At 63.5% G+C, this 42,128-nt stretch carries 36 protein-coding genes, 2 tRNA genes, 1 other RNA gene and 1 riboswitch (1 of these 40 cut by a window edge); of the genes, 23 read left to right on the top strand and 16 right to left on the bottom strand.

Going from position 1 to position 42,128, the window contains the following annotated elements:
* Positions 1-149 precede the first annotated feature (149 nt).
* The 12 genes from ACIPK7_RS27165 to ACIPK7_RS27110 form a co-directional block, all read right to left on the bottom strand.
* Entirely contained in the window at positions 150-977 is an 828-nt protein-coding gene (locus ACIPK7_RS27165; protein ID WP_401091332.1) for a hypothetical protein, read from the bottom strand.
* A gap of 49 nt (positions 978-1,026) precedes the next feature.
* Complete coding sequence (locus ACIPK7_RS27160) at positions 1,027-2,253, bottom strand: tyrosine-type recombinase/integrase (protein WP_401091330.1); 1,227 nt, start codon at positions 2,251-2,253, stop codon at positions 1,027-1,029.
* Positions 2,254-2,417: 164 nt separating this feature from the next.
* Positions 2,418-2,775: a transfer-messenger RNA gene (ssrA, locus tag ACIPK7_RS27155) on the bottom strand.
* Between the two features lie 74 nt (positions 2,776-2,849).
* On the bottom strand, positions 2,850-3,527 hold the full coding sequence (locus ACIPK7_RS27150) for a type 1 glutamine amidotransferase domain-containing protein (protein ID WP_192435571.1): 678 nt from the start codon (positions 3,525-3,527) through the stop codon (positions 2,850-2,852).
* 86 nt (positions 3,528-3,613) lie between these two features.
* Entirely contained in the window at positions 3,614-4,627 is a 1,014-nt protein-coding gene (locus ACIPK7_RS27145) for a sodium:calcium antiporter (RefSeq protein WP_192435572.1), read from the bottom strand.
* 52 nt (positions 4,628-4,679) lie between these two features.
* Positions 4,680-4,852: riboswitch (yybP-ykoY riboswitch) on the bottom strand.
* A 37-nt stretch (positions 4,853-4,889) separates the two neighbouring features.
* Positions 4,890-8,174 carry a carboxyl transferase domain-containing protein gene (locus ACIPK7_RS27140; protein ID WP_401091327.1) on the bottom strand — a complete coding sequence of 1,095 codons (3,285 nt, stop codon included), beginning with the start codon at positions 8,172-8,174 and terminating at the stop codon, positions 4,890-4,892.
* A 149-nt stretch (positions 8,175-8,323) separates the two neighbouring features.
* Positions 8,324-8,590 (bottom strand): hypothetical protein, encoded by a 267-nt coding sequence (locus ACIPK7_RS27135; RefSeq protein ID WP_081520678.1) that lies wholly within the window; start codon positions 8,588-8,590, stop codon positions 8,324-8,326.
* Positions 8,591-8,673: 83 nt separating this feature from the next.
* Positions 8,674-10,077, bottom strand: a complete 1,404-nt coding sequence (locus tag ACIPK7_RS27130; protein WP_401091326.1) for a sensor histidine kinase — start codon at positions 10,075-10,077, stop codon at positions 8,674-8,676.
* Positions 10,074-10,751, bottom strand: a complete 678-nt coding sequence (locus ACIPK7_RS27125; RefSeq protein ID WP_192435575.1) for a response regulator — start codon at positions 10,749-10,751, stop codon at positions 10,074-10,076. Before ACIPK7_RS27125 ends, ACIPK7_RS27130 begins: the two co-directional genes overlap by 4 nt.
* A 192-nt stretch (positions 10,752-10,943) precedes the next feature.
* The gene (locus ACIPK7_RS27120; protein ID WP_401091324.1) at positions 10,944-13,766 is read right to left on the bottom strand and encodes an FAD-binding and (Fe-S)-binding domain-containing protein; all 2,823 of its coding nucleotides are present in this window, start codon (positions 13,764-13,766) and stop codon (positions 10,944-10,946) included.
* Positions 13,767-13,938: 172 nt separating this feature from the next.
* Positions 13,939-15,084, bottom strand: a complete 1,146-nt coding sequence (lldD, locus tag ACIPK7_RS27115) for an FMN-dependent L-lactate dehydrogenase LldD (protein ID WP_401091323.1) — start codon at positions 15,082-15,084, stop codon at positions 13,939-13,941.
* Positions 15,085-15,297: 213 nt separating this feature from the next.
* On the bottom strand, positions 15,298-16,974 hold the full coding sequence (locus tag ACIPK7_RS27110) for a lactate permease LctP family transporter (protein WP_401091321.1): 1,677 nt from the start codon (positions 16,972-16,974) through the stop codon (positions 15,298-15,300).
* Between the two features lie 346 nt (positions 16,975-17,320).
* Here ACIPK7_RS27110 and ACIPK7_RS27105 point away from each other — a divergent pair, with 346 nt between their 5' ends.
* Positions 17,321-18,097 carry an FCD domain-containing protein gene (locus ACIPK7_RS27105; protein WP_192435579.1) on the top strand — a complete coding sequence of 259 codons (777 nt, stop codon included), beginning with the start codon at positions 17,321-17,323 and terminating at the stop codon, positions 18,095-18,097.
* Between the two features lie 36 nt (positions 18,098-18,133).
* On the opposite strand, the gene smpB is transcribed toward ACIPK7_RS27105, so the two are convergent.
* Complete coding sequence (smpB, locus tag ACIPK7_RS27100; protein WP_017518965.1) at positions 18,134-18,613, bottom strand: SsrA-binding protein SmpB; 480 nt, start codon at positions 18,611-18,613, stop codon at positions 18,134-18,136.
* A gap of 153 nt (positions 18,614-18,766) precedes the next feature.
* Between smpB and ACIPK7_RS27095 the strand changes: the two genes are divergently transcribed.
* The gene (locus ACIPK7_RS27095; RefSeq protein WP_401091319.1) at positions 18,767-19,201 is read left to right on the top strand and encodes a type II toxin-antitoxin system RatA family toxin; all 435 of its coding nucleotides are present in this window, start codon (positions 18,767-18,769) and stop codon (positions 19,199-19,201) included.
* On the top strand, positions 19,194-19,502 hold the full coding sequence (locus ACIPK7_RS27090) for an RnfH family protein (protein ID WP_401091317.1): 309 nt from the start codon (positions 19,194-19,196) through the stop codon (positions 19,500-19,502). Before ACIPK7_RS27095 ends, ACIPK7_RS27090 begins: the two co-directional genes overlap by 8 nt.
* A gap of 88 nt (positions 19,503-19,590) precedes the next feature.
* On the opposite strand, the gene ACIPK7_RS27085 is transcribed toward ACIPK7_RS27090, so the two are convergent.
* Entirely contained in the window at positions 19,591-20,127 is a 537-nt protein-coding gene (locus ACIPK7_RS27085; RefSeq protein ID WP_192435582.1) for an outer membrane protein assembly factor BamE, read from the bottom strand.
* A 96-nt stretch (positions 20,128-20,223) separates the two neighbouring features.
* On the opposite strand from ACIPK7_RS27085, the gene fur reads away from it, so the two are divergent.
* Positions 20,224-20,628: a ferric iron uptake transcriptional regulator gene (fur, locus tag ACIPK7_RS27080; RefSeq protein WP_009613072.1), complete on the top strand. Its 405-nt coding sequence runs from the start codon at positions 20,224-20,226 to the stop codon at positions 20,626-20,628.
* A 72-nt stretch (positions 20,629-20,700) separates the two neighbouring features.
* On the opposite strand, the gene recN is transcribed toward fur, so the two are convergent.
* Complete coding sequence (gene recN / locus ACIPK7_RS27075; RefSeq protein ID WP_401091315.1) at positions 20,701-22,377, bottom strand: DNA repair protein RecN; 1,677 nt, start codon at positions 22,375-22,377, stop codon at positions 20,701-20,703.
* Positions 22,378-22,576: 199 nt separating this feature from the next.
* Here recN and grpE point away from each other — a divergent pair, with 199 nt between their 5' ends.
* The 9 genes from grpE (at position 22,577) to ACIPK7_RS27030 (ending at position 33,404) form a co-directional block, all read left to right on the top strand.
* Entirely contained in the window at positions 22,577-23,140 is a 564-nt protein-coding gene (gene grpE / locus ACIPK7_RS27070) for a nucleotide exchange factor GrpE (RefSeq protein ID WP_081520689.1), read from the top strand.
* Between the two features lie 90 nt (positions 23,141-23,230).
* Entirely contained in the window at positions 23,231-25,147 is a 1,917-nt protein-coding gene (dnaK, locus tag ACIPK7_RS27065) for a molecular chaperone DnaK (RefSeq protein WP_192435584.1), read from the top strand.
* Between the two features lie 122 nt (positions 25,148-25,269).
* A complete protein-coding gene (gene dnaJ / locus ACIPK7_RS27060) occupies positions 25,270-26,403 on the top strand; it encodes a molecular chaperone DnaJ (protein WP_401091312.1) in 1,134 nt (377 codons plus the stop codon).
* Positions 26,404-26,461: 58 nt separating this feature from the next.
* The gene (gene dapB / locus ACIPK7_RS27055) at positions 26,462-27,268 is read left to right on the top strand and encodes a 4-hydroxy-tetrahydrodipicolinate reductase (protein ID WP_184592267.1); all 807 of its coding nucleotides are present in this window, start codon (positions 26,462-26,464) and stop codon (positions 27,266-27,268) included.
* Positions 27,269-27,455: 187 nt separating this feature from the next.
* The gene (carA, locus tag ACIPK7_RS27050; RefSeq protein ID WP_192435587.1) at positions 27,456-28,592 is read left to right on the top strand and encodes a glutamine-hydrolyzing carbamoyl-phosphate synthase small subunit; all 1,137 of its coding nucleotides are present in this window, start codon (positions 27,456-27,458) and stop codon (positions 28,590-28,592) included.
* A 29-nt stretch (positions 28,593-28,621) separates the two neighbouring features.
* Positions 28,622-29,275, top strand: coding sequence for a leucine efflux protein LeuE (leuE, locus tag ACIPK7_RS27045; RefSeq protein ID WP_192435635.1), 654 nt, complete (start codon positions 28,622-28,624; stop codon positions 29,273-29,275).
* Between the two features lie 19 nt (positions 29,276-29,294).
* Positions 29,295-32,516 carry a carbamoyl-phosphate synthase large subunit gene (gene carB / locus ACIPK7_RS27040; protein WP_401091310.1) on the top strand — a complete coding sequence of 1,074 codons (3,222 nt, stop codon included), beginning with the start codon at positions 29,295-29,297 and terminating at the stop codon, positions 32,514-32,516.
* Positions 32,513-32,989: a transcription elongation factor GreA gene (gene greA, locus ACIPK7_RS27035; protein ID WP_017518953.1), complete on the top strand. Its 477-nt coding sequence runs from the start codon at positions 32,513-32,515 to the stop codon at positions 32,987-32,989. Before carB ends, greA begins: the two co-directional genes overlap by 4 nt.
* On the top strand, positions 32,970-33,404 hold the full coding sequence (locus ACIPK7_RS27030; RefSeq protein WP_401091308.1) for a DUF4149 domain-containing protein: 435 nt from the start codon (positions 32,970-32,972) through the stop codon (positions 33,402-33,404). Before greA ends, ACIPK7_RS27030 begins: the two co-directional genes overlap by 20 nt.
* Before the next feature lie 42 nt (positions 33,405-33,446).
* Here the strand turns inward: ACIPK7_RS27030 and ACIPK7_RS27025 are convergent, their stop codons facing one another.
* On the bottom strand, positions 33,447-33,761 hold the full coding sequence (locus tag ACIPK7_RS27025) for a YhbY family RNA-binding protein (RefSeq protein ID WP_015478938.1): 315 nt from the start codon (positions 33,759-33,761) through the stop codon (positions 33,447-33,449).
* Between the two features lie 79 nt (positions 33,762-33,840).
* Between ACIPK7_RS27025 and rlmE the strand changes: the two genes are divergently transcribed.
* The 10 genes from rlmE to nusA form a co-directional block, all read left to right on the top strand.
* Entirely contained in the window at positions 33,841-34,464 is a 624-nt protein-coding gene (gene rlmE / locus ACIPK7_RS27020; protein WP_045216738.1) for a 23S rRNA (uridine(2552)-2'-O)-methyltransferase RlmE, read from the top strand.
* A 201-nt stretch (positions 34,465-34,665) separates the two neighbouring features.
* Positions 34,666-36,582, top strand: coding sequence for an ATP-dependent zinc metalloprotease FtsH (ftsH, locus tag ACIPK7_RS27015; RefSeq protein ID WP_045216741.1), 1,917 nt, complete (start codon positions 34,666-34,668; stop codon positions 36,580-36,582).
* Between the two features lie 9 nt (positions 36,583-36,591).
* On the top strand, positions 36,592-37,461 hold the full coding sequence (gene folP / locus ACIPK7_RS27010; RefSeq protein ID WP_192435590.1) for a dihydropteroate synthase: 870 nt from the start codon (positions 36,592-36,594) through the stop codon (positions 37,459-37,461).
* The gene (gene glmM, locus ACIPK7_RS27005; RefSeq protein WP_192435591.1) at positions 37,458-38,798 is read left to right on the top strand and encodes a phosphoglucosamine mutase; all 1,341 of its coding nucleotides are present in this window, start codon (positions 37,458-37,460) and stop codon (positions 38,796-38,798) included. The genes folP and glmM overlap by 4 nt, the downstream gene beginning before the upstream one ends.
* 65 nt (positions 38,799-38,863) lie before the next feature.
* On the top strand, positions 38,864-39,619 hold the full coding sequence (gene tpiA, locus ACIPK7_RS27000; RefSeq protein WP_192435592.1) for a triose-phosphate isomerase: 756 nt from the start codon (positions 38,864-38,866) through the stop codon (positions 39,617-39,619).
* A 2-nt stretch (positions 39,620-39,621) separates the two neighbouring features.
* On the top strand, positions 39,622-40,014 hold the full coding sequence (gene secG / locus ACIPK7_RS26995; RefSeq protein ID WP_081520701.1) for a preprotein translocase subunit SecG: 393 nt from the start codon (positions 39,622-39,624) through the stop codon (positions 40,012-40,014).
* A 16-nt stretch (positions 40,015-40,030) separates the two neighbouring features.
* A tRNA-Leu gene (locus ACIPK7_RS26990) sits at positions 40,031-40,116 on the top strand.
* Between the two features lie 93 nt (positions 40,117-40,209).
* Positions 40,210-40,286: transfer RNA gene (locus ACIPK7_RS26985), tRNA-Met, on the top strand.
* Positions 40,287-40,413: 127 nt separating this feature from the next.
* Positions 40,414-40,872 carry a ribosome maturation factor RimP gene (rimP, locus tag ACIPK7_RS26980; protein ID WP_045216751.1) on the top strand — a complete coding sequence of 153 codons (459 nt, stop codon included), beginning with the start codon at positions 40,414-40,416 and terminating at the stop codon, positions 40,870-40,872.
* Between the two features lie 45 nt (positions 40,873-40,917).
* On the top strand, positions 40,918-42,128 hold the 5' portion of the coding sequence (nusA, locus tag ACIPK7_RS26975) for a transcription termination factor NusA (protein WP_017518943.1). It continues 271 nt past the right edge of the window; 1,211 of the gene's 1,482 nt are visible here — the first part of the coding sequence; its start codon is at positions 40,918-40,920; the stop codon falls past the right edge of the window.

Below are 42,128 nucleotides of genomic sequence, written 5' to 3'. Positions count from 1 at the left end.
GCGGAAAACGTACGTCGTTGCTTGCTCATCAGACACCTCTCTCACGGCGAGGATTCTCGCCTAAATCGGTGTCCGGGATCAGTAGACCACTACACCCACACCCCAAGAGTCATTTCACTTTAGGCAAAGTGAAATTGCACTATTGAGCATTAGGCTTCAGCTGGATTGTTCGCCTCTTTAGCCAGCTTGTTCGCCTCGGCAAAGACCTTCGTAACCCTGCTCGGGCTTATTCTCCACCGTGGATGGCGCTCCTTGAGTGTCTCTGCGATTTCATCTTGAGTGCACCCTCTTGCTTCGGTTAGCAACTCGATCATTCCGGAGATGATCAGCCGATAAGACTTCGGCGTTGGCCTGTCAGACAGTTGCCAGTTTACAGGGGCCTCATTGCCCGAGGCTCGCGGCTCGCCCTTAGCGATAGGGATGTACTCCCGGTGCTCTATGAATGGGCTCAAGATGTAGGCCGGTTCGGACGGGCCGTCGTCGTCATAGCTCCATGTCTGTCCGTGAGAATGAAGGATCGCTGGCCATTCGGGGCAGGCGTTCGGGTCATTCATAAGCTGTGCTGCTTGGCAGACTTCTGGTGGTGCGTAGATTCTTCGGAAGTGATCTTCTGCTACGTCTTCGACGCTTCCGTCAGCACGGTCGACCATTACTCTCCACTGGCCTCCCTCGCTATCTTCGATCCACGATCCGTTCAAGGGGTAAGGAATGACTGCCAGCCAGTCAGCACCCACGAGCCTCAACCGATCATGGTCCTTGTATTCCTCCCAAGTGTCCCTATCGAAAATAAGGAACGTACAGTTGGGATAAGTGCTCGAGTCCTTCGGCGCGAATTGCATGTACGCCGGGACTATTCCCAGCCGCGCGTATTCCGCCATCTCATCCGCAGAGACTTCCTCTCCAATTAGCAAGGACAGGAGTTTCGCGGCTTCAGCTTCAGAGATGTAGCGCTTGAGTTTTAGAGGTTTGATTGCCATGTGTCCTACTGAATCGATGTTGCGATGACAGACCATCTTGCTTTGCCGGTCATGCCCGCTTGATTGCCACCACATTGCCGCCGGCCAGCCTATCGAGATGGTCTGCATACCACTGCATCATTTCTCGGCGTTGGGGCAGGTAGACCGCCTTGTTGTACACGCCGGCTACCCCTTCCTTGACGTGGGATAGCTGGGCCTCAATGTGGTTTTCGTCGAAACCATGTTCGTTGAGGGTCGTGGACGCGATGTGCCGGAAGCCATGGCCGGTTTGCCGGCCTTCATAGCCGAGGCGGCGCAGGGCCATTAAGAACACGGTATTGCTGCGGGGCTTGGTCGCGTCGCTGCGGCCAGGGAAGAGCAAGGGATAGGTGCCCGTCAATATGTGCAGGTCGCGCAGCAACTCGACGGCCTGTTGCGGCAGCGGCACCAGATGCTCACGACGGCGCTTCATGCGCTCGGCCGGAATCGCCCACAGGGCGCCATCTAGATCGAACTCCGACCAACTGGCTTCCCGAAGCTCCGAGGGGCGGCAGGCCAGCAGCGAAAGCAGTTGCAATCCAATGCGAATGTCGGCGGCGCTGGGGTAGGAGCGAATAGCGCGCAAGAGCGCTGGCAATTCCGCCTGGGATACATGGGCGAAGTTTTCCACTGGCCGGGTCTGAAGGAACTTGTGCAAGCCCTCCAGCGGGTTGTGCGTCGCTCGGCCGGTGACGCGCGCCAGGTCGTAGATTTCCTTGCACATGCCGCGCACGCGACTGGTTTGCTCGACGATGCCGGTCTGCTCCATGCCGCGCAGAAACTCCATCCACTCGATGGGCAGAATCTCGGCAAAGGGGCGTTTCCCGAACACCGGAAAAACATGCAGTTCAAGGGCGCCAATGGTTCGGATCGCTGTGCCCTCAGTCCATGTCTTGCGCTTGTTGGCGTACCACTCACGGGCCAGCTTTTCGAAGGTGTTGGCGGCGGCTTCGGCCTCGGCGGCCTTTCGGGCGTGCTTCATCGCCAGTGGGTTGCGGCCCTGGGATACATCGCCCCGGAGTTCGGCTGCCTTCTGGCGGGCCAGCGAGCCGCCAACCTCGGGATAACTGCCCAGGCCGATCCATGACCACTTGCCATCGGGCTTCTTGTAGCGCAGCTGCCAAGACTTTCGCCCGTCCGGTTTGACGCGGAGATACAGGCTATTACCGTCGTGCTCCCGGTATTCCTTGTCTTCCGGCTCCAGGGTGGCAAGCACCGTGTCGGCCAGTGGGCGGCGCTTGATTTCGCTGCGCTTCATCCGTGTACCCCTCAGTTTCAATTTTTGATTCGGGTACAGGGGAGGATACACGGCGGGCTGTGCTATGTGTATCCATTGGGGGACGTGCAGAAACAAGAAAGCCCGCACGGGGCGGGCTTTTCAGGGTGTTTCCGATCATGTGGGAACATGTGGAAACTTGCATTTGGTGGAGCCGGGGGGATTTGAACCCCCGTCCGCCAGTTCTCCGCTGTCGGTTCTACATGCTTAGCCATCTCTATTAGGTTAACTCCTCGCGGCCCGAGTGGCAGGGCGCTTGGAGCGAGCTGTATGAGTTTTAGCCGTTACGTCTACAGCGAACTTGGCGGCGATCCTGTTCTATATGACAGACCTAATCTTCGGGTTTACAGGCATCCCCTAGGGTCTGCTAGCGGCACTTAGGCTGCTAGGGCGTAGTTGTCGTCGTTGGCAACTATAAAGTTGTGGCAGCTGATTTACGAGAACTGTCACCTACTCGGCATGCCCCTAGAGTTTTGTTACCGGCGTCGAATCCTAATCGGCCCCAAAACCTGTCAAGGTCGAGATCCATTCTACGGGAAAGCCGCCCCGATAGCCACCCGGGGCGGTGCAAGGTGTTGTCAGCTCAGGAATTTCAGCACGGCTTCGGCCACGGCCTCGGAGGACGCGGGGTTTTGCCCTGTGATCAGGCCGCGGTCCACCTCGACGTGGCTCTGCCAGTCAGGGCCCTTGCTGTAGCGGGCGCCGTTGGCCTTGAGCATGTCCTGAACGAGGAAGGGCACTACGTCGGTGAGGCCCACGGCATCTTCCTCGCTGTTGGAGAAGCCGGTAACGTGCCGACCCTGTACCAGCGGCCGGCCGTCGAGTCCGCGTGGGTGGCGGAACACGGCCGGGGCATGGCAGACGGCGGAGACGGTTTTGCCGCTGGAGTGGAAGGCTTCGATCAGCGCCACCGAGGTGCGGTCCTCGGCCAGGTCCCAGAGCGGGCCGTGGCCACCGGGATAGAACACGGCGTCGTAGTCATCGGCCTTCACCTCACTGAGCTTCACGGTATTGGCCAGCGCTGCCTGAGCGTCGCTGTCCTGGCGGAAGCGCAGGGTGGCCGGGGTCTGGGCGCTTTCCTCGTCGCTCTTGGGGTCGAGCGGAGGCTGGCCGCCCTTGGGCGAGGCCAGGGTCAGGCTGGCGCCGGCATCCTTGAACACGTAGTAGGGCGCGGCGAACTCCTCGAGCCAGAAGCCGGTTTTCTTGCCGGTGCTGCCGAGCTGGTCGTGGGAGGTCAGGACTACCAGGATTTTCATGTTCACTCCTTCGGCGTATCGCTAGTCGTGCGGCTGCCGCCGAAACGGCAGCCCGGACTGTCAGTGTAGGCAATGAGCCGTCTGCGTCAGCGCGACAGGGTGATACCCAGATAGGCGGCGTACAGCATGCCGTTGAGCAGAAGCACCCAGATCGGCAAGCCGCCGTCACGCTGGGCGTTGATCCGCAACCAGAGCGCAGCGCCCAGGGTCACCAGTACGCCAGTTAGCACCTCGATACGCGGCTGCCAGGGCGTCAGAAGGATGCCGATCGCGGGCAACAGGGTGCCCTGGAAGACCATGGCGCCGCTGATGTTGCCGAAGGCCAGGGTGTCCTTGCCGCGACGCACCCAGAGGATGCTGTTGATCTTCTCCGGCAGCTCGGTGGCGATGGGGATGATCAGCAGCGACAGCAGCAGCGCGGAAATCCCCAGGATGTGCGACAAGCCCTCCACGCCATGGATGAAGCCCTTGGCCCCCAGTACCAGCAGCACAAGGCCCAGCAGCAGTTGCAGCAGGATGGTGGCGAGGTTGGTCGGCAGTCCGATGCGCGCCAGGTACATGTGGTGGTCGGCCTCGGTGCCGTGGCCGTCTTCCACAAGGCTTTGCGAGGCGCGGATGGTGAGCGTGATGTAGCCGAAGTAGGTGAGCACCAGCAGCACGCTGAGGGCGACGCGCACGGAGTGCAGTTCAGCCGGCACGAACATGGCGATGGTGGCGAAGCTGAAGGCGGCCAGGAAGAAGTTCAGGTCGCGCTGCATGCCCGTGCGCTCGGGACGGATGCGCCCGAGCAGGCCACGAGAGCGCCAGGCGGCGAGTGCCATCAGGCAGGTGGACAAGGTGGAGAGCATCAGTGGTGCGCCGAGGATCGCGCCGACGCCGACTTCCTCATTGAGGTTGACATTGCTGGTACCGGCGAACAGTGCCAGCAGCGGGATCAGGGTTTCCGGCAGGGCGGTGCCGATGGCGGCGAACAGCGAACCAGTGACGCCTTCGGAAATCCCCAGGCGCTCGCCGAAGTGCTCCAGCGCGTTGGTGAAGAGTTCGGCGGCAATCAGGATCACCAGCAACATGCCGAGCAGTTCGAGGATGAAGGTCAGCATGCGCGCAGCTCCAGAGGGATGGAGCGAAGGGTTGGGTGGTGCATCACGGTGAAGCTCCCGGCCGGTGTAAGTACCCATGACCACGCATCTCCCCGGCCGTTGCGGAGAACACGTGGTCAAAGGTCTTGCCAGGCAAAGCTGCTGACGACGCCATGGCCTGCGGGCCAAGTGTGTTGACGTCGCCCCCGTTCGTCGAACGGTCGGCTACTCCCCAATGACGCCGCGCATTCTAGCGGATCGGGCGGGCAGCTCAACCGACATCTCACCAGGTATCGATCAGTGGACGCTTTTTCCCCTGGCGCGGTGCGGGCTTCGGCGTCGACGCCAGGCCGCGCAGCAACCAGCGGCGGGTGTCGGCCGGGTCGATGACGTCGTCGATCTCCAGGTAGCTCGCCATGTTCAGCCCCTTGCCGTTGCGGTAGGCGGCGGCGACCAGCTTGTCGAACAGCTTCTGCCGCTCCAGCGGGTCTTCAATCGCGGCCAGCTCCTTGGCGTAGCCGAGGCGGATCGCTCCCTCCAGCCCCATGGCGCCGAACTCGCCGCTGGGCCAGGCAACGGTAAACAGCGCGGCGTGGAAGCTACCGGCGGCCATGGCCTGCGCGCCGAGGCCATAGCCCTTGCGTAGGACCACGGTGAAGAACGGCACGCTGAGGCTGGCGGCGGTGACGAACATGCGTGAGACGTGGCGCACGGTGCCGGTCTTCTCCGCTTCCGGGCCGACCATGAAGCCGGGGGTGTCGCACAGCGAAATGATCGGCAGGTCGAAGGCGTCGCACAGCTGCATGAAGCGCGCGGCCTTGTCGCCGGCCTCGGCGTCGATGGCGCCGCCCAGGTGCATGGGGTTGTTGGCGATCAGGCCGAACGGCTTGCCTTCGATGCGCACCAGTGCGGTGACCATCCCGGCGGCGAAGTGCCGGCGCAGTTCCAGCACCGAGCCGCTGTCGGCCAGTTGCTCGATGACCTGGCGGATGTCGTAGACGCGCAGGCGATTCTCCGGCACCGCATGGCGCAACAGGCGCTGGTCGGCGCACTGCCAGTCGGCGCTATCGCCCTGGAAGTAGGCGAGGTACTGGCGGGCGACGCGGGTGGCTTCGGTTTCGTCCTCCACCAGCACGTCGATCACGCCATTGGCGCTCTGCACGTCGCTGGGGCCGACTTCCTCGGGAGCGAACCTGCCCAGGCCGCCGCCCTCGATCATCGCCGGACCCGCCATCCCCAGGCTGGTGTCGCGGGTGGCGATGATTACGTCGCAGCAGCCGAGCAGCGCGGCGTTGCCGGCGAAGCAGCGGCCGGAGACCACCCCCACCAGCGGCACCAATCCCGAGAGCCGCGCGAGGCCGACGAAGCTCATGTTGTCGAGCCCGGCCACGCCGACGAAATCGGTGTCGCCCGGACGTCCGCCGCCGCCTTCCGCGTAAAGCACCAGCGGAATGCGCCACTGCTCAGCGAGGTGCAGCATGCGGTCGGTCTTCTTGTGGTTCATCACGCCCTGGGTTCCGGCGAACACTGTGTAGTCGTAGGCCAGCACCAGGCAGCGCGCCTTCTCATTGCCGAACTGCGCGGCGTTGATGCTGCCCAGGCCGCTGACCAGACCGTCAGCGGGGCTGCTGGTGATCAGTTCTTCGACGCTGCGACGACGGCGCTGGGCGGCGATGGCCAGGGCGCCGTACTCGATGAAGCTGCCTTCATCGAGCAGGTCGGCGAGGTTCTCGCGGGTGGTGCGCTTGCCGATCCGGTGGCGCTTGGCGACGGCGTCCGGGCGGCGCTCGTCGAGGCCGATGGCGTGGCGTTCGAGCACTTCGGAGAGGTCGGCGCGGATGGCGTCGAGATCGATGGCGGCGCTGCTTTCATGGTTCTGTGCTTCGATCTCTGCCGGCTCGACGAACAGCAGCGCGTCGCCGTCGCCGAGGCTGTCGCCGGGGGTGGCGGCGAGACTGTGGACGATGCCACTGGCGCTGGCTTTTACCTCGAATTCCATCTTCATCGCCTCGACCACGGCGATGGTCTGGCCCTGGGCAACGGCATCGCCTGTGGCCACGTTCAGGCTGACCAGCACACCCGCGCTCGGCGTAGCGAGAGGGATGCAGCCGGCCGGTGCTTCGCTGCTGCGCGGGGCTTCCCCGGATGCGCCGGCATGGCTGAAGAAGCGATGCGGGTGCGCGTGATCCTGTGCGCCCAGCAGTGTGGGCAGGTGTTCTTCGATGTAGCGGGTGGTGACCTGGTTGTCCGCCACCGGGCTCTGGCGCAGCAGATTTAGCAGCAACGGAATGTTGCTCGCCACGCCTTCGAGGCGGAATTCGCAGAGCGCGCGATAGGCGCGCTGCACCAGCTGTGGATAGCCGCCGTTGCCGTGGACGATCAGCTTGGCCAGCAGCGAGTCGTAGCCGGCGCTGTTGCGGTAGCCCGCGTAGCCGTAGCCATCCACGCGCAGGCCGGGGCCGCTGGGCGGCTCGTAGGCGCTCAAGGTGCCGCAAGCGAGATGGGGCGTGCCGTCGCTGGCGAGGGTTTCCAGGTTGATCCGCAGTTGCAGGGCGTGGCCGCGCGGCACGGGAATCTCCGCCTGGGTCAGGTTCAGCTCGGCGAGGCTGGCGCCCGCGGCGATACGCAGTTGCGCCTGGACCAGGTCGATGCTGGTCACTGCCTCGGTGATGGTGTGTTCGACTTGCAGGCGCGGGTTGGCTTCCATGAACACGAAGTCGCCGCTGTCTTCGTCCAGCAGGAATTCGAAGGTGCCCAGGCCGCGATACTCCACAGCTTCGGCCAGGCGCACGGCAGCGGCGAGGATAGCACCGCGCAGGCGCGGATGCAGGTTTGGGCTGGGGGCGATCTCAAGCAGTTTCTGATTGCGTCGCTGCAAGGTGCAGTCGCGCTCCCACAGATGGCTGACGACGTGGCCGTCGCCGATGACTTGCACCTCGATGTGGCGGGCGTGCTGGATCAGGCGCTCGACGTAGAGGCGATCATCGCCAAAGGCCGCGCGGGCTTCGGCCTGACAGCGGGCGTAGGCGTCAGCGATTTCCTCGATGCTGCGCACCGCGCGCATGCCGCGCCCACCGCCGCCGGCGAGGGCCTTGATCATCATGCCGGCGCCGGCGGGCAGTTCGCGGAAGAAGCGTTCGGCATCTTCCAGTGAGGTCGCGCGGTTGCTGCCGGCGGCCAGCGCCACGCCGTGATCGCGGGCGAGGTCGCGGGCGCGGGCCTTGTCACCGAAGACGTCGAGCACCTCCGCCGAGGGGCCGACGAAGGTGAGCCCGGCGCTTTCGCAGCGCCGGGCGAAGCCGGCGTTCTCGGAAAGGAAGCCATAGCCCGGATGCACCGCGTCGCAGCCCTGGGCCAGGGCGATGTCGATGATCTGCTGCTGGTCGAGGTAGGCGCTGGCGCCACGCCCTTTCAGGGCCGTGGCCTGGTCGGCCTGGCGAGTGTGCAGCGAGGCGGCGTCGTCCTCGGCGAAGATCGCCAGCGTCTGGATACCCAGCTCGGCGGCGGCGCGGGCAATGCGGATGGCGATCTCGCCACGGTTGGCGATGAGCAAGCGGGACACGGGCATGGCGATTCCGTTGTGCTTCTTGTGATGAGGAATCGCACCATCTTAGGCGGGGGCGTTAGCCGGGGAATCAACTGCTGCGTTGCGAATGCCTCAGGCTTCGCGGGCCTTATGAGCGGCGACCGGCCGGGAGCCGGCCGCCGCGTACGGGATCACCCGTTGGCTCCGCCGTCGCCAGCGTTTTTCTTCAACAGCTGCAGGGCTTTTTCGGTCTGCGCGATGCAGGCCTTGGTGTCACCTGCGGCCTGGGCCTGGGCGGCCTTTTCCTGCAGACGCATGGCCTGCTCCTGGGCCTGGGTGTTGTTGGTGACGGTTTTCACCGCGTCATCGACTTTCTGCAGATTGTCGCTGCACAGATCGGCGGCAAAAGCCGGCGACGCCAGCAGGGCGGCTGTAATGAGCAGGGCGGCACGTTTCATGGCAGTACTCCTGTCAACTTGACCGTTGTCGCGGACCGAACGAGCGGGCCGTACAGGGTGGACCGCCACGATTCACGTGGGGTTCAGAGAATCGGCCCGGCGGTTGTCGGGAGTTCGACGCACACGCCCAGTCCGGCGCCATCCAGCCCTTCGTGCAGGGAAATGCGCCCGTGGTGGATTTCCACGATGCGCTTGACGATCGGCAGGCCCAGCCCGCTGCCGTTGCTGCTGGCGACGCTGGGGCTGCGGTAGAAGCGAGTGAAGATCGCAGCCTGTTCTGCCGGTGCTACGCCGGGGCCGTTGTCGCGGACCCAGAGGGTCAGTCGGTCACTCGCGCTCTCCAGGCTGACGGCCACGCGGCCGCCTTCGGGGGTGTAGCGCAGGGCGTTGCCGACCAGGTTGGTGAGCATCAGACCGAGCCATGCCGCGACGCCTCGCAGCGTGACCTCCTGGCTATCGAGGGTCAGTTCGATCTGCTTGTCGATGGCCTGCGGTGCAAGATCGGCGATGGTGTCTTCAGCCAGCAGGCGCAGGTCCACCGGGGCGAAGATTTCGTGCAGTTCTTCGGCATCGAGCCGCGCCAGCAGGAGGATCTGTTCCATCAGTGCGCTGATCCGTTCAACGCTGCGACTGACCTGCTGCAGCCCGTGGGCGTGGGCGGCCGGGTCGGACGAGCGCAGTGCCACCTGGGCGTGGGTGCGCAGGCTGGCCAGCGGCGTGCGGATTTCGTGGGCGGCGTCGCTGGTCAGCCGGCGCTCGGCTTCCATTGCCGAATGCAGGCGCTCCAGCAGCAGATTCAGTTCGCTCACCAGGCTGTGCACTTCCACCGGTGCGCGGCTCAGGGCCAGCGGGTGGAGGCTGTGGGCGCCGCGCTGGTGCACCTGTTCGATCAGGCCGCGCAGCGGCGCCAGGCCCTGGCGCACGCCGAACCACACCAGCACGCCGAACAGCGGCAGGGCCAGCAGCAACGGGAACAGGGCGCTGAATAGCAGCAGGTGCAGGGTCTTGTGGCGATAGTGCAGGTCCTCGAAGACCCAGATGCGCACCTCGTCGGTCCCCGCCGTATTCATGTGCAGCACGCGCCAGTTGACCCCGCCGCTGAGCAGGTCGGAGAAGCCCGGCGGCTGCGCTTCGATTCCCGTGGGTGGTTTGTGGGTGGCCAGCAGCGGTTGGCCGCGGTACCAGATGGCATAACCCAGCGTGGCTTCGCGGCGGATCAGCGGCAGCCCTTCGATGGCCTTGCGGCTGCGCGCGAGGATTTCCATGGCGTCGGTGGACTGCGGGTCTATCGCGTCGGCAATGTCGACCAGGCTCAGGGCGGCCTGGCCGAAGTCGATCATGTCCTGGTCGTAGAGACGGTTCACCTGCTCGCGGGTCAGGTGGTAGGTGAACAGGCCGGCCACCAGCCACAGCACGGAAACACCGCCGATCAGGGTCAGCAGCAGGCGCCGGCTGATGGAGCCGGCGCGACGGGGGGCGCTGCTCAAGCTCGTGCGGCGCCTTCGGGGCGGTCGATGCCGTAGCCGATGCCGCGCACGGTGCGGATCAGGCTGTTGCCCAGCTTGCGCCGCAGGTGGTGGATGTGGACCTCGATGGCGTTGCTTTCCAGGTCTCCGTCCCAGCCGTACAGGGCTTCCACCAGGCGTGCACGGGACAGCACCTTGCCGCGCTGTTCCAGCAACAGGCGCAGCAGCGCGTATTCGCGCGGAGCCAGGTCCACCGGCGATCCAGCCAGGCTGACCTGGTGGGTGGCCGGGTCCAGCGCCAGTTCGCCGTGCTGCAGCAGCGGGATGGCCCGACCGGTATGGCGACGGGTGAGAGCGCGGACGCGGGCGAGCAGCTCGTCAAGGTCGAAGGGTTTGGTCAGATAGTCGTCAGCGCCGGCGTCGAGTCCGGCGACGCGGTCGGCCACCTTGTCGCGCGCGGTGAGGATCAGCACGGGGGTCAGGTTGCCGCGGCGGCGCAGCCCGCGCAGCACTTCCAGGCCATCCTTGCGCGGTAGCCCGAGATCGAGGACGAGCAGGTCGAATTCGTCGGTGGCCAGCGCCTGTTCGGCGGCAACGCCGTCACTCACCCAGTCGACGGTGTCGCCTTCCAGACCGAGCCCGGCGCGAATGCCGTCGCCCAGCAACTGGTCGTCTTCTGCCAACAGGATTCTCATCTTGGTCCCCTCATACGGCCTGTGCAGCAGGATAGCTGGCGTGACCCGGTTAGGGCAGAGGGTGAAGAGGGCGGATTAAGAGCCTGTTAACGGCAAGCAGCGGATGGGACCATGGAAAGTAGGGCGAATAACCTGGAACAGGTTATTCGCCGTCTTTGCCAACGGCGGATAACGCCGGGGGCGTTATCCGCCCTACGTCAGGGTTGTGGATGGGCGCGCGCGGGTGACCCGATCCACCAGGTAGACCACGCCGCGATAATCGATGCCGCCATGGGCGGACAGGCCGATCTCGCAGGTGCGGCTGGTGGAGACGCCTTCCTCGCAGTACTGCACCGCGTCCTTGAGCGTGCGCAGCGAGTGCGCGTTCAGCTCGGGCGTGGTGAAGCCCTTGTCGCCGGCGAAGCCGCAGCAGTGGATGCCCTCGGGGATCACCACCTCGCGGGTGCAGCGCTTGACCAGATCGATCAGCGCCTGGCTTTCGCCCAGGTGCTGGGTGCTGCAGGTGACGTGCACGGCAACCGGCTTCTCCTGTGGCTGGAAGTCCAGGCGCTCGACCAGGTGGGTGCGGATGAACTTCACCGGGTCGTAGATATTCAGCCGGTCGTCCGCCAGGTCCTGCACCAGGCGCAGGGTGCAGGGGCTGGTGTCGCAATAGATCGGGTCGAGGCCGCCGCGGCTGGCGCGCAGCAGTTCGGCGAGCAGCTCGTCGCGCTTGGCGTCGGCCTGTTCCTTGTAGCCTTTGGAAGCGAAGGGCTGGCCGCAGCAGAGGTTGTCGGCGTTGTCCGGGAAGACCACCTGGTAGCCGGCTTTTTCCAGAAGCTGGCGAGTCTTGTCGATCAGCGGCATCTGCTCTTCGTCCGTCGCCGCCGGGCCCATGGCGCGGGAGACGCAGGCGGTGACGTAGACGACGCGCGGCTTGCCGTTATCCACAGGCTGTGATGCAGCTGCGAGGCGCGCGGGTTGCGGCATGGCCGGCGTCCACTGCGGCACGCGGCCCTTGCTGGCGTGGCTGATGGAAGCGCTGAGGCGGGCCAGGCGCGGCGCGCCGAGCACCATGCGCGCACCGTTGGCGGCATGCAGCATGAACTTCGCGCCCTTGAGCGCAGTGGCGAAGTGGCGTGCGAGCCAGGTGGCGGTGCCGGCGTGGTGCGCTTCCTCGCCGCGCAGTTTGCGGATCAGTTCGCCGGTGTTGATGTTCACCGGGCAGCGCTGGGCACACAGGCCGGTGGCGGCGCAGGTGTCGATGCCCTGGTACTGGTAATGGCGCTCCAGCTCCGTGGTATCGACGCCGGCGCGGCGCTTGGCCTGGATGTCGCGCCACATGACGATGCGCTGGCGCGGGCTGAGGGTCAGCCCTTTGGACGGGCAGACTGGCTCGCAGAAGCCGCACTCGATGCACTTGTCGACGATCTCGTCGGCGGCGGGCAGCGGCTTGAGGTTCTTCAGGTGTAGCTGCGCATCGTCCGTCAGTACCACGCCGGGGTTGAGGATGCCGGTAGGGTCGAGCAGGCGCTTGAGCTGCCACATCAGTTGGTAGGCGTCGTGGCCCCATTCCAGCTCGACGAAGGGCGCCATGTTGCGCCCGGTGCCGTGCTCGGCCTTGAGCGAGCCGCCGTATTCCACGGCGACCAGGTGCGCGACGTCGTCCATGAACGCCGAGTAGCGCGCGATCTGCTCAGGCGATTCGAAACCCTGGGTGAAGACGAAGTGCAGGTTCCCTTCCAGCGCGTGGCCGAACAGGATGGCTTCGTCGTAGCCGTGCTTGTCGAACAGCTCGATCAGGCGGTTCACGCCTTCGGCCAGCTGTTCGACGGGGAAGGTGACGTCCTCGATGATCACCGTGGTGCCAGTCTCGCGCACTGCGCCGACGGCCGGGAAGGTGTCCTTGCGGATGCGCCAGAGCTGGTTGTAGACCGCCGGGTCTTCGCTGAAGTCGACCTGCTTCTCCACCGGGTAACCGGCGATGGAGGCGCTGATCTGCGTGAGTTGTTCGTGCAGCAGCGACTGGGTCGCCGCGCGGGATTCGATGAGCAGTGCGCAGGCGCCTTCGGACAGGCTCTTCACCCACGTCGGCATGCCCTGCATGTTCTCCACCGAGCGCAGGCTGCGGCGGTCCAGCAGTTCCACGGCGGAGACCGGTTGCTGCTTGAGCACGGTCACGGCCTTGCAGCAGGTCTCCACGTCAGGGAAGACGATCAGCGCGCTGGCCTTGTTCGGGTGGTCGGGCACGGTGTCGTAGGTGACCGCGCTGATGAAGCCCAGGGTGCCCTCGGAGCCGACCATCAGGTGGGTGAGGATATCCAGCGGCTCGTCGTAGTCGACCAGCGCGTTCAGCGACAGGCCGGTGGTGTTCTTCAGGCGGTACTTGTGGCGGATCTTCGCGGCCAGCTCGGTGTTGGCGCGGGTCTGCCGGCCCAGCTCGGCGAGCTGGTCGAGCAGGGCGCCATGACTGTCGCGGAAGGCGGCGACGCTGGCGGGCAGCTCGCTGTCCAGCAGGGTGCCGTCGGCCAGCAGCAGCCGCAGCCCGGCCAGGGTGTGGTAGCTGTTCTGCGCAGTGCCGCAGCACATGCCGCTGGCGTTGTTGGCGACGATGCCGCCGATCTTGCAGGCGTTGATCGACGCCGGGTCCGGGCCGATCTTGCGGCCGAACGGAGCCAGCCAGGCGTTGGCCTGGGCGCCGATTACGCCGGGCTGCAGGCGAATCTGCGTACCGCCTTCGCGGATGTCGCGGCCGTTCCAGTTGTCACCCAGCACCAGCAGCACTGAGTCGCTCACGGCCTGGCCGGAGAGGCTGGTGCCCGCGGCGCGGAAGGTTACCGCGACCTGATTGGCGTGGGCCGCCTTGAGCAGGCTGGCGACTTCGTCTTCGCTTTCCACGCGGATCACCAGTTTGGGGATCAGCCGGTAGAAGCTGGCGTCGGTGCCGAAGGCCAGGGTCGAGAGCGCGTCGTCGAAGCGGCGCTCGCGGGGGATCAGGTGTTCTACCGTGTCGAGGAACGCGGCGGGCAGGCTCATGGCGGCTCCAGTCATCATCGGTGAGCGTGGACCGCTGGACGGTCCATCGGTGTTCTTTTGATTTGAACGCGTTGTGGGAGCGTTCTTTTCGTAGGAGCGAGCTTGCTCGCGAACCCGGTGGGCACGGAGCTTGGCAGGTTCGCGAGCAAGCTCGCTCCTACAGATGGGGCTCTCAGGCGCCCAGTTCGCGCACCAGCGAATCGCGGGTGATCTCGCCGATGCTCTTGGCGCCAGTGAGCACCATGGCCACGCGCATTTCCTTCTCGAACAGGTCCAGCAGGTTCTTCACGCCGGCTTCGCCGTGGGTCGCCAGGGCGTAGAGGAAGGCACGGCCGATGAGCACGGTATCGGCGCCCAGGGCGATCATGCGCACCACGTCCAGGCCGTTGCGGATGCCGGAGTCGGCGAGAATCTTCAGGTCGCCCTTCACCGCGTCAGCGATAGCCGGCAGGGCGCGGGCGCTGGAGAGCACGCCGTCGAGCTGGCGCCCGCCGTGGTTGGAGACGACGATGCCGTCGGCGCCGAATTTCACCGCATCCTTGGCGTCTTCCGGGTCGAGGATGCCCTTGATGATCATCGGGCCGTCCCAGAATTCGCGAATCCACTCCAGGTCCTTCCAGGAGATCGACGGGTCGAAGTTGGCGCCCAGCCAGCCGATGTAGTCGGCAAGGCCGGTGGGGTTGCCGCGGTACTTGGAGATGTTGCCCAGGTCGTGAGGCTTGCCCAGCAGGCCAACGTCGAGAGCCCAGGTCGGGTGGGTCATGGCCTGCCAGACGCGGCGCAGCGGCGCGTTCGGGCCGCTCATGCCGGAGTGGGCGTCGCGGTAGCGGGCGCCGGGTACCGGCATGTCGACGGTGAATACCAGGGTCTTAACGCCGGCGGCCTTGGCGCGCTCCAGGGCATTGCGCATGAAGCCGCGATCCTTGAGCACGTAGAGCTGGAACCACATGGGCCGGTCGATGGCCGGGGCGACTTCCTCGATGGGGCACACCGACACCGTGGACATCGTGAAGGGGATGCCCTTTGCCGCGGCCGCGCGGGCTGCCTGTACTTCGCCGCGCCGGGCGTACATGCCGGTCAGGCCGACCGGGGCCAGGGCGATGGGCATGCTCAACGTCTCGTCGAACAGCTTCGTCTCAAGGCTCAGCTCGGACATGTTCTTCAGCACGCGCTGGCGCAGGGCGATGTTGGCCAGGTCGTCGACGTTGTTGCGCAGGGTGCGCTCGGCGTAGGCGCCGCCGTCGGCGTAGTGGAAGAGGAACGGCGGCAGCTTGCGTTGGGCCGCGGCGCGGTAGTCGGTAGAGGCAGAGATGATCATTGGGCTCTTCCGTTTTGAGAGAAAAGTTTTGGATCGAGCGAGCTAGAGCGAGACAAGGCGGAAATGGCCGAGGGAGCGGAGCCTACAACTGTAGGTGAGCATGACTCGCTCCACTCGCCCCTTCGGGGCCGCACTGAAGTGCGTTAGCCGCAAGCGGCTTCCCGAGGCCATCTCCAGCGCAGTATCGCTGACGCGCAGTCGATCAGCGCTCGGTCAGTGCACCAGCATGCCGGTGAAGATGTACGCCTGGGCCAGGGTGATCAGACCCACCAGGGCGGCGAACATCAGGCTGTGCTTGAGGGTGAAGCGGAACAGATCGGATTCCTTGCCGACCATGCCGGTGGCGGCGCAGGCCACGGCGATGGATTGCGGCGAGATCATCTTGCCGGTCACGCCGCCGCTGGTGTTGGCTGCCACCAGGAGGGTGTCGTTGACCCCGATCTGGTGCGCGGTGGTGGACTGCAGCGAGCTGAACAGGGCGTTGGAGGAGGTATCCGAACCAGTCAGGAACACACCCAGCCAGCCGAGGAACGGCGAGAAGAACGGGAAGGCCGCGCCGGTGCCGGCCAGGACCAGCGCCAGGGTGGTGGACATGCCCGAGTAGTTGGTGACGAAGGCGAAGGCCAGGACCATGCCGATGGAGAGAATCGGCCATTTTAGCTCGACCAGGGTCTCCTTGAAGGTGGTCAGACCAGTTCTCGCACTGATGCGCAGGACGATCATCGAGACCACGGCGGAGAGGAAGATCGCGGTGCCGGTGGCCGAGACGGGGTCCAGCTTGAACACGGCGGCAATCGGCGTCGGGTTGGCGACGATGGGCGCGGTCTTCACCACTAGTTGGTCCAGGTGCGGGATGGCGAAGTTGAACACCAGGTTGTACAGCGCGCCGCCTGGAGCGAAGAGCGCCTTGAACGGCTTCAGGGTCCAGATGGTGACCAGCACGGTCAGCACCAGGAAGGGCGACCAGGCCTTGAGGATTTCGCCGAAGCTGTAGGGAGTCGGCTCGGCGCTTCGCGGGCCGTTGCCGCCCATGACGGCGGCGCCGCCGGCGGTGGCGACCACTTCGCGCTCGCTGGCGGGTTGCCAGACTTTCAGGAACAGGGTCAGGGAAATCAGGCTGACCAGGGCGGAGGTGATGTCCGGCAGTTCCGGGCCGATAAAGTTGGAGGTGAAGTACTGGGTGATGGCGAAGCTGCCGCCGGCGACCAGGGCGGCCGGCCAGGTTTCCTTCACGCCCTTGAGGCCGTCCATCATGAACACCAGCCAGAACGGCACGAGGATCGACAGGAACGGCAGCTGGCGGCCGGTCATGGCGCCGATCTTGAACGCGTCGATGCCGGTGACCTGGCCCGCGACGATGATCGGGATGCCCAGGGCGCCGAAGGCGACCGGCGCGGTGTTGGCGATCAGGCACAGGCCCGCGGCATACAGCGGATTGAAGCCCAGGCCGACCAGCAGGGCAGCGGTGATCGCCACCGGCGCGCCGAAGCCCGCCGCACCTTCGAGGAAGGCGCCGAAGGAGAAGCCGATCAGCAGCACCTGCAGGCGCTGGTCGCCGGTGATCGACAGCACCGAGCTGCGGATCACCTCGAACTGGCCGCTCTTGACCGTGAGTTTGTAGAGGAACACCGCCGCGACGATGATCCAGGCGATTGGCCACAGGCCGTAGGCGAAGCCATAACCGGCGGCAGCGATGGCCATGTCGGCGGGCATGCCGAAGGCGACGATGGCGATGATGATCGAGAGGGTGAGGGTGATGCTGCCGGCGACGTGGCCCTTGAGGCGGAACACGGCGAGGGCGAGGAAGAAGAACACGATCGGGATGACGGCGACCAGCGCGGACAGGCCGAGGCTGCCGAGCGGGGTGTAGATCTGCTGCCAGGTTTGCATCTGGTTGGCTCCCTAATTGTTTTTGGGTGGAGGGCCTGGTTGCCGGTCGGGCGATTCCGATGCGCTTGTGGCGCGTTGGGCAGACGGTCGACTGATCGCGGCTTGTTGTTTTTCGTGCATGTGTTGTCGTGCAATCCGACTTCCGGTAAATTGGTATTACCAATTTACAAAGTCGAGCGCTCAGGGTAAAAGCCCTGCTGGCGGCGTGTCAATTTGCTGCTCTGCGACTTTTGTCGGGAGTGATCGGAAAGGCGAGGCGGGGTTGTCGTCGACGGCGGCGCCCGTCAGGCTGCCGCAAGCTGCGTAGGGCGCGGCCCAGAGTGAGAGAGCGAAGGAGTTCATCCGCATGAGTTTTGGTCAGGTCAAGCAACGCCGTCTGTCGGACGACATCGTCGAGCGGCTGGAGGCGATGATTCTCGAGGGCACTCTCAAGGCCGGCGAGCGACTGCCCGCCGAGCGCGTGCTGGCCGAACAATTCGGCGTCTCTCGGCCGTCACTGCGCGAGGCGATCCAGAAGCTCGGCGCCAAGGGCCTGCTGGTCAGTCGTCAGGGCGGCGGCAACTACGTCAGCGAAGGACTGGGCTCGATGTTCAGCGATCCGCTGCTGCATCTGCTGGAGAGCAATCCGGAGGCGCAGCGCGATCTGCTGGAGTTTCGCCATACCCTTGAAGGCTCCTGCGCCTTCTACGCGGCGCAGCGCGCGACCGAGGTGGATCAGCAGCGCCTGAAGCAGGCCTTCGATGCGTTGCAGGACTGTTACCTGCGCGTGGGTAAGGTCAGTCGTGCGGAGGAGGGGGCGGCAGATGCGGCCTTCCACCTGGCCATCGCCGAGGCCAGCCACAACGCCGTGTTGCTGCACACCATTCGCGGGCTGTTCGACCTGCTCAAGCGCAACGTGGTGACCAACATCGGGGGGATGTACGCACAGCGTGACGAGACCCGCGAGCAGCTGATGCGTCAGCACCGCGAGTTGTACGAGGCGATTATCGGCGGGCACGCGGAAGCGGCGCGGGAGATTTCCCAGCGACATATCGACTACGTGCAGGAAGTGCTGGCCGAGGTGCAGGCGAAGGAATTGCGCCTGCAACGGGCACAGCGACGCCAAGGCGCGGTGGACGCCTGACCGGCAACACGCCCTCGCAGGAGGGCGCGAAGGGGCTCAGTCGTCCTTGCCGTGACGAATGGCGCGCTGGATTTCCCGATCGGAGTCACGCTCCTTCTCGGTGCCGCGCTTGTCGTACTCTTTCTTCCCCTTGGCCAGTGCGATCTCGCACTTGATCAGGTGCTTCTTCCAGTACATCGACAGCGCGACACAGGCGTAGCCTTTCTGCTGCACGGCACCGAACAGCTTGCCCAGCTCGCGCTTGTGCAGTAGCAGCTTGCGCGTGCGCACCGGGTCGGCGATGACGTGGGTGCTGGCAGTGGTCAGCGGCGTGATGTGGCTGCCCAGCAGCCAGGCTTCGCCATCCTTGAGCAGCACGTAGCTGTCCACCAGCTGCGCCTTGCCGGCGCGCAGGCTTTTCACTTCCCAGCCGGCCAAGGCGACGCCCGCCTCGAAGCGCTGCTCGATGAAGTAGTCGTGCAGAGCCTTCTTGTTCTGCGCGATGGTCCCCGAAGGGTGTTTCTTCTGTTTAGCCATAGGCCGCGCATTATAGGGAGTCGCTCGCCGCGCCGCTATCGGGACAACGTGCGACGGCATGCAAGCTTGAGGGTGTGTGGCTAATCTCGGACAATGCGCGCTGTTTTTTGAGCAGCGGGCGTATGAAACGCCCCACAACCAAGCGAGACGTCTATGAGCACGCATATCCAGCGTTCGGCGCTGCTGCCCTATCCGGCGAAGGCGCTGTACGACCTGGTCAACGATGTGGCGCGCTACCCGGAGTTCCTGCCCTGGTGTTCCGCCTCCACCGTGCTGGAGGAAAGCGATACCGCCATGCGCGCCGAGCTGACCGTGGCCAAGGGCAGCATTACCCAGCGCTTCACCACGCGTAATGCGCTGGTGCCGGGGCAGAGCATCGAGATGAATCTCGAGGAAGGCCCGTTTTCCCAGCTGCACGGCGTGTGGACCTTCAAGGCCCTGGGCGACAAGGCCTGCAAGATTTCCCTCGACCTGACCTTCGACTATGCCGGCGCCCTGGTGAAGGCGACCCTCGGCCCGCTGTTCACCCAGGCCGCGAACACCATGGTCGACGCCTTCTGCCAGCGCGCCAAGCAACTGCATGGTTGAATCCGCAAGCATCGCCATTGAGGTCGTCTACGCGTTGCCGGAGAGGCAAGTGCTGCTGCGCCTAAGCGTTCCGCGTGGCACGCGGATGCGCGAAGCGGTGTTGTTGTCGGGCATCGCCGCGCATTTTCCTGGCCTAGATGTGCAGAATTGCCCGCTGGGTATCTTCGGCAAGGCGGTGGCGAGGCCCGAGGAGCGAGAGCTGGGGGAGGGTGAGCGAGTGGAAATCTACCGTCCGCTGATCGTCGATCCCAAGGAAGTACGCAAGCAGCGGGCTGCGCGGGCCAAGGCGGCGCGCGGCTGAGTCTTCTGCGCTGCTGATTCTTGTGTACTGAAAGCACAGGCAACAAAAAGCCCAGCATTGGCCGGGCTTTTTTGTTTTCGCGAATCCCTTACTGCGGATTCTTGTCCAGCGGTTCCGGAGTTGGGACCGGTACGGTTTCCACCTGGTCGACTTCCTTCTGGATCTGCTCTTCCACGGAGCCGGGCTTGGCCGGTTCTTCCTTGGGCTGTTCGGGCTGCTGCTGGGTCGGCTGCGACGGCGAAGTTGCCGGGGTGCCTTCCTTGCCGAGGATCGACTCGTCACGGCTGACGCCGGGCATGAAGTCGCCATTCAGGCCGACCAGTTGGTCGTTCTGGCCGAAATACAGGCTCATCCGCTCCTGCTGGCGCTGACCGCCGCCGGGCTGGATGCTGTAGAGGTAGTCCCAGCGATTGGGGTGGAAGGTATCCACGATCAGGGGGTTGCCCATGATAAACCGCACTTGGCGCCGGGTCATTCCGGGCTTCAACTGGTCTATCATATCCTGCGTTACAACGTTGCCCTGCTGGATGTCGATCTTGTAGACCCCCGGGAACGAGCAACCGGCGAGTGCGGCGAGTCCCAGCCCGAAAGCGAGACTGGTCAGCATGAGCTTGGCGTTTTGCATCAAGGGGTGACTTCCACTATCTTGGCTGAGCGACGAAATCCCGATCATACCTGTATTGAGAGATGCTGCGAAGCATTCCGCGCCGAGAAAGCACACATGGTTGAAAATAGCGAACTGCGCAAAGCCGGACTTAAGGTCACACTGCCGCGCGTCAAGATCCTCCAGATGCTCGATTCCGCCGAGCAGCGCCACATGAGCGCAGAGGATGTTTACAAGGCGCTGATGGAGGCGGGTGAAGACGTCGGTCTGGCCACCGTCTACCGCGTCCTGACCCAGTTCGAAGCCGCCGGCCTGGTGGTGCGCCACAACTTCGATGGCGGCCATGCCGTCTTCGAACTGGCCGACAGCGGCCACCATGATCACATGGTCTGCGTCGATACCGGCGAAGTCATCGAGTTCATGGACTCGGAAATCGAGAAACGCCAGAAGGAGATCGTCAAGGAGCGCGGCTTCGAGCTCGTCGATCACAACCTGGTGCTCTACGTGCGCAAGAAAAAGTAAGCGCACGCAGATGCAGAAACGGCGACCCTCGGGTCGCCGTTTTCGTTTGTGCGGCTTTTAAGTGGTAGTGTGTCAGCCCTGTACGGCCGAATCCACCATCTTGCGAGCGTGGGCCAGGGATTCCTTGGTCAGGTCCACGCCGCCGAGCATGCGGGCGATTTCCTCGATGCGCTCGGCCTTCTTCAGGCTGGATACGGCGGTGCGAGTTTCGCAGGTGTCGCGGTCCTTGTGCACGAACAGGTGCTGGTGGCCTTGGGCGGCGACCTGCGGCAGATGGGTAACGGTCAGCACCTGGCCGCGATCGCCAAGGCGGCGCAACAGCTGGCCGACGACTTCGGCTGTGGGGCCGCCGATGCCGACATCCACTTCGTCGAAGACTAGTGTGGGGATGCGCGAAGTCTGTGCGGTGATCACCTGGATCGCCAGGCTGATGCGTGACAATTCGCCGCCCGAGGCGACCTTGGCCAGGCCCTTCATCGGTTGGCCGGGGTTGGCGCTGACCAGGAATTCCAGTTGCTCCAGGCCGCTGACCTGCGGTTCGTCCGAGCTGGACGGGCGCAGTTCGATGGCGAAGCGGCCGCCGGGCATGCCCAGGCGCTGCATCTCCACCTCCACGGCCTTGGCCAGCTTCGGTGCCGCATCCTGGCGGATGCGGCTGAGTTCGTCGGCCTTCTCCTGATAGTGGCGGGCGTAGGCGGCCAGTTCGTTGCCTAGGCGCTCCACGGCTTCGTCGTCGGCGTTCAGCGCGTCCAGTTCGTCGAGCAGTCGTTGCTGCAGGTCCTGCAGTTCGTGGGGCTGCACGCGGTGTTTGCGCGCCAGGCTATAGATGGCATCCATGCGCTCTTCCAACTGCTGCAGGCGCAGGGGGTCGGCATCGAAGTGGTCGACGAAGCGGTTCAGCTCGCCGATGGCTTCTTCCACCTGGATCTGCGCGCTGGACAGCAGGTTCACCGCTTCGCCCAGTGCGGTCGGCTGGCTCGGGAAGGCGGTGAGGCGGTTGAGGCTGGAGGTCAGCGCCGACAGCACGTTGCCGGCATCGCTTTCGCTACACAATTCGACGACCTGTCGGCAGGCGGCGATCAGGCTGCCGGCGTTGCTCTGGGTCTTGTGTTCGGCTTCCAGCGACTCCAGTTCGTTGTCACCCAGACCGAGGTTTTCCAGTTCTTCAAGCTGGTAGCTGAGCAATTGGTGGCGGGCGCGCTGTTCGTCGCCGTTGCGCGACAGGCGGTCCAGCTCCTGACGGGTCTGCTTCCAGCGCTGCGCGGCGAGTTGCACCTGGCGCGCCAGATCCTGGCTGCCGGCAAATTCGTCGAGCAGGCGGCGGTGAGTGTCGGCCTTGAGCAGTGACTGGTGCTCGTGCTGGCTGTGGATGTCGATCAGCAGCTCGCCCAGGTGCTTGAGGTCGCCCAGCGGGCAGGGGGAGCCGTTGATGTACGCGCGCGAGCGGCCTTCGGCGGTGATCACTCGGCGCAGGATGCACGGGCCGTCCTGTTCCAGGTCACGCTCGGCGAGCCAGTCGCGGGCCTCGGCAATCGCGCTGACATCAAAGCTGGCGAGAATGTCTGCCTTGTCGGAGCCGGGGCGGACCACGCCGCTGTCGGCGCGGTCGCCCAGGGCGAGGCCGAGGGCGTCGAGCATGATCGACTTGCCGGCGCCGGTTTCGCCGGTGATCACGGTCATGCCGGCATCGAGCTCGAGATCGAGGTGCTCGACGATGGCGTAGTTGTGCACGGACAGGTGGACCAGCATGGGCGGCGGCTCCGCAGTTATGTCTGGTTATTTATACAGTATTTTTTGCTGCTGGCAATTCTCCCTTGTCGCCTTTGTGAGTGCCCTGTGGAGCAAAAGCCTTGAAGTCGGGAAAACCTGCCCCATATACACGGCAGAGCCGCGGACCATTGGGTTCGCCTTGTTTTCAAAGGCTTATTTTCTTTTTTAGGAGAGTGGCATGTCTGACGAACAACAGACTCAGGATTCCCAATTCAACGAGCAGCCGGACACCGGCGCTACCGGGGATCTGAACGCCCGCGTGCTGGAGCTGGAAGAACAGGTCGCCGCGGCGAAGGATCAGAGCCTGCGCGCTGTCGCCGAATTGCAGAACGTCCGCCGTCGTGCCGAGCAGGACGTGGAGAAGGCGCACAAGTTCGCCCTGGAGAAATTCGCCGGCGACCTGCTGCCGATCGTCGATACCCTCGAGCGCGCGCTGGAGATGTCGAACCCGGAAGACGAAGTGATCAAGCCGATGCGTGAAGGCATCGAACTGACGCTGAAGATGTTCCACGACACGCTGAAGCGCTACAACCTCGAGCCGGTCGACCCGCACGGCGAGCCTTTCAACCCCGAACACCACCAGGCCATGGCCATGGAAGAGAGCATTCGTCTCGAGCCGGGCAGCGTGGTCAAGGTGTTCCAGAAGGGCTACCTGCTCAACGGTCGTCTGCTGCGTCCCGCCATGGTCGTGGTCAGCAAGGCACCGGAACAAACTCCGCCTTCGATCGACGAGAAGGCTTGAAATCCACCACCCGGTCCCCATCTGGGTAATCAACCGAGCCAAAGACCCGCAACAGGGTCAGCGCGGAATCTAATTTCTGGAGAGTGAAATATGGGCAAAATCATTGGTATCGACCTGGGGACCACCAACTCCTGTGTGTCCATCCTGGAGAACGGTAACGTCAAGGTCATCGAGAACGCCGAAGGCGCTCGTACCACCCCGTCGATCATCGGCTACGCCAACGACGGCGAAATCCTGGTAGGTCAGCCGGCGAAGCGCCAGGCTGTGACCAACCCGACCAACACCCTGTATGCCGTGAAGCGTCTGATCGGCCGTCGCTTCGAAGAAGAAGTCGTACAGAAAGACATCAAGATGGTGCCGTACAAGATCGTCAAGGCTGACAACGGCGACGCGTGGGTCGAGGCCAAGGGCCAGAAGATGGCTCCGCCGCAGGTCTCCGCGGAAGTCCTGAAGAAGATGAAGAAGACCGCCGAGGACTACCTGGGCGAGCCGGTCACCGAAGCGGTCATCACCGTTCCGGCCTACTTCAACGACAGCCAGCGTCAGGCCACCAAGGACGCCGGTCGCATCGCCGGTCTGGACGTCAAGCGCATCATCAACGAACCGACCGCGGCTGCGCTGGCCTATGGCCTGGACAAGGCCAAGGGCGACCACACCATCATCGTCTATGACCTGGGTGGTGGTACCTTCGACGTTTCCGTGATCGAAATCGCCGAAGTCGATGGTGAGCACCAGTTCGAAGTACTGGCCACCAACGGCGACACCTTCCTGGGTGGTGAAGACTTCGACCTGCGCCTGATCGACTACCTCGTCGAAGAGTTCAAGAAAGAATCCGGCATGGACCTCAAGGGCGACCCGCTGGCCATGCAGCGCCTGAAGGAAGCTGCCGAGAAGGCCAAGATCGAGCTGTCCTCGACCCAGCAGACCGACGTCAACCTGCCGTACGTCACCGCTGACGCCTCCGGCCCGAAACACCTGAACGTCAAGGTTTCCCGCGCCAAGCTGGAATCCCTGGTGGAAGACCTGGTCACCCGCACCATCGAGCCGTGCCGCGTTGCGCTGAAAGACGCCGGCCTGGACGTCTCGAAGATCGACGAAGTGATCCTGGTCGGCGGCCAGACCCGCATGCCGCTGGTGCAGAAGACCGTTGCCGAGTTCTTCGGCAAGGAAGCGCGCAAGGACGTCAACCCGGACGAAGCCGTTGCCATGGGTGCTGCCATCCAGGGCGCCGTTCTGGCCGGTGACGTGAAGGACGTGCTGCTGCTCGACGTCACCCCGCTGACCCTGGGTATCGAAACCCTCGGTGGCGTGATGACTGCGCTGATCGACAAGAACACCACCATCCCGACCAAGAAGTCGCAGGTGTTCTCCACTGCCGATGACAACCAGGGCGCCGTGACCATCCACGTGCTGCAGGGCGAGCGCAAGCAAGCCGCGCAGAACAAGTCGCTGGGCAAGTTCGACCTGGCCGACATCCCGCCGGCTCCGCGCGGTGTGCCGCAGATCGAAGTGACCTTCGACATCGACGCCAACGGCATCCTGCACGTCGGTGCGAAGGACAAGGCCACTGGCAAGCAGCAGTCCATCGTGATCAAGGCTTCTTCGGGTCTGTCCGAAGACGAGATCCAGCAGATGGTCCGCGACGCCGAGGCGAATGCCGAGGAAGACCGCAAGTTCGAGGAACTGGCCGCTGCCCGCAACCAGGGTGATGCACTGGTCCACGCGACTCGCAAGATGGTCACCGAGGCTGGCGACAAGGCCACTGCCGAAGAGAAGGCTGCCATCGACAAGGCGCTGAGCGAGCTGGAAGTTGCCGTGAAGGGCGACGACAAGGCCGAGATCGAAGCGAAGATGAATGCGCTGTCCCAGGCATCCACTCCGCTGGCGCAGAAGATGTACGCCGAACAGCCGCAGCCGGGTGCTGCCGCTCAGGGCGAGGCCGCTGACGACAAGGCTGGCGACGATGTCGTCGACGCCGAGTTCGAAGAGGTCAAGGAGAACAAGTAAGCCGCGTGCTTGCTTCCGCTCCGGCGCACCGACCAGCGTGTCGGTGCGCATGAAACGTCACGCGGGGGCTTGCTCCCGCGTTGGCGTGTCTGGGGGAACGGTTTTTAGAGTGCAGGAAAGTTATGGCCAAACGTGATTTTTACGAGGTACTGGGTGTTGAGCGCGGCGCCAGCGAAGCGGACCTGAAAAAGGCCTATCGCCGGCTCGCCATGAAGTTCCACCCGGACCGCAACCCCGGCGACAAGGAAGCCGAGGACAAATTCAAGGAGGCCAACGAGGCATACGAGGTCCTGTCCGACGCCAGCAAGCGCGCGGCTTACGACCAGTACGGCCATGCCGGCGTCGACCCGCAGATGGGCGGTGGCGGTGCGGGCTTCGGTGGTGCGAGCTTCTCGGACATCTTTGGTGATGTCTTCAGCGACTTCTTCGGCGGTGGTGGCGGCGGACGCGGCGGCTCCCGTGGTGGCCCGGCGCGCGGCGCTGACCTGCGCTACACCCTCGACCTGGACCTGGAAGACGCGGTTCGCGGCACCACTGTGACCATCCGCGTTCCGACCCTGGTGGGCTGCAAGACTTGCAGCGGCAGCGGCGCTAAGCCCGGCACTACGCCGGTCACCTGTACCACCTGTGGTGGCATCGGCCAGGTGCGCATGCAGCAGGGCTTCTTCTCGGTGCAGCAGACGTGCCCGCGCTGCCATGGCAGCGGCAAGATGATCACCGACCCCTGTGGCTCCTGCCATGGCCAGGGCCGCGTGGAAGAGCACAAGACCCTGTCGGTGAAAGTCCCGGCCGGCGTCGATACCGGTGACCGCATCCGCCTTACTGGCGAAGGCGAGGCCGGCGCCCATGGTGGCCCGGCGGGCGACCTGTATGTGGTGGTGAACGTGCGCGAGCACGACATCTTCCAGCGCGACGGCAAGCATCTGTACTGCGAAGTGCCGATCAGCTTCGCCGACGCCGCCCTGGGTGGCGAGCTGGAAGTGCCTACCCTGGACGGCCGCGTGAAGCTGAAGATCCCCGAAGGCACCCAGACCGGTAAGCTGTTCCGCCTGCGCGGCAAGGGCGTTGCCCCGGTGCGCGGCGGTGGTGCGGGTGATCTGATGTGCCGCGTCGTCGTCGAGACGCCGGTCAACCTGGACAAGCGTCAGCGCGAGCTGCTCGAAGAGTTCCGCCATACCCTGCAGGGCAACTCTTCCCACTCGCCCAAGGCCAGTGGCTGGTTCGAAGGCATGAAGCGCTTCTTCGACGATCTATGATGCAAGGCCCCGGCGGTGTGAATCGTCCGGGGCTTTTTTAGCTTTGGAGTTGTTTTATATGCGACGTATAGCCGTTATGGGCGCCGCCGGGCGCATGGGCAAGACCCTGATCGAAGCGGTCCAGCAGACCAATGGCAGTGCCGGCCTGACTGCGGCGGTCGACCGTCCGGACAGCACCCTGGTGGGCGCCGACGCTGGCGAGCTTGCCGGTCTGGGCCGCATCGGCGTGCCGCTGTCGGGCGACCTGGCCAAGGTGGTTGATGAGTTCGACGTGCTGATTGACTTCACCCATCCGACCGTGACCCTGAAGAACCTGGAGGTCTGCCGCAAAGCGGGCAAGGCCATGGTCATTGGCACCACCGGTTTCTCCGCAGCGGAAAAGGAGCTGCTGAGCGAAGCGGCGAAGGACATCCCGATCGTCTTCGCGGCCAACTACAGCGTCGGCGTGAACCTCTGCCTGAAGCTGCTCGACACCGCCGCCCGTGTTCTGGGCGACGACGTGGACATCGAGATCCTCGAGGCGCACCACCGCCATAAGGTCGACGCGCCGTCCGGCACCGCGCTGCGCATGGGCGAAGTGGTCGCCAATGCGCTGGGGCGTGATTTGGAGAAAGTGGCCGTGTATGGCCGTGAAGGCCAGACCGGCGCGCGTCCGCGCGAGACCATCGGCTTCGCCACCGTGCGTGCCGGTGACGTGGTGGGCGACCACACCGTGCTGTTCGCTGCTGATGGCGAGCGCGTGGAGATCACCCACAAGGCTTCGAGCCGCATGACGTTCGCGCGCGGCGCCGTACGTGCTGCTCAGTGGCTGGAAGGGCAGGCCAACGGCCTGTACGACATGCAGGACGTTCTCGGCCTGCGCTGAGTGGCATGGCCGTACGTCGTGCAAAAGGTGGACCATGATGTCGCATTTCTGTAAACTACAGCTTTAGTGTGTCCACTAAAAGTAGCGCAGCATGATCACATAAAAAGCGGGATGACTTCTTCTGATGTCATCCCGCTTTTTTACAATCTGCGCACGCCCAGCCAGGCTTGAACTACGGGAGGTCTTCTTGACTAAGCCAGCCATACTTGCACTTGCCGACGGCAGCGTTTTTCGCGGTGACGCCATCGGCGCCGACGGTCATACCGTCGGAGAGGTGGTGTTCAACACCGCCATGACCGGCTACCAGGAAATCCTCACCGATCCTTCCTACGCCCAACAGATCGTCACCCTGACCTACCCGCACATCGGCAACACCGGCACCACGCCCGAAGACGCCGAGTCGAACAAGGTCTGGGCCGCCGGCCTGATCATCCGTGACCTGCCGCTGCTCTCCAGCAGCTGGCGCGACAAGCAGTCGCTGCCGGACTACCTGAAAGAGAACGGCACCGTTGCCATTGCCGGAATCGATACACGCCGCCTGACCCGCATCCTGCGCGAGAAGGGTTCGCAGAACGGCTGCATCCTGGTCGGCGACGACGCCACCGAGGAAAAAGCCCTCGAACTGGCGCGCGGCTTCCCGGGCCTGAAAGGCATGGATCTGGCCAAGGTCGTGTCCTCCACCGGGCGCTACGAGTGGCGTTCCAGCGTGTGGAACCTGGAAACCGACAGCCATCCGGAAATCGCCGCCGCCGACCTGCCGTACCACGTGGTCGCCTACGATTTCGGCGTGAAGCTGAACATCCTGCGCATGCTGGTTGCCCGCGGCTGCCGCCTGACCGTGGTGCCGGCGCAGACCCCGGCCAGCGAAGTGCTCGCCCTGAACCCGGACGGCATCTTCCTCTCCAACGGCCCTGGTGACCCCGAACCGTGCGACTACGCCATCCAGGCCATCCGCGAGTTCCTCGACACCGAGATTCCGGTGTTCGGTATTTGCCTCGGCCACCAGCTGCTGGCCCTGGCCTCCGGCGCCAAGACCCTGAAAATGGGCCACGGCCACCACGGTGCCAACCACCCGGTGCAGGACCTGGATTCGGGCGTGGTGATGATCACCAGCCAGAACCACGGTTTCGCCGTTGACGAAGGCAGCATGCCGGCCAACCTGCGCGCCACCCACAAGTCGCTGTTCGACGGCACCCTGCAAGGTATCGAGCGCACCGACAAGGTGGCCTTCAGCTTCCAGGGGCACCCGGAAGCCAGCCCAGGCCCGCACGACGTGGCTCCGCTGTTCGACCGCTTCATCGCGGCGATGGCCGAGCGTCGCTGAGTACGAGCTCGAAGAGGTAGAAGAAGATGATGCCGACCCTGGGAATCACCGACCTCTGGACCTACGTCCTGGGTACGTTGTTCATCGTCCTGCTGCCGGGGCCGAACTCGCTGTTTGTCCTCGCCACTGCCGCCCAGCGCGGCGTGGCCTCGGGCTACCGGGCGGCGAGCGCGGTGTTCCTGGGCGATGCGATCCTGATGTTCCTGTCGGCGCTGGGAATCGCCTCGGTCCTCAAGGCCGAGCCGATGCTGTTCCTGGGCCTGAAGTACGTCGGCGCCGCGTATCTGTTCTATCTAGGGATCGGCATGCTCCGCGGTGGCTGGCAGAAGCTGCGCCACCCGCTGGAGGCCGCCGCCGTGCCGGCGAAGGAAGTGGACGTCAATCAGCCGTTCCGCAAGGCGCTGCTGCTGAGCCTGTCCAACCCCAAGGCGATCCTCTTCTTCATTTCCTTCTTCATCCAGTTCGTCGACCCGGGTTACGCCTACCCCGGCCTGTCGTTCCTGGTGCTGGGTACGATCCTCGAGATCATCAGCGCCCTGTACCTGAGTTTCCTGATTTTCTCCGGTGTGCGTCTGGCGGCCTGGTTCCGTCGGCGGCAACGGCTGGCTGCCGGCGCCTCGAGTGGCGTCGGCGCCCTGTTCGTCGGCTTTGGCGTGAAGCTGGCCAGCGCAACCCTTTCCTGAATATTGCAACGAGAGTCCCATGCCCAAGCGTACAGACATCAAGAGCATCCTGATCCTCGGCGCCGGCCCGATCGTCATCGGCCAGGCCTGCGAGTTCGACTACTCCGGCGCACAGGCCTGCAAGGCCCTGAAGGAAGAAGGCTTCCGTGTCATCCTGGTGAACTCCAACCCGGCCACCATCATGACCGACCCGGCCATGGCCGATGCCACCTATATCGAGCCGATCAAGTGGCAGACCGTCGCCAAAATCATCGAGAAGGAGCGCCCTGATGCGCTGCTGCCGACCATGGGCGGCCAGACCGCTCTGAACTGCGCCCTGGACCTGGAGCGCCACGGCGTGCTCGAGCAGTTCGGCGTGGAAATGATCGGCGCCAACGCCGACACCATCGACAAGGCCGAAGACCGTTCGCGCTTCGACAAGGCCATGCGCGACATCGGCCTGGCCTGCCCGCGCTCGGGCATCGCCCACACCATGGAAGAAGCCTACGGCGTGCTGGAGAAGGTCAACTTCCCGTGCATCATCCGTCCGTCCTTCACCATGGGCGGCACCGGCGGCGGCATCGCCTACAACCGCGAAGAATTCGAGGAAATCTGCACCCGTGGTCTGGATCTGTCGCCGACCAACGAGCTGCTGATCGACGAATCGCTGATCGGCTGGAAGGAATACGAGATGGAGGTTGTCCGCGACAAGAAGGACAACTGCATCATCGTCTGCGCCATCGAGAACTTCGACCCGATGGGCGTGCACACCGGCGACTCGATCACCGTGGCCCCGGCGCAGACCCTGACCGACAAGGAATACCAGATCATGCGCAACGCCTCCCTGGCGGTGCTGCGTGAGATCGGCGTGGAAACCGGCGGCTCGAACGTGCAGTTCGGCATCTGCCCGAATACCGGCCGCATGGTCGTGATCGAGATGAACCCGCGCGTCTCGCGTTCCTCGGCACTGGCGTCCAAGGCCACCGGCTTCCCGATCGCCAAGATCGCCGCCAAGCTGGCTGTCGGCTACACCCTCGACGAGCTGCAGAACGACATCACCGGCGGCCGCACCCCGGCGTCCTTCGAGCCGGCGATCGACTACGTCGTCACCAAGATCCCGCGTTTCGCCTTCGAGAAATTCCCGAAAGCCGACGCCCGCCTGACCACCCAGATGAAATCCGTGGGTGAAGTCATGGCCATCGGCCGGACCTTCCAGGAGTCCGTGCAGAAAGCCCTGCGCGGCCTGGAAGTCGGCGCCACCGGTTTCGATCCGAAGCTCGACCTGAGCAACCCGGAAGCCGAGAGCATCCTCAAGCGCGAGCTGACCGTGCCCAATGCCGACCGCATCTGGTATGTCGCCGACGCCTTCCGCGCCGGCAAGAGCATCGCCGAAGTCTTCGACCTGACCCGCATCGACGAGTGGTTCCTGGTGCAGATCGAAGACCTGATCAAGGACGAAGAGCGCGTGAAGACCCTGGGTCTGTCCGCCATCGACCGCGAGCTGATGTACAAGCTCAAGCGCAAGGGCTTCTCCGACGCCCGTCTGGCGACCCTGCTGGGCGTGACCGAGAAGAACCTGCGCAACCATCGCCACAAACTCAAGGTGCTGCCGGTGTACAAGCGCGTGGACACCTGCGCCGCCGAATTCGCCACCGACACCGCCTACATGTACTCGACCTACGAGGAAGAGTGCGAAGCCAATCCGTCGACTCGCGACAAGATCATGATCCTGGGCGGCGGTCCGAACCGTATCGGCCAGGGCATCGAGTTCGACTACTGCTGCGTACACGCCGCGCTGGCCATGCGTGAAGACGGTTACGAGACCATCATGGTCAACTGCAACCCGGAAACCGTTTCCACCGACTACGACACTTCCGACCGCCTGTACTTCGAGCCGGTCACCCTGGAAGACGTGCTGGAAATCGTCCGCGTCGAGCAGCCCAAGGGCGTAATCGTGCAGTACGGCGGCCAGACCCCGCTGAAACTCTGCCGCGCCCTCGAAGAAGCCGGCGTGCCGATCATCGGCACCAGCCCGGACGCCATCGACCGCGCCGAAGACCGCGAGCGCTTCCAGCAGATGGTCCAGCGCCTGAACCTGCGTCAGCCGGCCAACGCCACCGCGCGCAGCGAAGACCAGGCCCTGGAGTTGTCGAAGAACATCGGCTATCCGATGGTGGTGCGCCCGTCCTACGTACTGGGCGGCCGCGCAATGGAAATCGTCTACCAGGAAGAAGAGCTCAAGCGCTACATGCGCGAAGCCGTGAAGGTCTCCAACGACAGCCCGGTGCTGCTGGACCGCTTCCTCAACTGCGCCATCGAGGTCGACATCGATGCGGTGTGCGACGGCGAGACTGTGGTGATCGGCGCGATCATGCAGCACATCGAACAGGCTGGCGTGCACTCCGGTGATTCCGCCTGCTCGCTGCCGCCGTACTCGCTGCCGCAGCACATCCAGGACGAGATCCGCGAACAGGTCAAGAAGATGGCCCTGGAGCTGGGCGTGGTCGGTCTGATGAACGTGCAGATGGCCGTGCAGGGCGAGGACATCTACGTGATCGAGGTGAACCCGCGCGCGTCCCGTACCGTACCGTTCGTTTCCAAGTGCATCGGCGAATCGCTGGCCAAGGTTGCGGCCCGCGTCATGGCTGGCAAGTCCCTGGCCGAAGTCGGCTTCACCCAGGAGGTGATCCCGCCGTACTATAGCGTCAAGGAAGCGGTGTTCCCGTTCGCCAAGTTCCCCGGCGTCGACCCGATCCTCGGCCCAGAGATGAAATCCACTGGCGAGGTGATGGGTGTCGGCGACAGCTTCGGTGAGGCATTCGCCAAGGCCCAGTTGGGCGCCAGCGAAATCCTGCCGAACGCCGGTTGCGCCTTCATCAGCGTCCGCGAGGACGACAAGCCGCAAGCCGTTCAGGTCGCTCGCGACCTGGTCGCGCTGGGCTTCGAGGTGGTTGCCACTGCTGGCACCGCCAAGGTGATCGAGGCTGCCGGTCTGCCGGTACGTCGCGTGAACAAGGTGACCGAGGGCCGCCCTCACGTGGTCGACATGATCAAGAATGACGAAGTCACCCTGATCATCAACACCACCGAAGGCCGCCAGTCCATCGCTGACTCCTATTCCATCCGTCGTAACGCCCTGCAGCACAAGATCTACTGCACCACCACCATTGCGGCGGGGCAGGCGATCTGTGAGGCGCTCAAGTTCGGTCCCGAGAAGACCGTTCGCCGTCTGCAGGATCTCCATGCAGGAATCAACGCATGAGCAAATTTCCAATGACTGTCCAGGGCGCCCGCGCCCTGGAAGAAGAACTGAAATACCTGAAGACCGTTCTGCGCCCGCAGATCACCCAGGCCATCGCCGAAGCGCGTGAACTGGGCGACCTCAAGGAGAACGCCGAATACCACGCGGCCCGTGAGCAGCAGGGCATGTCCGAGGCGCGTATTCGCGACATCGAGGCCAAGCTGTCCAACGCGCAGATCATCGACGTGACCACCATTCCGCACAGCGGCAAGGTGATCTTCGGTACTACCGTCGATATCGCTAATGTCGAGACCGACGAGACGGTGACCTATCAGATCGTCGGCGACGACGAGGCGGACATCAAGAACAGCAAGATCTCGGTCAACTCGCCGATCGCCCGTGCACTGATCGGCAAGACTGAAGGCGACGCTGTTCTGGTCAAGACTCCGGGCGGCGACGTCGAGTACGAGATCGTTGAAGTCCGCCACGCCTGATCGACAATCCCTCAACGCAGGCACCATCAGCTGGCTGCTGGCCCAGACATTCTGGGTTGGCGGCCTCTGGCTGCTTCAGTTCGTGGTGTTGCCGGCGCTGGACAAGATCGGCCTGGCACCATTGTTGGTGCAGACCGTCGCCGACGGCCTGAAGCCGCTGTTGCTGGGTTTTGCGGGATTCTGCGTGCTGGTCCAGGCTCTGGTGCTCTGGCAGGCGCGCGGGCTCGCTGCCTTTACCCATGAGACGCGGGGGCAGTTGCTGTTGACCGTATTGGTGATGGTAGCGGCCTATTTCGTGGTGCGCCAGGTAGCGCCAGACGCTGAGCGTTGGCTGCTGTTCAACTATCTGGTGGTGGCGCTGTGCGGTCTGCTGCTGGTGCTGCAACCGGCGCCCGGGCGGGGCGAGCGGAGCTGACGCGGCGGAGCCTTGCCGGCTCCGCGTTGCCGGTCTTGACTGTCAGAGACCGCTGAAGCGGCTGATGTTCGACAGGTTCTTGTTCGGCTTGGGATTGCGACGATAGATCAGCGCCATCTTGCCGATGGACTGAACCAGTTCGCAGCTGCCGTTCTGACAGAGTTCGTCGATCAGCGCACGACGGTCGTCGCGTTCGGTGATGCGGAACTGCACCTTGATCAGTTCATGATCGTTGAGCGCACGCTCAAGCTCGGCCATTACACCTTCCGAGAGACCGTTTTCTGCAACGGTCAATACGGGTTTCAGGTGATGCCCGATAGATTTGAACTGCTTTTTCTGCTCCTGAGAGAGCGCCATAATCTGACCCCTGGGAAAAAAGGCGGATATTCTACCCGAGTTTCGGTTATACCGGGATGCCGCTCAGACGAGGTAATACGTGGCCCGTTCCAAGACTAGCCATCGCTGGCTGAAAGAACATTTCGACGATCCTTACGTGAAGATGGCACAGCGCGACGGCTATCGCTCGCGCGCCAGCTACAAACTGCTGGAAATCCAGGAGAAGGATCGCATCCTGCGCCCCGGCATGACCGTGGTCGACCTCGGCGCGGCGCCGGGCGGCTGGTCGCAGGTCACCAGTCGGGTGATCGGCGACAAGGGCACTCTGATCGCGTCGGACATCCTGCCGATGGACAGCATCCCGGATGTTACCTTCATCCAGGGTGACTTCACCGAGGACGAAGTCTTCGCCCAGTTGCTCGAGGCTATCGGAGAAAATCCGGTAGACCTTGTGATTTCCGATATGGCCCCCAATATGAGTGGACTGCCCGCTGTGGACATGCCTCGTGCGATGTTCCTCTGCGAGCTGGCCCTGGACCTGTGCACCCGTGTGCTACGTCCGGGCGGCGATTTCCTGATCAAGATTTTCCAGGGTGAGGGTTTCGACGCTTACCACAAGATGGTTCGCGAGAACTTCGAGAAGGTGCAGATGCGCAAACCGCTGTCGTCCCGCGACCGTTCGCGGGAACAGTATCTGCTCGCACGGGGCTTTCGCGGCGCCTAGACTGGAATGATTGGGCCGGCTTCTGGTCTATGCCTTGCAGGTTTTGCTTGTACCGGTGAAAGCCGGGGTTCATAAAGGGTTACAGACGGCGCCTGCCTGGCGGCGGGCGTTGTGTAGTAATTTTGGCCGGAAGGAGTCTGGCCGTCGTGAGAAGCGGTTTCCAGGGCGGAGCCGGCTTCAGAGGGTAGTCAATTGAACGACATGGCAAAGAACCTGATTCTGTGGCTGATCATCGCGGCGGTACTCGTCACCGTGATGAACAACTTCTCCAGCCCGAGCGAGCCGCAGACGCTCAACTATTCCGACTTCATCCAGCAGGTGAAGGACGGTAAGGTCGAGCGCGTTACCGTCGACGGCTATGTCATCACCGGCAAGCGCCAGGATGGTGACACCTTCAAGACCATCCGCCCGGCGATCCAGGACAACGGCCTGATCGGCGACCTGGTCAACAACAACGTCGTTGTTGAAGGCAAGCAGCCCGAGCAGCAGAGCATCTGGACTCAACTGCTGGTAGCGAGCTTCCCGATCCTGGTGATCATCGCGGTCTTCATGTTCTTCATGCGCCAGATGCAGGGCGGCGGCGGCGGACGCGGCGGCCCGATGAGCTTTGGTAAGAGCAAGGCCCGCCTGCTGTCGGAAGATCAAGTGAAGACCACCTTCGCCGACGTCGCCGGTTGCGACGAGGCCAAGGAAGAAGTTAGCGAATTGGTGGAGTTCCTCCGCGATCCGGGCAAGTTCCAGCGCCTGGGCGGTCGTATCCCGCGCGGCGTGCTGATGGTCGGCCCGCCCGGTACCGGTAAGACCCTGCTCGCCAAGGCGATCGCCGGCGAAGCCAAGGTACCGTTCTTCACCATTTCCGGTTCTGACTTCGTGGAAATGTTCGTCGGTGTGGGCGCCTCGCGCGTTCGCGACATGTTCGACCAGGCCAAAAAGCACGCACCCTGCATCATCTTCATCGACGAGATCGACGCCGTTGGCCGCCATCGTGGTGCCGGCCTGGGCGGCGGTCATGACGAGCGCGAACAGACCCTTAACCAGTTGCTGGTGGAGATGGACGGCTTCGAGATGAATGACGGCATCATCGTCATCGCCGCGACCAACCGTCCGGACGTGCTCGACCCCGCGCTGCTGCGTCCGGGCCGTTTTGACCGCCAGGTGGTCGTCGGTCTGCCGGATATCCGTGGCCGCGAACAGATTCTGAAAGTGCACATGCGCAAGGTTCCGCTGGGCGACAACGTCGATCCGGCCGTGATCGCGCGCGGTACCCCGGGCTTCTCCGGTGCCGACCTGGCCAATCTGGTCAACGAAGCCTCGCTGTTCGCCGCTCGTTCCAACAAGCGCATCGTCGACATGCGTGAGTTCGAGCTGGCCAAGGACAAGATCATGATGGGCGCCGAGCGCAAGACCATGGTCATGTCCGAGAAGGAGAAGAAGAACACCGCGTTCCACGAAGCCGGCCACGCCATTGTTGGTCGTCTGGTTCCGGAGCACGACCCGGTCTATAAGGTTTCCATCATTCCGCGCGGTCGCGCTCTGGGCGTGACCATGTTCCTGCCGGAAGAGGACCGCTACAGCCTGTCCAAGCGCGCCCTGGAAAGCCAGATCTGCTCGCTGTTCGGTGGCCGAATCGCCGAAGAGATGACCTTGGGCTTCGAAGGTGTGACCACCGGCGCTTCCAACGACATCATGCGTGCTACCCAGCTGGCGCGGAACATGGTGACCAAGTGGGGCCTGTCGGAGAAGCTCGGTCCGCTGATGTATGCGGAAGAGGAGGGCGAGGTCTTCCTCGGCCGCAGCGCTGGTGGCCAGCACTCGAATATCTCGGGTGAGACCGCCAAGCTGATCGACCAGGAAGTGCGTCGCATCATCGACGACTGCTACGGCACCGCCAAGCGTCTGCTGGAAGAGAATCGCGACAAGCTCGACATGATGGCTGACGCGCTGATGAAGTACGAAACCATCGATGCCGACCAGATCGACGACATCATGGCTGGCCGTACCCCGCGCGAACCGCGTGACTGGCAGGGCGGCAATTCCGGCTCTTCTGGTAACGCCGCCTCGCCGCGCGATGAAGGTCGCCAGGAAAACCCGATTGGCGGGCCCGCCGGCGAACACTGAGAGTGCTGAATGAGTTCGTTGTACCACTCGACCCGGTTGCCTTGCGGCAACCGGGTTCTTGATTTAAGCCGCCCGCACGTCATGGGCATCCTCAACGTAACTCCCGATTCCTTCTCCGATGGCGGGCGCTTCAACAGGCACGATGCTGCGTTGCGTCATGCGGCGGAGATGGTCGCGGCCGGCGCCACGCTGATCGATATCGGCGGCGAGTCAACGCGTCCGGGGGCTCGCGTGGTTTCGCCCACCGAGGAGCTGGAGCGTGTCGCTCCGGTGGTCGAGGCCATCGCCCGCGAGCTGGATGTGGTGATTTCTGTAGATACTTCCACTCCGGCCGTGATGCGTGAGACGGCCCGTCTTGGTGCGGGGCTGATCAACGATGTGCGCTCCCTGCAGCGCGACGGTGCCTTGGATGCTGCTGTCGATACCGGGCTCCCGGTGTGCCTGATGCACATGCGCGGTGAGCCGGGAAATATGCAGGACGACCCGCGTTACCCCGATATTCTTCAGGAAGTCCGTAGCTTCCTTGAGGGACGCATTGCGCTGTGCGAATCCGTGGGTATTGCCCGCGAGCGGATCGTCATCGACCCTGGCTTCGGTTTTGCCAAGACCCAAAGCCATAACCTGAATCTATTCCGGCAGATGGAGAGGTTGATGGATATGGGGTGCCCGCTGCTGGTCGGAGTCTCGCGCAAGAGCATGGTCGGGCGCGCGCTCGGCCGTGAGGTGGGCGAGCGTCTCTATGGCAGTCTGGCGCTGGCCGCCCTTGCAGTCACCAAGGGAGCCAGCATTATCCGTGTCCACGATGTCGCCGAGACCGTGGATGTGGTTCGAATGATTCACGCAGTGGAAAGTGCAACGGAAGAGGGGATGCCCGCATGAGCAGGAAGTATTTCGGTACCGATGGAATTCGCGGGCGCGTAGGCACACCGCCGATCACGCCGGACTTCGTGCTCAAGTTGGGTTGGGCGGTGGGCATGGCCTTCCGTCAGCAGGGCAAATGCCGCGTATTGGTCGGCAAGGACACGCGCATCTCCGGCTACATGTTCGAGTCCGCGCTGGAGGCTGGTCTGTCGGCCGCCGGCGCCGATGTGATGCTGCTGGGCCCTATGCCTACTCCCGGGATTGCCTATCTGACCCGTACCTTCCATGCCGAAGCCGGCATCGTCATCAGTGCCTCGCACAATCCCCATGACGACAACGGCATCAAGTTTTTCTCCGGCCAGGGCACCAAGCTGCCGGATGAGGTCGAGCTGATTATCGAAGAGCTCCTGGATGCGCCGATGACGGTGGTCGAGTCCGCTCGTCTGGGCAAGGTTTCGCGCATCAACGACGCGGCTGGCCGCTACATCGAGTTCTGCAAGAGTAGCGTGCCCTCGAACACCAGTTTCGCCGGCCTGCGTATCGCGCTGGATTGCGCCCATGGCGCGACCTACAAGATCGCTCCCAACGTATTTCGCGAGCTGGGTGCCGAGGTATTCATCATCGGCGCCGAGCCCAATGGCCTGAACATCAACCACAATTGCGGTTCCACCCACATGGGGGCGCTGCAGGACGCTGTTCTGGCTAATCACGCGGATATCGGCATCGCCTTCGACGGCGACGGCGACCGGGTGATGATGGTTGACCATACCGGCACCATCGTCGACGGCGACGAGATTCTCTACCTGATCGCCCGTGACATGCTTGATCGCGGCAAGCTGCATGGCGGCGTGGTCGGGACTCTGATGAGCAACCTGGGACTCGAACTGGCCTTGCAGGAGCTGCACATCCCGTTTGCTCGCGCCAAGGTGGGCGACCGCTACGTGATGTCCGAGCTGCAGTCGCGCAACTGGCAGTTGGGTGGTGAGAACTCCGGTCATGTCGTGTGCTATCAGCACACCACTACGGGCGATGCGATCATCGCTGCGTTGCAGGTTTTGATGGCGCTCAAGACCCGTGGCCAGAACCTGGCCGAGGCGCGCATGGGCATTCGCAAGTGCCCGCAGGTGCTCATCAATGTGCGCTTCGCGGGCGGTGGTGTCGATCCGTTGGAGCATCCGGCGGTGAAGGAGGCCTGCGCCAAGGTGACGGAAGAAATGGCCGGTCGTGGCCGCGTTCTGCTGCGCAAGTCCGGTACCGAACCACTGGTTCGGGTAATGGTCGAGGGTGACGAGGAAGCTCGCGTTCGCGGCTATGCCGAGCAGTTGGCAAAAGTCGTTACAGAGGTATGTGCTTGATTTCTCTTGTCAGTTCCCAAAGCGTCGAGTAATATCTGCGCCCACTTTGCTCAGCGAGGTACAGCATGCGTCGACCCTTAGTGGCCGGTAATTGGAAAATGCACGGTACCCGCTCCAGCGTAACGGAGCTGATCAAAGGCCTGCGTCAACTGGCTCTCCCTACGGGTGTCGATGTGGCGGTGTTCCCGCCCTGTCTGTACATCAATCAGGTCGTTCAAGGCTTGAATGGAAAGGCGGTTGCCGTCGGTGCGCAGAATTGCGCGGTTGAGCCGATGCAGGGCGCCTTGACGGGCGAGGTCGCAGCCAGTCAGCTGGCGGACGCGAACTGCTCCCTGGTGCTGGTTGGTCACTCCGAGCGTCGCCTGATTCTGGGTGAAAGCGATGGTGTGATCAGTCGCAAGTTTGCGGCGGTTCAATCGTGTGGCCTGATTCCGATCCTGTGCGTGGGCGAGACCCGCGAGCAGCGTGAGGCAGGCAAGACGCTTGAGGTTGTCGGGCGCCAGTTGGGCTCGGTGATCGAAGATCTCGGTGTCGGGGCTTTCTCCCGTGCCGTTGTGGCTTACGAGCCGGTGTGGGCGATTGGGACGGGGTTGACCGCTTCTCCCGAGCAGGCCCAGGAAGTACATGCGGCGATTCGCGCGCAGATCTCGGCGGAAAACGCAGAGGTGGCTCGCGGCCTTCGTCTCCTGTACGGCGGTAGTGTCAAGGCCGCCAACGCTGTCGAGCTTTTCGGCATGCCGGATATCGATGGGGGGCTCATTGGTGGAGCCTCCCTGAATGCAGATGAGTTCGGTGCGATCTGTCGCGCCGCAGGAAACTGAAGATGCTGGAAACAGTTGTAATCGTGATTCACCTGCTGATGGCGCTGGGTCTGGTTGTGCTGGTCCTGCTTCAGCAAGGCAAGGGTGCCGACGCGGGTGCGTCGTTTGGTGCTGGCGCTTCGGGTACTGTTTTCGGTAGCCAGGGTTCTGCTACCTTCCTGAGTCGCTTCACCGCTGTGCTGGCTGCAGTTTTTTTTATTACCAGCTTGGGTTTAGCGTATTTTGCTAAAGAAAAAGCTGATATGATTCGTCACGCTGGGCTTCCTGATCCGGCGGTGATGGAGCAGAAGCAGGAACAAGCTCCGGCAGCTAGCGATGTGCCGGGTGCGCAAGGGCAACCTCAAGCCCCTGCAGGCGGTAACGGCGACGTTCCGGCGGCTCCTGAGCAGAAGTAAGCAGGCAAGAGTTTTTGCCGAGGTGGTGGAATTGGTAGACACGCTACCTTGAGGTGGTAGTGGCCATAGGCTGTAGGGGTTCGAGTCCCCTCCTCGGTACCATATTACGAAAAGGCCCGCAGTGCGGGCCTTGTCGTTTCGGTGTTTCGGTTGACCTTGAAGGGGCGCAACCGTATAATTTTGCACCAGCTTTGACGCGGGATGGAGCAGTCTGGTAGCTCGTCGGGCTCATAACCCGAAGGTCGTAGGTTCAAATCCTGCTCCCGCAACCAGTTTGGCAGAGCCCCTTTTCAGGGGCTTTTTGCTAGCTGGACAGTCCGCGCCGCCAGATCAGGGCGGTCCTTAAGGGATGGGCGTTTCGCCCATTTTTTGTTTCTACAGCATACGCGAGGCGATCAGGTGTCGAGCAAGCTAGAACAGTTGCAGGCCTTGTTGGCCCCTGTAGTAGAAGCGCTCGGCTATGAGTGCTGGGGCCTGGAATACATTTCCCAAGGTCGCCATTCCCTGCTCCGGGTTTATATCGATCGTGCCGAAGGCATCCTGGTCGATGACTGCGAAATCGTCAGTCGTCAGATCAGTGGCATCCTCGACGTGGAAGACCCGATCAGTGGCGAGTACACCCTCGAGGTGTCGTCGCCCGGTATGGATCGGCCGCTCTTCACACTCGAGCAGTTCGCCCGTTACGTCGGCGAGCAGGTGAAGATCAAGCTGCGCACGCCCTTCGAAAGGCGTCGCAATTTCCAGGGCATTCTCCGTGGTGTGGAGGAGCAGGATGTGGTGGTCCTGGTGGACGACCATGAATATCTGCTGCCGGTCGACTCGATCGACAAGGCCAACATCATCCCCCGATTTGAGTGAGCCGCCAGAGCGCGGATTCCAATGGATTGAAAGGCGAGGCGTACGATGAGCAAAGAAGTACTGCTGGTTGTTGAGTCGGTATCCAACGAGAAGGGTGTACCGCCTGGCGTGATTTTCGAAGCGCTGGAGCTCGCTCTGGCGACTGCGACCAAAAAGCGTTTCGAGGATGAGGTTGACCTGCGCGTGGAAATCAACCGCGCCAACGGCAACTACGAAACTTTCCGTCGCTGGACCATCGTCGAAGACGAGGACTACTCCAATCCGGCATCGGAACTGACCGTCGAAGACGTGCAGGAAGAGCACCCCGGCATGAAAGCCGGCGAGGTCATCGAAGAGAAGATCGAGTCCATCGAGTTCGGCCGCATCGCCGCACAGACCGCCAAGCAGGTCATCGTGCAGAAGGTTCGCGAAGCCGAGCGCGCCCAGGTGGTCGACGCCTACCGCGAGAAGGTCAACGAGATCATCTCCGGCACCGTCAAGAAGGTCACCCGCGACAACGTGATCGTCGACCTGGGCAACAACGCTGAAGCGCTGCTGGCCCGCGACCAGATCATCCCGCGTGAAACCTTCCGCGTCGGCACCCGCGTGCGTGCCCTGCTGAAGGAAATCCGCAGCGAGAACCGTGGCCCTCAGCTGATCCTGTCGCGTACCGCGCCGGAAATGCTGATTGAGCTGTTCCGCATCGAAGTACCGGAAATCGCCGAGCAACTGATCGACGTGATGGCCGCTGCCCGTGATCCGGGTTCGCGCGCCAAGATCGCCGTTCGCTCCAAGGACAAGCGTATCGACCCGCAGGGCGCCTGCATCGGTATGCGTGGTTCCCGCGTCCAGGCCGTCTCCGGCGAACTGGGCGGCGAGCGTGTGGATATCGTCCTCTGGGACGACAACCCCGCGCAGTTCGTGATCAACGCCATGGCCCCGGCCGAAGTGGCAGCGATCATCGTCGACGAAGATACCCACACCATGGATATCGCCGTCGCCGAGGACAACCTGGCACAGGCCATCGGCCGCAGTGGCCAGAATGTCCGTCTGGCCAGCCAACTCACCGGCTGGACCCTGAACGTGATGACCGAGGCCGATATCCAGGCCAAACAGCAGGCTGAAACTGGCGACATCCTGCAGCGCTTCGTCGACGAGTTGGATGTCGATGAAGAACTCGCCCAGGTTCTGGTTGAAGAAGGTTTCACCACCCTGGAAGAGATTGCCTACGTACCGATGGAAGAGATGCTCAGCATCGACGGCTTCGACGAAGACAT

Source organism: Pseudomonas sp. NPDC086581, from assembly GCF_044746165.1.
GTDB lineage: Bacteria > Pseudomonadota > Gammaproteobacteria > Pseudomonadales > Pseudomonadaceae > Pseudomonas.
The sequence above is the reverse complement of the archived record's forward strand: the minus strand, read 5'-3'. Positions and strand labels throughout refer to the sequence as shown.

Excerpts from the sequence above, each read along its gene's own strand:
- ACIPK7_RS27165 (WP_401091332.1), bottom strand. The coding sequence starts at position 977 with ATGGCAATCAAACCTCTAAAACTCAAGCGCTACATCTCTGAAGCTGAA.
- ACIPK7_RS27160 (WP_401091330.1), bottom strand. The coding sequence starts at position 2,253 with ATGAAGCGCAGCGAAATCAAGCGCCGCCCACTGGCCGACACGGTGCTT.
- ACIPK7_RS27150 (WP_192435571.1), bottom strand. The coding sequence starts at position 3,527 with ATGAAAATCCTGGTAGTCCTGACCTCCCACGACCAGCTCGGCAGCACC.
- ACIPK7_RS27145 (WP_192435572.1), bottom strand. The coding sequence starts at position 4,627 with ATGCTGACCTTCATCCTCGAACTGCTCGGCATGTTGCTGGTGATCCTG.
- ACIPK7_RS27140 (WP_401091327.1), bottom strand. The coding sequence starts at position 8,174 with ATGCCCGTGTCCCGCTTGCTCATCGCCAACCGTGGCGAGATCGCCATC.
- ACIPK7_RS27135 (WP_081520678.1), bottom strand. The coding sequence starts at position 8,590 with ATGAAACGTGCCGCCCTGCTCATTACAGCCGCCCTGCTGGCGTCGCCG.
- ACIPK7_RS27125 (WP_192435575.1), bottom strand. The coding sequence starts at position 10,751 with ATGAGAATCCTGTTGGCAGAAGACGACCAGTTGCTGGGCGACGGCATT.
- ACIPK7_RS27120 (WP_401091324.1), bottom strand. The coding sequence starts at position 13,766 with ATGAGCCTGCCCGCCGCGTTCCTCGACACGGTAGAACACCTGATCCCC.
- lldD (WP_401091323.1), bottom strand. The coding sequence starts at position 15,084 with ATGATCATCTCTGCCTCTACCGACTACCGCGCCGCGGCCCAACGCAAG.
- ACIPK7_RS27110 (WP_401091321.1), bottom strand. The coding sequence starts at position 16,974 with ATGCAAACCTGGCAGCAGATCTACACCCCGCTCGGCAGCCTCGGCCTG.
- ACIPK7_RS27105 (WP_192435579.1), top strand. The coding sequence starts at position 17,321 with ATGAGTTTTGGTCAGGTCAAGCAACGCCGTCTGTCGGACGACATCGTC.
- smpB (WP_017518965.1), bottom strand. The coding sequence starts at position 18,613 with ATGGCTAAACAGAAGAAACACCCTTCGGGGACCATCGCGCAGAACAAG.
- ACIPK7_RS27095 (WP_401091319.1), top strand. The coding sequence starts at position 18,767 with ATGAGCACGCATATCCAGCGTTCGGCGCTGCTGCCCTATCCGGCGAAG.
- ACIPK7_RS27090 (WP_401091317.1), top strand. The coding sequence starts at position 19,194 with ATGGTTGAATCCGCAAGCATCGCCATTGAGGTCGTCTACGCGTTGCCG.
- ACIPK7_RS27085 (WP_192435582.1), bottom strand. The coding sequence starts at position 20,127 with ATGCAAAACGCCAAGCTCATGCTGACCAGTCTCGCTTTCGGGCTGGGA.
- fur (WP_009613072.1), top strand. The coding sequence starts at position 20,224 with ATGGTTGAAAATAGCGAACTGCGCAAAGCCGGACTTAAGGTCACACTG.
- recN (WP_401091315.1), bottom strand. The coding sequence starts at position 22,377 with ATGCTGGTCCACCTGTCCGTGCACAACTACGCCATCGTCGAGCACCTC.
- grpE (WP_081520689.1), top strand. The coding sequence starts at position 22,577 with ATGTCTGACGAACAACAGACTCAGGATTCCCAATTCAACGAGCAGCCG.
- dnaK (WP_192435584.1), top strand. The coding sequence starts at position 23,231 with ATGGGCAAAATCATTGGTATCGACCTGGGGACCACCAACTCCTGTGTG.
- dnaJ (WP_401091312.1), top strand. The coding sequence starts at position 25,270 with ATGGCCAAACGTGATTTTTACGAGGTACTGGGTGTTGAGCGCGGCGCC.
- dapB (WP_184592267.1), top strand. The coding sequence starts at position 26,462 with ATGCGACGTATAGCCGTTATGGGCGCCGCCGGGCGCATGGGCAAGACC.
- leuE (WP_192435635.1), top strand. The coding sequence starts at position 28,622 with ATGCCGACCCTGGGAATCACCGACCTCTGGACCTACGTCCTGGGTACG.
- carB (WP_401091310.1), top strand. The coding sequence starts at position 29,295 with ATGCCCAAGCGTACAGACATCAAGAGCATCCTGATCCTCGGCGCCGGC.
- greA (WP_017518953.1), top strand. The coding sequence starts at position 32,513 with ATGAGCAAATTTCCAATGACTGTCCAGGGCGCCCGCGCCCTGGAAGAA.
- ACIPK7_RS27025 (WP_015478938.1), bottom strand. The coding sequence starts at position 33,761 with ATGGCGCTCTCTCAGGAGCAGAAAAAGCAGTTCAAATCTATCGGGCAT.
- ftsH (WP_045216741.1), top strand. The coding sequence starts at position 34,666 with ATGGCAAAGAACCTGATTCTGTGGCTGATCATCGCGGCGGTACTCGTC.
- folP (WP_192435590.1), top strand. The coding sequence starts at position 36,592 with ATGAGTTCGTTGTACCACTCGACCCGGTTGCCTTGCGGCAACCGGGTT.
- glmM (WP_192435591.1), top strand. The coding sequence starts at position 37,458 with ATGAGCAGGAAGTATTTCGGTACCGATGGAATTCGCGGGCGCGTAGGC.
- tpiA (WP_192435592.1), top strand. The coding sequence starts at position 38,864 with ATGCGTCGACCCTTAGTGGCCGGTAATTGGAAAATGCACGGTACCCGC.
- secG (WP_081520701.1), top strand. The coding sequence starts at position 39,622 with ATGCTGGAAACAGTTGTAATCGTGATTCACCTGCTGATGGCGCTGGGT.